Annotated in this window: 51 protein-coding genes (2 of these 51 running past the window's edge); 28 read left to right on the forward strand and 23 right to left on the reverse strand. The window is 61.5% G+C overall.

Annotated features, from left to right (window positions below):
• A protein-coding gene (locus HMPREF2967_RS01030; RefSeq protein ID WP_070684579.1) for a hypothetical protein crosses the window boundary here: on the reverse strand, nt 1-316 show its start. 863 nt of this gene lie to the left of the window's left edge; only the first 316 of its 1179 coding nucleotides appear in the window; its start codon is at nt 314-316; its stop codon lies off the left edge, out of view.
• 234 nt (nt 317-550) lie between these two features.
• On the opposite strand from HMPREF2967_RS01030, the gene HMPREF2967_RS01035 reads away from it, so the two are divergent.
• The 3 genes from HMPREF2967_RS01035 (at nt 551) to leuS (ending at nt 8432) form a co-directional block, all read left to right on the forward strand.
• Nucleotides 551-1093, forward strand: a complete 543-nt coding sequence (locus tag HMPREF2967_RS01035; RefSeq protein WP_070684651.1) for an excisionase family DNA-binding protein — start codon at nt 551-553, stop codon at nt 1091-1093.
• Between the two features lie 693 nt (nt 1094-1786).
• The gene (locus HMPREF2967_RS01040) at nt 1787-5500 is read left to right on the forward strand and encodes a type I restriction endonuclease subunit R (RefSeq protein ID WP_070684580.1); all 3714 of its coding nucleotides are present in this window, start codon (nt 1787-1789) and stop codon (nt 5498-5500) included.
• An 82-nt stretch (nt 5501-5582) separates the two neighbouring features.
• Nucleotides 5583-8432, forward strand: coding sequence for a leucine--tRNA ligase (gene leuS, locus HMPREF2967_RS01045; protein ID WP_070684582.1), 2850 nt, complete (start codon nt 5583-5585; stop codon nt 8430-8432).
• Between the two features lie 414 nt (nt 8433-8846).
• Here leuS and HMPREF2967_RS01050 read toward each other — a convergent pair whose 3' ends face one another.
• The 3 genes from HMPREF2967_RS01050 to paaZ form a co-directional block, all read right to left on the reverse strand.
• Nucleotides 8847-10130: a hypothetical protein gene (locus tag HMPREF2967_RS01050; RefSeq protein ID WP_070510085.1), complete on the reverse strand. Its 1284-nt coding sequence runs from the start codon at nt 10128-10130 to the stop codon at nt 8847-8849.
• Between the two features lie 27 nt (nt 10131-10157).
• Nucleotides 10158-11882, reverse strand: coding sequence for an FAD-binding dehydrogenase (locus HMPREF2967_RS01055; protein ID WP_070684584.1), 1725 nt, complete (start codon nt 11880-11882; stop codon nt 10158-10160).
• A gap of 76 nt (nt 11883-11958) precedes the next feature.
• The gene (gene paaZ / locus HMPREF2967_RS01060; protein ID WP_070684586.1) at nt 11959-14019 is read right to left on the reverse strand and encodes a phenylacetic acid degradation bifunctional protein PaaZ; all 2061 of its coding nucleotides are present in this window, start codon (nt 14017-14019) and stop codon (nt 11959-11961) included.
• Nucleotides 14020-14121: 102 nt separating this feature from the next.
• On the opposite strand from paaZ, the gene HMPREF2967_RS01065 reads away from it, so the two are divergent.
• From HMPREF2967_RS01065 to HMPREF2967_RS01095, 7 genes are all read left to right on the forward strand, one after another.
• Complete coding sequence (locus tag HMPREF2967_RS01065) at nt 14122-14532, forward strand: PaaI family thioesterase (protein ID WP_070684589.1); 411 nt, start codon at nt 14122-14124, stop codon at nt 14530-14532.
• Nucleotides 14533-14808: 276 nt separating this feature from the next.
• Entirely contained in the window at nt 14809-14904 is a 96-nt protein-coding gene (gene kdpF / locus HMPREF2967_RS01070; protein WP_039672809.1) for a K(+)-transporting ATPase subunit F, read from the forward strand.
• Nucleotides 14904-16616 (forward strand): potassium-transporting ATPase subunit KdpA, encoded by a 1713-nt coding sequence (kdpA, locus tag HMPREF2967_RS01075; RefSeq protein WP_369816010.1) that lies wholly within the window; start codon nt 14904-14906, stop codon nt 16614-16616. The genes kdpF and kdpA overlap by 1 nt, the downstream gene beginning before the upstream one ends.
• A complete protein-coding gene (kdpB, locus tag HMPREF2967_RS01080; RefSeq protein ID WP_070510099.1) occupies nt 16613-18682 on the forward strand; it encodes a potassium-transporting ATPase subunit KdpB in 2070 nt (689 codons plus the stop codon). Before kdpA ends, kdpB begins: the two co-directional genes overlap by 4 nt.
• A gap of 29 nt (nt 18683-18711) precedes the next feature.
• Nucleotides 18712-19263 carry a potassium-transporting ATPase subunit C gene (locus HMPREF2967_RS01085; protein ID WP_070561857.1) on the forward strand — a complete coding sequence of 184 codons (552 nt, stop codon included), beginning with the start codon at nt 18712-18714 and terminating at the stop codon, nt 19261-19263.
• 23 nt (nt 19264-19286) lie between these two features.
• A complete protein-coding gene (locus HMPREF2967_RS01090) occupies nt 19287-21884 on the forward strand; it encodes an ATP-binding protein (protein ID WP_070684593.1) in 2598 nt (865 codons plus the stop codon).
• Nucleotides 21881-22618: a response regulator gene (locus tag HMPREF2967_RS01095; RefSeq protein ID WP_070561854.1), complete on the forward strand. Its 738-nt coding sequence runs from the start codon at nt 21881-21883 to the stop codon at nt 22616-22618. The genes HMPREF2967_RS01090 and HMPREF2967_RS01095 overlap by 4 nt, the downstream gene beginning before the upstream one ends.
• On the opposite strand, the gene HMPREF2967_RS01100 is transcribed toward HMPREF2967_RS01095, so the two are convergent.
• The 10 genes from HMPREF2967_RS01100 to HMPREF2967_RS01145 all read right to left on the reverse strand — a co-directional run bounded on the left by HMPREF2967_RS01100 (nt 22606) and on the right by HMPREF2967_RS01145 (nt 30790).
• Nucleotides 22606-23457, reverse strand: coding sequence for a 3-hydroxyacyl-CoA dehydrogenase family protein (locus HMPREF2967_RS01100; protein ID WP_070561852.1), 852 nt, complete (start codon nt 23455-23457; stop codon nt 22606-22608). The two genes, HMPREF2967_RS01095 and HMPREF2967_RS01100, sit on opposite strands and share 13 nt — an antisense overlap.
• A 28-nt stretch (nt 23458-23485) precedes the next feature.
• Nucleotides 23486-24253 carry an enoyl-CoA hydratase/isomerase family protein gene (locus tag HMPREF2967_RS01105; RefSeq protein WP_070684595.1) on the reverse strand — a complete coding sequence of 256 codons (768 nt, stop codon included), beginning with the start codon at nt 24251-24253 and terminating at the stop codon, nt 23486-23488.
• Nucleotides 24254-25450, reverse strand: a complete 1197-nt coding sequence (locus tag HMPREF2967_RS01110) for a thiolase family protein (RefSeq protein ID WP_070684597.1) — start codon at nt 25448-25450, stop codon at nt 24254-24256.
• Nucleotides 25451-25510: 60 nt separating this feature from the next.
• Nucleotides 25511-26287, reverse strand: a complete 777-nt coding sequence (locus tag HMPREF2967_RS01115; RefSeq protein ID WP_070684599.1) for an enoyl-CoA hydratase/isomerase family protein — start codon at nt 26285-26287, stop codon at nt 25511-25513.
• An 11-nt stretch (nt 26288-26298) separates the two neighbouring features.
• Complete coding sequence (gene paaE / locus HMPREF2967_RS01120) at nt 26299-27459, reverse strand: 1,2-phenylacetyl-CoA epoxidase subunit PaaE (protein ID WP_070684601.1); 1161 nt, start codon at nt 27457-27459, stop codon at nt 26299-26301.
• Nucleotides 27459-27998 (reverse strand): 1,2-phenylacetyl-CoA epoxidase subunit PaaD, encoded by a 540-nt coding sequence (paaD, locus tag HMPREF2967_RS01125; protein WP_070684603.1) that lies wholly within the window; start codon nt 27996-27998, stop codon nt 27459-27461. Before paaD ends, paaE begins: the two co-directional genes overlap by 1 nt.
• Before the next feature lie 27 nt (nt 27999-28025).
• Nucleotides 28026-28862: a 1,2-phenylacetyl-CoA epoxidase subunit PaaC gene (paaC, locus tag HMPREF2967_RS01130; RefSeq protein WP_070561840.1), complete on the reverse strand. Its 837-nt coding sequence runs from the start codon at nt 28860-28862 to the stop codon at nt 28026-28028.
• Entirely contained in the window at nt 28859-29146 is a 288-nt protein-coding gene (gene paaB, locus HMPREF2967_RS01135) for a 1,2-phenylacetyl-CoA epoxidase subunit PaaB (RefSeq protein ID WP_039672784.1), read from the reverse strand. Before paaB ends, paaC begins: the two co-directional genes overlap by 4 nt.
• A gap of 47 nt (nt 29147-29193) precedes the next feature.
• Nucleotides 29194-30180, reverse strand: coding sequence for a 1,2-phenylacetyl-CoA epoxidase subunit PaaA (gene paaA, locus HMPREF2967_RS01140; RefSeq protein WP_070561838.1), 987 nt, complete (start codon nt 30178-30180; stop codon nt 29194-29196).
• 151 nt (nt 30181-30331) lie between these two features.
• The gene (locus HMPREF2967_RS01145; RefSeq protein ID WP_070684605.1) at nt 30332-30790 is read right to left on the reverse strand and encodes a hotdog fold thioesterase; all 459 of its coding nucleotides are present in this window, start codon (nt 30788-30790) and stop codon (nt 30332-30334) included.
• A gap of 112 nt (nt 30791-30902) precedes the next feature.
• Between HMPREF2967_RS01145 and HMPREF2967_RS01150 the strand changes: the two genes are divergently transcribed.
• The 5 genes from HMPREF2967_RS01150 (at nt 30903) to metS (ending at nt 36641) form a co-directional block, all read left to right on the forward strand.
• Complete coding sequence (locus HMPREF2967_RS01150) at nt 30903-31523, forward strand: TetR/AcrR family transcriptional regulator (protein WP_232770558.1); 621 nt, start codon at nt 30903-30905, stop codon at nt 31521-31523.
• Nucleotides 31524-31859: 336 nt separating this feature from the next.
• Nucleotides 31860-33125 (forward strand): AMP-binding protein, encoded by a 1266-nt coding sequence (locus HMPREF2967_RS01155; protein ID WP_154736235.1) that lies wholly within the window; start codon nt 31860-31862, stop codon nt 33123-33125.
• A 106-nt stretch (nt 33126-33231) separates the two neighbouring features.
• On the forward strand, nt 33232-34557 hold the full coding sequence (locus HMPREF2967_RS01160; RefSeq protein ID WP_070684609.1) for an MFS transporter: 1326 nt from the start codon (nt 33232-33234) through the stop codon (nt 34555-34557).
• A gap of 274 nt (nt 34558-34831) precedes the next feature.
• Nucleotides 34832-36451 (forward strand): sodium-dependent transporter, encoded by a 1620-nt coding sequence (locus HMPREF2967_RS01165; protein WP_070684611.1) that lies wholly within the window; start codon nt 34832-34834, stop codon nt 36449-36451.
• Nucleotides 36452-36476: 25 nt separating this feature from the next.
• Nucleotides 36477-36641 (forward strand): methionine/alanine import NSS transporter subunit MetS, encoded by a 165-nt coding sequence (gene metS / locus HMPREF2967_RS01170; protein ID WP_070684612.1) that lies wholly within the window; start codon nt 36477-36479, stop codon nt 36639-36641.
• 30 nt (nt 36642-36671) lie between these two features.
• Here the strand turns inward: metS and HMPREF2967_RS01175 are convergent, their stop codons facing one another.
• Nucleotides 36672-37637 (reverse strand): MDR family oxidoreductase, encoded by a 966-nt coding sequence (locus HMPREF2967_RS01175; protein ID WP_070684615.1) that lies wholly within the window; start codon nt 37635-37637, stop codon nt 36672-36674.
• Nucleotides 37638-37723: 86 nt separating this feature from the next.
• On the opposite strand from HMPREF2967_RS01175, the gene HMPREF2967_RS01180 reads away from it, so the two are divergent.
• Nucleotides 37724-38296 carry a VanZ family protein gene (locus tag HMPREF2967_RS01180; protein ID WP_198531002.1) on the forward strand — a complete coding sequence of 191 codons (573 nt, stop codon included), beginning with the start codon at nt 37724-37726 and terminating at the stop codon, nt 38294-38296.
• Nucleotides 38297-38299: 3 nt separating this feature from the next.
• Here the strand turns inward: HMPREF2967_RS01180 and HMPREF2967_RS01185 are convergent, their stop codons facing one another.
• From HMPREF2967_RS01185 to HMPREF2967_RS01195, 3 genes are read right to left on the reverse strand one after another with little or no spacing between them, the layout of a single operon-like run.
• Complete coding sequence (locus tag HMPREF2967_RS01185; RefSeq protein WP_070684617.1) at nt 38300-39310, reverse strand: NAD(P)-binding domain-containing protein; 1011 nt, start codon at nt 39308-39310, stop codon at nt 38300-38302.
• Nucleotides 39311-39931: a response regulator gene (locus HMPREF2967_RS01190; protein WP_070684619.1), complete on the reverse strand. Its 621-nt coding sequence runs from the start codon at nt 39929-39931 to the stop codon at nt 39311-39313. It abuts the gene before it with no gap.
• Nucleotides 39906-41072, reverse strand: coding sequence for a histidine kinase (locus HMPREF2967_RS01195; RefSeq protein WP_070684623.1), 1167 nt, complete (start codon nt 41070-41072; stop codon nt 39906-39908). The genes HMPREF2967_RS01190 and HMPREF2967_RS01195 overlap by 26 nt, the downstream gene beginning before the upstream one ends.
• A 115-nt stretch (nt 41073-41187) precedes the next feature.
• Here HMPREF2967_RS01195 and HMPREF2967_RS01200 point away from each other — a divergent pair, with 115 nt between their 5' ends.
• Genes HMPREF2967_RS01200 through HMPREF2967_RS01210 form a run of 3 tightly spaced genes read left to right on the forward strand, consistent with a single transcriptional unit; the run spans nt 41188 to nt 43708 of the window.
• Nucleotides 41188-42183 (forward strand): ABC transporter permease, encoded by a 996-nt coding sequence (locus HMPREF2967_RS01200; RefSeq protein ID WP_070524189.1) that lies wholly within the window; start codon nt 41188-41190, stop codon nt 42181-42183.
• Nucleotides 42183-42830 carry an ABC transporter ATP-binding protein gene (locus HMPREF2967_RS01205; protein WP_070684625.1) on the forward strand — a complete coding sequence of 216 codons (648 nt, stop codon included), beginning with the start codon at nt 42183-42185 and terminating at the stop codon, nt 42828-42830. The genes HMPREF2967_RS01200 and HMPREF2967_RS01205 overlap by 1 nt, the downstream gene beginning before the upstream one ends.
• Nucleotides 42831-42883: 53 nt before the next feature.
• Nucleotides 42884-43708 (forward strand): YwaF family protein, encoded by an 825-nt coding sequence (locus HMPREF2967_RS01210; protein WP_070684627.1) that lies wholly within the window; start codon nt 42884-42886, stop codon nt 43706-43708.
• Between the two features lie 161 nt (nt 43709-43869).
• Here HMPREF2967_RS01210 and HMPREF2967_RS01215 read toward each other — a convergent pair whose 3' ends face one another.
• Nucleotides 43870-45483: an NAD(P)H-hydrate epimerase gene (locus HMPREF2967_RS01215; protein ID WP_070684629.1), complete on the reverse strand. Its 1614-nt coding sequence runs from the start codon at nt 45481-45483 to the stop codon at nt 43870-43872.
• Between the two features lie 10 nt (nt 45484-45493).
• Entirely contained in the window at nt 45494-46309 is an 816-nt protein-coding gene (locus HMPREF2967_RS01220) for an Fpg/Nei family DNA glycosylase (protein ID WP_070561809.1), read from the reverse strand.
• Nucleotides 46310-46386: 77 nt separating this feature from the next.
• Here HMPREF2967_RS01220 and HMPREF2967_RS01225 point away from each other — a divergent pair, with 77 nt between their 5' ends.
• Together HMPREF2967_RS01225 and HMPREF2967_RS01230 are read left to right on the forward strand one after the other, a co-directional pair.
• Nucleotides 46387-47883: a DUF1846 domain-containing protein gene (locus HMPREF2967_RS01225; protein WP_070524200.1), complete on the forward strand. Its 1497-nt coding sequence runs from the start codon at nt 46387-46389 to the stop codon at nt 47881-47883.
• A 53-nt stretch (nt 47884-47936) separates the two neighbouring features.
• Complete coding sequence (locus HMPREF2967_RS01230; protein WP_070533722.1) at nt 47937-48866, forward strand: oxygen-dependent tRNA uridine(34) hydroxylase TrhO; 930 nt, start codon at nt 47937-47939, stop codon at nt 48864-48866.
• Here the strand turns inward: HMPREF2967_RS01230 and HMPREF2967_RS01235 are convergent.
• From HMPREF2967_RS01235 to HMPREF2967_RS01245, 3 genes are all read right to left on the reverse strand, one after another.
• Entirely contained in the window at nt 48863-49345 is a 483-nt protein-coding gene (locus tag HMPREF2967_RS01235; RefSeq protein WP_070684631.1) for a hypothetical protein, read from the reverse strand. The two genes, HMPREF2967_RS01230 and HMPREF2967_RS01235, sit on opposite strands and share 4 nt — an antisense overlap.
• A gap of 11 nt (nt 49346-49356) precedes the next feature.
• Nucleotides 49357-50340 (reverse strand): universal stress protein, encoded by a 984-nt coding sequence (locus HMPREF2967_RS01240; RefSeq protein WP_070684633.1) that lies wholly within the window; start codon nt 50338-50340, stop codon nt 49357-49359.
• An 84-nt stretch (nt 50341-50424) separates the two neighbouring features.
• A complete protein-coding gene (locus HMPREF2967_RS01245) occupies nt 50425-50904 on the reverse strand; it encodes a MarR family winged helix-turn-helix transcriptional regulator (RefSeq protein ID WP_070524207.1) in 480 nt (159 codons plus the stop codon).
• Between the two features lie 170 nt (nt 50905-51074).
• Here HMPREF2967_RS01245 and HMPREF2967_RS12660 point away from each other — a divergent pair, with 170 nt between their 5' ends.
• From HMPREF2967_RS12660 to dnaB, 7 genes are all read left to right on the forward strand, one after another.
• The gene (locus HMPREF2967_RS12660; RefSeq protein WP_083312559.1) at nt 51075-51434 is read left to right on the forward strand and encodes a DUF5318 family protein; all 360 of its coding nucleotides are present in this window, start codon (nt 51075-51077) and stop codon (nt 51432-51434) included.
• Between the two features lie 76 nt (nt 51435-51510).
• Entirely contained in the window at nt 51511-53736 is a 2226-nt protein-coding gene (locus HMPREF2967_RS01250) for a transglycosylase domain-containing protein (protein ID WP_070684635.1), read from the forward strand.
• A gap of 62 nt (nt 53737-53798) precedes the next feature.
• Nucleotides 53799-55154 carry a glycosyltransferase family 87 protein gene (locus HMPREF2967_RS01255; RefSeq protein ID WP_070684655.1) on the forward strand — a complete coding sequence of 452 codons (1356 nt, stop codon included), beginning with the start codon at nt 53799-53801 and terminating at the stop codon, nt 55152-55154.
• Between the two features lie 327 nt (nt 55155-55481).
• Nucleotides 55482-55772 (forward strand): 30S ribosomal protein S6, encoded by a 291-nt coding sequence (gene rpsF / locus HMPREF2967_RS01265; protein ID WP_180952128.1) that lies wholly within the window; start codon nt 55482-55484, stop codon nt 55770-55772.
• A gap of 51 nt (nt 55773-55823) precedes the next feature.
• A complete protein-coding gene (locus HMPREF2967_RS01270) occupies nt 55824-56414 on the forward strand; it encodes a single-stranded DNA-binding protein (RefSeq protein WP_070684637.1) in 591 nt (196 codons plus the stop codon).
• Nucleotides 56415-56460: 46 nt separating this feature from the next.
• Entirely contained in the window at nt 56461-56913 is a 453-nt protein-coding gene (gene rplI / locus HMPREF2967_RS01275) for a 50S ribosomal protein L9 (RefSeq protein WP_010187895.1), read from the forward strand.
• Between the two features lie 638 nt (nt 56914-57551).
• A protein-coding gene (dnaB, locus tag HMPREF2967_RS01280) for a replicative DNA helicase (RefSeq protein ID WP_010187892.1) crosses the window boundary here: on the forward strand, nt 57552-57671 show its 5' portion. It continues 1305 nt past the right edge of the window; only the first 120 of its 1425 coding nucleotides appear in the window; the start codon lies at nt 57552-57554; its stop codon lies off the right edge, out of view.

Raw genomic sequence — 57671 nt, forward strand, 5'->3', positions numbered from 1 at the left:
GGAGCGCAAAGAAGCTGATGTCAGACCAGAAAGTGAGCATTTTGTGGGTCTGAGGGGCGGAGTCTAGGCGGGCAAAGCTGTCCGCATACTGCGGGAAGTCCTGGCGCATGCGGTTCTGCAGTTTGGTTTGTTCCTCGAGTTTCGCAGCGAAGTACTTCTTAGAGATTTCCTTTTCCGCGGAGTCGAGGGAGACCACACAAATCTCTTTGCCATTGCGAGTGTCCAGCTGAGCATCGAGAGCAGTAGCGGAAGGGACAGAAACCAAGGAGAGCGAAACGGCGATGGAGACTCCAAGACCGAGCCGAGAGTATGTCATGAGAGAGTTCAACTTTCAGAGAAGAGAAATAGTGACCTTGTAGTTATAGCTCAAGATTGTGTCTGAAGTCTTGGTTATTAGTAATCAAAATTATTTTTATGGATCTGCTTGTTTGTTGGCCTGCTGCCTTGAAGAAACGATGCATGCCGCAGCATGAAATTGAGTAGGCATTCATCGGGCACGAGGAGCTGCGTTCGCCCTTTCGAATTTTTCGAATTGCCCTATGATGGCCTTATGGATGAGGCACGGAATCACCGCCCCCACACGACGCTTCCGCCGCAGGACCTGAAAGCCATGCTTGACGTGAGCAGGTTCTTAGAGCAGCAGTCGGGACCTACTGCGCTAGTGGGGCCCGACGGGCAGGCGGTAGATCTGCCCGAGGAGGCATTGAGCGTGTTGTTAGACGCAGTTCACGCGATGCAGCAAGGAAAGGCCGCGACTGTTGCGCCCGTAGACCAGTTGCTCACAACGCAGCAAGCGGCAGATTTCCTGGGCATTAGTAGGCCGACTCTGGTGAAGAAGCTTGAGGATGGATCGATTGCGTTTGAGCGCACTACCGGTGGAAGGCATAGGAGAGTTCGGCTCGTTGACCTATTGCGGTACCGAGATGGGCTGCGGAGTGAACGCCGCAAAGCACTGCGAGAGCTGGCGTCTGAGGCCCAGCGTGCTGGTGCCTATGACGTAGATACTCTAGATAAAACTGACGGCGCTGTGGACATTACGCAGATCTTTAAAAACGTCCGCAAGGAAGCGGCGCAGAAGGCTCGGCGTGGATAGTCTGTCGGCGCATCTGGATGGGGTCATGCAACGAGCCATCCACATAAGCCATCACAAGCGGTCGTCACGGTCCAGTAGCGAAATAATGTCGGTTCCAGGACGCAGATTGTCTGTGTGCCTTGGCTGCGGGGCTGTGGCGGCTGGCTGTGAATAAGGCTCTGGAGCGTGGCTCAAAATTCCGGCAGCCACTAATTGCTTCACGGGGCTATCTGGGGATGAGATGGGGACAATTCGAACGATGGCTTGATCGCGGTCAGTGATGACCACGTTGTGACCCGTAGCGGCCACTGCACGCACTACGTGGTCAGAACGCTGGGTGAGTTCGCGCAAAGAATTACTGGTCATCGTTTTAGCTGCCTTGTCTGAACATCCGGTGGACGGGTGTTTTGTCCTTCTTTATTGGTTTATTGGTGTCCTTGTTTTGATTGGTGGACCTTGGAACAGTCAACTGTAGAACTGCAGGACAACGGTGATTTTAGTGGCGTATTTAGGCAAGGACAAGGGGCGAATGCAGTGATTAACCAGGGAGGACGGCGATAGGTCAGGGAAGAGAGAGGCTGAAGAGATTGACCCGGGAACGGAGTAATTCTGGTAGCTAGGTATCGGGTGGTGACTTAGTATTACTGGAATCAAGCTGTATTCGATATGACACCACGTCCCTGGTGATGTGAAAACTTGTCCCTGGAGAACTCTATGGTGACCACTACTCCCCCGACTGCCGGACGCAACGGTGTGCCAGGTGGGCCTGCACGCAGCAACTTCGGCTTTGTACGTTACGTCTGGCCCACGGCGTATGAGGAGTGCCTGAAGGTAGAGCGGTTCGTCGATGCGGACCCGGTGATTTCCTGCTTCTATGCGCGCAAGGTGCTGGAGCGAGTGGTCAGCCACATCTGGGTGCTCCGAAATTTGGGTGACACTCAGAACCGTAGCTTGGCGGAGATGACCCGAGACCGCGCCTTCACTAAGTGTGTGGACAATAAGACCATGCTGCGCAAGATGACTCTCGTGCGCAAGAGCGGCAACGACGCCGCGCACGCAGACGACATGGAAGGCAAGCAAGCGCCGACCTCCCCGCAGAGGGCGCGGAAGACGGCGGCGCACCTCTATGACCTCATGGCCTGGGCGGTGCGGTACCACTCGGCCAACCCTCAGGCCGCACCGGGTCCGCAGGCGGCTTTTGATACTAACCTGCTGGGCCAGGCCACAGCTGACTCTTCAGGCATTCACGTTGCTGGGCGCTCCCAAGCGCAGACCGCCGCGTACCTCAAGAAGCTAGCGCAGCAGGATGAGGAGCTAAAGAAGAACCGGCTGCTGCTCGATGAGGCCAAGGAAGCCGCGCGCGAAGCGGAGGAGAAGCGCCTTCGTGAGGCAGCCCAGTTTGAGCTTAAGCGGCGGAGCGCGGAGCTCCGGGCGAAGGCGGATCTGGCTGATGCGCAGGAAGAAGCCGAAGCAGAGCGCGAAGCTGCACGGCAGGTGAAAGACGAACTTGCTGCCAAGATTGAGGCCCTCCAGGAGCAGTTGGCTGAGCAACAAGCAGCCGCGGCAGAGCGCGCCGGGGTGGCAGCACCGTCGGCTGCGCCTTTGGCAATCAGCGAGGCCGAGACCCGCCGACAGCTCATTGATCCGATGCTCGAAGCAGCAGGGTTTAGTGATGATTCAATCACTCGAGAGCTCGAGTTACACGGTATGCCCAATCCCTCCGGCGTTGGCTACGCAGATTATGTCTTGTGGGATGATGACCGCACACCGTTGGCCGTCCTCGAAGCGAAGAAGTCCATGGAGTCCATGAGCGTAGGCTCCGTACAGGTAAAGCGGTACGCGGACTGCATCGAGCGCGAATACGGCACACGGCCTGTCATGCTGTGTAGCAACGGCTATCACATTGACCTGATCGATGATGCCGCGAACCTTCCCGGTTCCGGTGTGGGTTACCCAGCGCGTGAGGTCGAAGGTTTCCCCACCGCGCAGCAATTGCGACGCATGATCGGGCGGCGCACCATGCGTGCCCTGTTGAGTGAGACGCCGGTTGATACGGAGATTGCTGGCGGCGGCGCCCGCACGTATCAGCTCGAGGCCATCCGCGCGGTGACGGAGACGTTGGAGAGGCGGAGGCGTCGCCAAGCATTGCTGGTCATGGCGACGGGAACTGGTAAGACGCGTGTGGCCGTGGCCACCGCCAAGCTGTTGCGCCAGGCCGGCTGGGTGGGCAAGGTGCTGTTCCTAGCTGACCGCACTGCCTTGGTCAACCAAGCGCACAAGGCTTTTGTGAGCATGTACGCGGAGTCCACGCCCGTGAACCTCATCAAGAATCCTGAGCAGGTGGGTGACGTGTACGTCACTACCTACAACACCATGATGAACCTGATTGGGGATGACGGAGACAAGCCGGCCAAGTTTGGGCCGTTCGACTTTGACCTCATCATCGTGGATGAGGCCCATCGCTCCGTGTACAACCGCTTCAAGCGCATCTTGGAGTACTTCGATGCCTACGTGGTGGGGCTGACGGCGACGCCGAAGAGCGAAATCGACCATGACACATATGCGCTCTTTGAGATGGAGGATAAAACCCCGTCCTTCGAGTACAGCCTCGATGAAGCCGTGGCAGATGGAAACCTCGTTCCCTTCAAGACGGCTCGGCAGGACTCGCTCTTCCTGCGCCGTGGCATGTCCTATGACGAGCTTTCCCCCGAGGAGCAGCTGGCGTGGGACACGTCCGATTGGGGTACCGACGAGGACGGCGGGCGCCTAGATCCGCCCGGGCAGATTTCCTCGGCGGAGATCAACCGCTACCTGTTCAACAAGGACACCATACGCAAGGTGTTGAAAACCGTGGTGGAGAACGGGATTCGCGTGGGCGGCGACCAATTGGGAAAGACCATCATCTTCGCCCGGACCCAACGCCACGCGGAGCTGATTAAGGAAGTCTTTGACGCGACGTTCCCGGAGTATTCGCGCACTGGTGCCTCCGTGATCACCACGCACACAAAGTATGCGCAGTCGGCCTTAGACGAGTTTGCAAATCCGGACGGGGACGTCAACATCGCGATTTCCGTGGACATGCTGGACACTGGCGTCGACGTACCCGAGGTGGTTAACCTCGTCTTCTTCAAACCCATCTACTCCCCCACCAAATTCTGGCAGATGGTGGGCCGAGGGACGCGATTGCGCCCGGACCTCTTCGGGCCGGGGATGGACAAGACGCACTTCCTTATCTTTGACTTCTGCGGCAACGTGGATGAGTTCTACAAGGGTGAAGCCCGTGATTCGGCCACGGGACGCCCGCGATCGCTGTCGGAAAAGCTTTTTGATGCCCGCGTGGGACTGCTCGCGCAGCTGGACAAGCACTCCGATGCCCCAGACCTGCGCGCCGAGCTTGCCGACTCCCTCCACGCCTCAACGGCGTCTGTACCGCTAGGCCACATCATGGTCCGGCCCGGCGACAAAGAAACCCTGATGCGCTACCGCGAGCGCTCCGCCTGGGACGACGTGAATGAGGAAAAGGCTGAGCAGCTGCGCCGCCATCTCGCACACCTGCCGCTGAACACAATGAAAGAACCAGAGACAGCTAAGCGCTTTGATCTGGTGATTCTGAAGCTCCAAGTGGGGTTGCTCGACCACAGCCCCGAGTTTGCGGCACTGCGCCAACGCGTGGAGGGTATGGCGAATGATCTCATGGCCGTGAGTTCCACAATCCCCATGGTGGCCGAGCGGCGGTCCTTCCTCGAGCGCGCGCTGGATCCAGAGTGGTGGAAGAACGTTACGGTCGAGGACCTCGAGACCATCCGCATCGGCATGCGTTCGCTCATCCAGTTCGTGCCCAAGGGAAAGCGCAACGCCGTGACCCTCGACATCCAGGATGAGATGGGTGAACTCACGATCGATGATGAGATGCCTGTGCGGCTGCCCGGAACAGGCTCTTACCCCTCTCAGGCCGAACAACAGCTGCGTGAAGTGCTGCAGGAACACGACAACGATCTCGCGATGATCAAGTTGCGCAGTGCACGCGCGCTTAACGCAGAGGATGTTGCCGCGTTGGAAGCCATGGTGGCTCAGGCTGGCGGGGGAAGCGTGGGCTTCGAGGAAAGCATTGACAAGCTGCGGGAACGCATGGGTGGAGACAGTATTCCTGCCTTCATTCGCCGCTTGGTGGGCCTTGATGAAGCTGCAGTCCAGGAGCAATTTGCAGACCTTCTCAGCAACACTTCGTTCAGCGCCGCCCAAATCCGCTTCATCAAGATACTGGTGGACGTGCTGGTTCACAACGGTGGCGTGGCCTACGAGGAAATTTTCCAGCCGCCCTTTGATGAAGAGGGCTCTGTTGTCGATATCTTCCACAACAAGACCGACGTCATTGTGGATTTGCGCAAACGGCTTGAACGGATTGAAGCAACGGCACAGGCCAACTAAGTGCCGCCGTGCTGCGGAAAAGGACGCGGTCTAGCTGGGTCTAACTGGGGTGATTTCCGTGCGGTGACTACACTGTCAAAGCATGACTAACCCGAGCGATAACACCACCCACCGCTACACGCCGGAGCTCGCCGCGCAGATTGAAAAGGCCTGGCAGCAGTACTGGAAGGACAACGGCACGTTTAACGCGCCGAACCCAGTCGGTCCGCTCGCGGAGGAGGGTAAGGAGCTTCCCGCGGAGAAGCTGAACATCCAGGACATGTTCCCCTACCCTTCGGGCGCAGGCCTTCATGTGGGCCACCCGCTGGGCTATATCGCTACGGATACCTATGCGCGTTATCAACGCATGCTGGGCAAGAACGTCCTGCACACGTTGGGCTATGACGCCTTCGGCCTGCCGGCGGAGCAGTACGCCATCCAGACAGGTACGCACCCGCGCACCACGACGGAGGCGAATATCAAGAACATGCGCCGCCAGCTGGGCATTCTGGGCTTGGGCCACGATCCACGCCGTTCCGTGGAGTCCACCGACCCCTCCTTCTTCAAGTGGACGCAGTGGATCTTCCTGCAGATTTATAACTCCTGGTTTGATGAGGAGCAGCAGAAGGCGCGCCCGATCTCTGAGCTCATCAAGGAGCTTGAGGTGGGCAAGCGCACCACCAAGGACGGCCGCTATTACGCGGATCTCAGCAAGGAAGAGCAGCGCCACGCGCTCGACGAATTCCGTCTTGTTTACCTGTCCAACTCCACCGTGAACTGGTGTCCGGGCCTGGGCACGGTGCTGGCCAACGAGGAGGTCACCGCGGAGGGCAAGTCCGAGCGCGGAAACTTCCCGGTCTTCCGCAAAAACCTGCGCCAGTGGATGATGCGCATTACCGCCTACTCCGACCGCCTGCTCGATGACCTGGAGCTTCTGGATTGGCCGGAGAAGGTCAAGTCCATGCAGCGCAACTGGATTGGCCGCTCCCGCGGCGCGGAGGTCACCTTCCACGCTGAGGGCTACAACATCGACGTCTTCACCACCCGCCCGGATACCCTCTTCGGCGCGGAGTACGTGGTGCTGGCCCCGGAGCACGAGCTTGTCGACGCCCTCCTCTCCCCCATCCCCTACGAGGATGACGTCGATGAGCGCTGGACCTTTGGCCACGATGATCCGAAGGAGGCCGTGGAGGCCTACCGTGCTTCCATCGCCGCGAAGTCCGACCTGGAGCGCCAGGAGAACAAGGAAAAGACCGGCGTCTTCCTGGGCACTTATGCCACTAACCCGGTCAACGGCAAGAAGGTCCCGATCTTCATCGCGGACTACGTCCTGACCGGCTACGGCACCGGCGCCATCATGGCGGTCCCGGCGCACGATACCCGTGACTACGAGTTCGCCACCGTCTTTGGCCTGCCCATTACGGAGGTCGTCGCTGGCGGCGACATCACCAAGGAGGCGTATACCGAGTCCGGCAAGGCCGTAAACTCCGCTAACGATTCCCTGGACATCAACGGCATGTCCAAGGATGAGGCCATCGCCGCCATCATCCCGTGGTTGGAGGAGCAGGGCGTGGGTCGCGAGAAGATCCAGTACAAGCTGCGTGACTGGCTGTTTGCCCGCCAGCGCTACTGGGGCGAGCCCTTCCCCATCGTCTACGATGAGGCTGGCCAGGCCTACCCGCTGCCGGAGTCGATGCTGCCCATCGAGCTGCCTGAGGTGGAAGACTACAAGCCGGTGTCCTTCGACCCGGATGATGCCGAGTCCTCCCCGCAGCCGCCGCTGGCCAAGGCCCGCGAATGGGTTGAGGTGGAGCTGGACCTGGGTCTTGGGGATGGCCCCAAGACGTACTACCGCGATACCAACGTCATGCCGCAGTGGGCAGGCTCGTCCTGGTACCAGCTGCGCTACATCGATCCGACGAACGATGAAGTCTTCTGCGATCTGGAGAATGAGCGCTACTGGACGGGCCCGCGCCCAGAAGAGCACGGCGCCAACGATCCGGGCGGCGTAGACCTCTACGTCGGTGGCGTTGAGCACGCTGTGCTGCACCTGCTCTACTCGCGCTTCTGGCACAAGGTCCTCTTCGACCTGGGCTACGTGAGCTCCAAGGAGCCCTACCGCCGCCTGTACAACCAGGGCTACATCCAGGCCTACGCCTACACCGATTCCCGCGGCGTCTACGTCCCGGCCGCCGAGGTAGTAGAACGCGATGGCGCGTTCTACTACGGGGATGAAGAGGTCAATCAGGAGTACGGCAAGATGGGCAAGTCCCTGAAGAACGCCGTGGCTCCGGATGATATCTGCAACGAGTACGGTGCCGATACCCTGCGCGTGTACGAGATGTCCATGGGCCCGCTGGACACTTCCCGCCCGTGGGCGACGAAGGACGTCGTCGGCGCGCAGCGCTTCCTGCAGCGCCTGTGGCGTTTGGCTATCGACGAGAACTCTGGCGAGCTGTCGACGACGGACGCCGAGCTTTCCGAGGATGACCTGAAGCAGCTCAACCGCACCATCGCCGGCGTGCGCGATGACTACGAGAACCTGCGCCTGAACACCGTGGTGGCCAAGCTCATCGAGTACGTGAACTACCTGACCAAGGCCTACCCGAAGGGCGCTCCGCGCGCCGCGGTGGAGCCCTTGGCCCAGCTGGTCTCCCCTGTTGCCCCGCACATTGCGGAGGAGCTGTGGAAGCGCTTCGGTCACGAGGAGACGATTACTTACGAGTCCTTCCCGGAGTTCGATGAGAAGTACCTCGTCGACGATGAGATTGAGGTTCCGGTGCAGATCAACGGCAAGGTCAAGGCCCGCGTCATGGTGCCCGCCGATGCCGACCAAGCCACCGTCGTGGGCGTGGCAAAGAGCGATGAGCGCATCGCCGAGCTGACCGCTGGCAAGAACGTGGTCAAGGAGATCTACGTCCCGGGCCGCATGGTCAACCTGGTGGTCAAATAAAACCAACGCGGCCCCGTTAGATGGCGGCCGCAACTGCCCTAGTTGACGAAACCAGCGCCCTTCCAGCGAAGGATCGTGGGGAAAATTGTCAGTTAGGGCAGTTTTGCGCCGAGGCGTGTACCTTCGTCACTCCCCTCGCAGCGCGCAACGTCTGCGTGCCTCCACTGATATGCAGGAGGCAACTGACAAAAGGCGTCTTACAAAAGGCATCAGTCAAATGGCGTTTTCGCGACCAAAAACGCCATTTACTCAGTGCAGATGGCGTTTTTAGACCCAAAGATGCCTTTTACCAGATGCCTTTTGCAGGACGCCTTCCTGACCTAGGCGGATTTAGTGCGCAACAATCCCACCTCACCGCCGAACAACACCAGGGAGCAGTGTTATGAGTGTCGTCTACATGGTCGCGGCTTGGAGCTAATCCAGCTCTTGGTTCAGCTCCTCGCGCACCTTGGTGATGATCGCGCCGAGGAAGCCCTCGCAGCCATCGGTAATCATGGGAAACGTGGAGTCATCCTCAAGGACGCCCAGCGTGAATAACAAATCGCGGGTGATGGCGTGCGTGTAATCGTATTCCGGGTTGAACTCCCACTCGCCGCGGAATAAATGGACTAGTTCGAAGGACAGTTGAGGAATGCCCTCCGGTTCGGCGTAGGCATAGGGGATGTTGTTCAGGACGACCTGCGTTGCCCAGAGCGGATCGCTCATGGCCTTGCGGCCATACTTGGTGAGCTTGATATCCGTCGTCGTGGTCTTGATCCAATCCAAGTCCGTCAAGAAACCCCGCAAGTTCAGCAACGGCTGGTGGTAGTCTTCGCGCTTGACCTCATCAAAATCATTGGGGCTATTCAGTCCCTCCTTGAGGCGCGCGACGGCCGCCTGCTTGAGGTAGCCGGCCCCGGTCAGGCGTGGGAATTCCTCGATGACCTCGAGGTATTCGCGTATACGCTGGCCTACGTGGGCGGCGGTGGCGTCGTCAAGCGCCGGCAGCTCATAGTCGGGGCGCAGCTCCGGGTAAGCCTCGTGGATGTCCGCGCGCCATTGTTTCAGCAGCTCCGGGGAGGGCACGGGGATGTCTTCGAAGGGTGTGGAGCGGAAGGGATCGAGCGGGAGATCCCCAGGCAGCGCGGGCTTGGTGCCGCCCTCGAGGTTGGCGGCCTCCGTGCCCATGGTGGCCAGGCGCTGCGCCACTGCTGGCGGGAAGAACGTGGTGAGGCGTTGGTGGATTTGGTCCAGCGTGTAATTGGGGAAGAGCGCGAAGATGCGCTCCATACTATCCGTGGGTACGGCCATGTAGGCCATGGTGGCCTGGACATCGAGGACCACCTTGAACATCGCCTCGGCGCTGCCCAGCTCACTCATCAGATCGGGGCCCTCACCAGCGATAAGCGCGGGAAGGCCCATGACGACGCGCGAGCTATCGGCCACGCTGATGCTGATATTCCAGGCGCCGTCCGAGGGGTGGTAGTGCGCTACCTCCCGGAAAGTCTCGAAAAAGTCTTGGTCAATGATGCTGAGGACGTCGATTGGCGTGCCTTCCTCACCCACGAGGATTCCCGGATGCGAGGGCTCGAGGCCCAGTGCGGCGTGGACGATGATCATCATCTCGCCCACGGTGAGTTCCGCGGGGGCGGCGACGAAGCGGGACGTGGTGAAGAAGGGATTCTCCACGTCGATGCGGACGTTCCTAGCGAGGTTCATAGTGACCGACAGTATTAGAAAACCGTGCTAGCCGCGCGCCAACGCTTCGCCCACACGCTTGCCAGAGTGGATGCATCCGCCGAGGAAGGTGCCCTCCAGCGCATTCTTGCCGTGCATGCCGCCACCGCCGAAACCGGAGGCCTCACCGCAGGCGTAAAGGCCGGGGAGTACCGTGCCATCGGGATTGAGGCACTGGCCATCGAGGTTGGTCTCCAGGCCACCGAGCGTCTTGCGGGTCAGGAACTTCAGGCGCACTGCGATGAGTGGGCCCTTGGATTCATCGAGGATGCGGTGCGGGGGAGCCACGCGGATGAGTTTGTCGCCTAAGAAGCCGCGGGCGACGCGCAGGTAGTTGACTTGGGCATCCTTGCTGAAAGGGTTGTTCAGCTGAGAATCGCGGTCTTCCAGGACTTTTCGAAGTTGGGCCACATCAATGGTGGGGGAGCCCTCCGGAGAGATTTCGTTCATTCCGGCGACGAGATCCTCCAGGTTGTCTTCCACGACCCAGTCGATACCGTTGTCCATGAAGGCCTTGACGGCCACGTGCGTGCCGGGGCCCAGCTTGCCGGCGAGCTTCTTGAACTCTTTGTCCGTCAGGTCTGGGTTCTGCTCCGAGCCGGAGAAGATGAACTCCTTGTCCACGATGGCCTTGTTGAGCACGAACCAGGAATAGCCGTGGCCGGTCTGGCCAATGTGGGCGAGCGCGGCCAGGTTGTCGGTGCCGGGGAAGAGGTTGGTGGGCAGGCGGTTGCCTTCGGCGTCGAGCCACAGCGCCGAGGGCCCAGGGATGATGCGGATGCCGTGGCCGGGCCAGATGGAATTCCAGTTGGTCATGCCCTCGGTGTAGGCCCACATGCGGTCGGTGTTGACCACGGAGGCGCCGGCCTGCTGGGCGATGTCGATGCCGCGGCCGTCGACATGCGCGGGAACACCCGTGACCAGCTCCTTCGGGCATTCGCCCCAACGCTCAGTGGGCCATATCTTGCGTACCTTCTCCAGATTGCCGCCGATGCCGCCGGTGGCGATGACCACGGCGGAGCCGCGCAGCTCGAAGTGCTTGACGACGTCCCTCGGGCTCGCCTCACCACGCGCCTGGCTGGTGGGGGAGAGGACGCTGCCGCGCACGCCGACGACGCGGGGGCTACCAGTGTCGTCGTTGTCGACGACGAGCTCGTCCACGCGGTGGCGGAAGTGGAATTCTACCTGGCCTTGTTCTTCTGCTTTAAGGAGTGGTTCGCGGAAAACGCGCACGACCTCTGGGCCCGTGCCCCAGGTGAGGTGGAAGCGCGGCACGGAGTTGCCGTGACCGGAGGCATCCCCGGAGCCGCGCTCGGCCCAGCCGATGGTGGGCAGGACGTTGAGGCCCAAGGACTTGAGGTAGCCGCGCTTTTCATTGGCGGCGAAGCGCACGTATTCGCGGCCCCATTTCTCGCCCCAGTAGTCGTGCCGGTCATCCTCGGTCACCGGGTCATAATCTGCGGAGTTGGCCCAGTCCCGCCAGGCCAACTCTTCGGAGTCCTTGACCCGCATCATGGATTGTTCGGGGGAGTTGACATAGAACAGCCCGCCGAGTGACCAGAAGGCCTGGCCGCCGAGGTTGTTGCGGTTTTCCTGCTCCAGGAAGATGACGTGCTTGCCGCCCTTGAGGGCCTCGTAGCCGGCGACCATGCCGGCGAGGCCGCTGCCGACGATGATGACGGAGCCAGATGCTGCGCTGGTCAGCGAGTTGTTAGCGGGGTTAGTTTCTTTCATGACAGTAATGATAAAAGAAACTCGCCCCGATTGTGTGACTTGGCTCGCAGCTTCGGTTTTAAGCCGAGAGCGTGCCCTAGGCGTAGGTCGTGTTGACCTTCTCCACGAGGGTGAGGACATCGTAGGTCGCCACAATCTCATCCTCCTGGTTGTAGAGCACGGCGTCCCAGCACACCTCGCCGTAGTCATCGGTCACGCGCGGGGTGATGCGCTTGGCGGTCAGCTCCACGCGGATGGAATCGTCATAGGTCACCGGCGTGATGAAACGCAGGTTTTCCAGGCCGTAGTTGGCCAGGACCGGGCCCGGTGCCGGTTCCACGAAGAGCCCTGCGGCCCAGGAGACCAGCAGGTAGCCGTGTGCCACGCGGCGCGGGAAGAAGGGGTTGGCCGTTGCGGCCTCTTCGTCAGTGTGGGCATAGAAGGTATCGCCGGTCTTCTCCGCGAACTCGAGTATCTCTTCGAGGGAGACGTGGCGCAGATCAGAGGCGAACTGGTCACCGATCTGCAGTGTTGCCAGGTCCTTGCGGAAGGGGTGGGTGCCCTGGCCACTGTCGACGTCCGCGCGGGTGACGCGCTGCACGGCGGCGCCGCGGTGCCACTGGCCGGTGATGGCGGTGAGGTGATCCGGGGTTCCCTGAACTGCGGTGCGCTGCATGTAATGCAGGATGCCGCGCACACCACCCAGCTCCTCACCGCCACCGGCGCGGCCCGGCCCGCCGTGCACGAGGTGCGGAAGGGGAGAGCCGTGGCCGGTGGAGGTCTTTGCATCATCGCGGTCGAGGAAGTGCAGGCGGCCGTGGTGGGCGGCGATGCCGAGGGCAAATTCGCGGGCGAGCTGGGGATCGTGCGTAATAACGGAGGCGACCAATGAGCCGGAGCCCAGGGCGGCGAGCTCGACAGCCTCGGCGGGGGAGTCGTAGCCCAGGAAGGAGACGACGGGGCCGAAGGCCTCGGTGTCGTGGACGGCCTGGGCACGGTTATCGGCAAAGCGCAGGATAGTGGGGTTAAAGAAGGCGCCCTCGGCCTCCTCTCCGCCGTAGGCAACCTCACCGCCGCCTGCCTTGAGCTTCTCGACGGCCTCCGCGACGTCCGCCTTCTGATCCGCGGAGACCAGCGGGCCCATGGTGGCGGAGGCATCACGCGGATCACCCACGACGACCTTGTCGCGCAGACGTGCGCTGAGGGCTTCGATGGTGGCGTCGACAAGCGCATGCGGGACGATGGCGCGGCGGATGGCGGTACACTTCTGGCCTGCCTTCGAGGTCATCTCGCCGAAGACCGCCTTGACGAAGGCATCGAATTCCGGGGAATCCGCGGTAACATCTGCGCCGAGGATGGCGGCGTTGAGGGAGTCCGCCTCCGCGCTGAACTGGATGCCACCCTCGATGACGTTGCGGTGTGCGCGCAGCGTATTCGCTGTATCGGCAGAGCCGGTAAAGGCTACGTGATCGCGGTAATCCAGGTGATCCAGCAGGTCACGAGCGGAGCCGGAGATGAGCTGCAGGCTGCCCTCCGGCAGGATTCCGGAATCGATCATGAGGTGCACGCAGGCCGCGGTGATATAGCCGGTGGGCGTAGCGGGCTTAACAATGGAAGGCACGCCCGCGATGAAAGCCGGGGCGAATTTCTCCAGCATGCCCCAGACGGGGAAGTTGAAGGCGTTGATCTGCACAGCGACGCCGGGGATGGAGGTGTAGATGTGGCGGCCAATGAAGGAACCGTCCTTGGAAAAGACCTCTGCCTCGCCATCCGGCATGACGGTGGAATTGGGCATCTCGCGGCGGCCCTTCGAGGAGAAGGTGAACATGGTGGAAATGCCGCCGTCGATATCGACGAAGTTATCGCGCTTATTAGCGCCAGCCTTGTTGGCCAGTTCGTAGAGCTCTTCGCGGTGATCTTGGAGATAGATCGCCAGCTCCTTGAGCTTGAGGGCGCGCTCGTGGAAGGTGAGCTTCTGCAGCCCTTCGCGCCCGGTATTGCGGGCGTAATCGATGGCGCCGGCGATGTCGAGGCCTTCGGCGCTAACTAGGGCGACGACATCCCCGGTGGAGGCGTCGTGCACGTCCGCAACGCGCGAAGGGTTGTCCGGGGTGAGCCACTGGCCGGAGAGATAGCTGGGGACGAGGGCTTCAGTCATAGCGAAAAGTTTGGCCTTTCCATTAGTTTCCGAACGGTTGGTCAGTAAATACAGGCTAGTATAGTCTGCGTCACATTTCTAGGATTAAGTAAGGAGCACGGCATGGCCGCAGAGGTATGGAAGATTCAGTTGGGTGAGCTGGACAAGAAGATGGGCGTAGAAATCCTGGAAGAGTCAGCCGAGCGGGTGGTGGCCACCATGCCGGTTGAGGGCAACACCCAATCCTTCGGGCTGCTTCACGGCGGCGCGATGGCCTGTCTCGCTGAGGCCGTCGGCAGCTGGGCGGCGGTGATTCACGCCTCGACGCTGGGCAAGGTCGCTGTCGGCGTGGACATCAACGCGACGCACCACGCCTCCGGGCGCTCGGGTCAGGTCACGGCGACGGCCACCGCTATCAAGCTGGGTATGACGCTGTGCTCCCACGAGATCGTCATTACAGATGACGAGGGGAGGAGACTGTGCACGGCGCGTATCACGAATGCGTTGATTTCCCCTAAAGCGGAAGGGAAGTAAGGGAGTCCGTAAATAAAGCGTAAAAATCGGGGTCAAGGGGTGTAAAGATGCCGCAAATAACCCGTAGGTCTAGGGGGGAGCGGGCCTAACGTCAATGCTCGGCAGGTGCTCACCAGCACCGGCGCTCGATGCTCTGGGGCACCGGGCACACCTTGTATTGCTTTCACCCAAGGGGGTCTCTCCCACATGTTGGACATTCTGGTCATCGTGATCGTGGTCCTTACATTTAGCGCTCCCTCCGCCATCAACGAGTTTATGGACGGAGACGCGTAAATCATGAACACCATCACAGCGGTTATCGGGCTCATTATTGTTGTCGCGCTCGTGGCCTATCTCATCATTTCTCTTATTGACCCGGAGCGTTTCGCATGATCGCCAGCATTGTGGCGGTAGCACCGCAGTACCTCGCCCTCTTTGCCCTTCTAGCGGCGGCTTATGTGCCGCTTGGTAACTGGATGGCTCGTACCTATACCTCTGAAAAAGACTGGGCTGTCGAGCGCCTCATATACAGAATTTTGCGGGTTGACCCCAACCGGGGCCATAACGCCAAGAACTACACTCGTGCGCTGCTGGGCTTCAGCCTGGCCTCCGTCTTGGTTCTTTACGCAGTGCAGCGGCTCCAAGCAGTGCTGCCAAGCTTTGGCAACGCCCGCGAAGACGCAGTGGAGCCGTGGATGGCCTTCAACACTGCGGCCTCCTTTACTTCCAACACCAACTGGCAGTCCTATTCCGGCGAAGACACCCTGACCAATGCTTCGCAGATGCTGGGCCTGACCGTACAAAACTTTGTCTCGGCTGCTGTGGGCATGTGCGTGGCTGTTGCGTTGATCCGTGGCATCGGCCACCTGGGTTACCAGCGCGACGTGGCGGCAACGCAGGATGGTCAGAAGCTCATAGGTAACTTCTGGGTGGACCTCACCCGTGGTCTGGTTCGCATCCTGCTTCCCCTGTCACTCATTATCTCCACCGTGCTCATCCTTGGCGGAACCATGCAAACCTTTGGATCCAACCTGGTCACTGACTCTGGCGTGGATATCTCCCGTGCTCCTGTGGCCAGCCAAGAAGCTATTAAGCTGCTGGGCACCAACGGTGGTGGCATCTTCGGAGCTAACTCGGCGCACCCGTTTGAGAATCCAACGGGCTTTACCAACCTGGTGGAGATCTTCTCCCTGCTCGTCATCTCTTTCTGCATGATTCGCACGTACGGCGTGATGCTTAAATCGCAGAAGCACGCGTGGACGCTGCTCGGCGTTGCCGGTGGTCTGTGGACCGTGATGGTTGTCTTAGTGACCTGGGCACAGCACACCCTCGTCGGCGGTGCTTCCCAGTTGGCAGGCGCCAACATGGAAGGTATCGAACAGCGCCTTGGCATTGACGCTTCGGCATTGTTCGCCGTGTCCACCACGGGTACCTCGACGGGTGCGGTGGACTCCATGCACGATAGCTATTCCCCGCTGGGCGGCGGCTTGCTCATCCTCAACATGCTGCTGGGTGAGATCGCTCCAGGCGGTGTGGGCACTGGCCTCTATGGCCTCTTGATTGTGGCCATCCTAGCAGTGTTCATCGGTGGTCTCCTGGTAGGCCGCACACCGGAGTTTATGGGCAACAAGATTGGACGCAAGGAAATTTCGGCAGTCAGCCTCTACATCCTCACCATGCCGGTTCTAGTCCTCGTGGGCGTCGGAGCCTCCGTGGCGCAGCGCAAGCTTGTCGAGCTATCTGCAACCAACTTCGGCGCGCCGGGCACAGCGGACAATGCGCACGGCCTCTCTGAAGTGCTTTACGCGTTTACCTCCGCGGCCAACAACAATGGCTCGGCTTTTGCAGGTCTCACGGTGACTGAGCCCTGGTGGCAGATCACGTTGGGCTTGGCCATGCTGTTGGGCCGCTTCTTGCCCATCGTCTTCGCCCTATACCTAGCCGGAAGCCTGGCAGGGCAGAAGCGCCAGGCCACCACTGCCGGCAGCTTGCCCACGTCCGGCATCACCTTCTCCCTGTTGACCATCGGCGTCATCCTGCTAGTCGCAGCACTCACCTTCTTCCCCGTCCTCACCCTGGGTCCCATTTCGGAGGCACTATCATGACAACCCCTACCATGACCGCTGAGCAGGTCAAGGCTCCTCGCACAAAGACTGCGGACAAAAACAGCGGTCTTGCCGCTGCGGCGCTGAAGGCGCTGCCGAGCAAAATGTCCCCGCTTGCCCAAGCACGCAACCCCGTGATGTTCGTCGTGTGGGTCGGCGCCGCACTGACTACGGTGTGGTCCATCATCAACCCCAGCTTCTATGGATGGGTCGTGACTATATGGCTGTGGTTCACTATCGCCTTCGCGGCCTTTGCGGAGGCTTATGCCGAAGGCCGCGGAAAGGCCCAGGCCGACAGCCTGCGCTCTGTGCGTGATGATGCCACTGCCAACCTAATAACGGACTCCGGCATTGAGGTGGTCCCTGCGTCTGAGCTCACGAGAGGCTCTATCGTGCGAGTGGAAGCCGGGGAGACCATCCCGGGTGACGGTGACGTCATCGAAGGTGCCGCTACCGTCGACGAGTCTGCTATCACGGGTGAATCGGCTCCCGTCGTCCGCGAGGCCGGCGGTGACCGCTGCGCCGTGACTGGCGGCACCGTGGTGCTCTCTGACTCCATCAAGGTCAAGATCACCTCTGAACCGGGTTCCACTTTTGTGGACACGATGATTGCTCTGGTGGAAGGAGCCGAGCGCCGCAAGACTCCGAATGAGATTGCGCTGAGCATCCTTCTTTCCACGCTGACTATCCTCTTCCTCATCGCCGTGACGGCTTTGGCTCCCATGGGTTTGTTCACCGGCGCTGAGTTGTCCCCGCTGTCCCTCGTCGCGCTGCTGGTATGCCTCATCCCGACGACCATCGCCGCACTGCTATCCGCCGTGGGTATCGCCGGCATGAACCGCCTCGTTCGCCACAACGTTCTGGCCACTTCCGGCCGTGCGGTGGAAGCAGCCGGTGACGTCGCCACGCTTCTTATGGATAAGACCGGCACCATCACGTACGGCAACCGCCAGGCCACGGGCCTGATCGTGGCTTCGGGTGTGAACGAACGTGAAGCTGCAGAGATTGCACGCATTTCTTCCCTGGCGGATGAAACCCCGGAGGGCCGCTCCATCGTCTCCTGGTTGACGGAGAACTACTCTCTGTCTAGCGAGGGCGACGCGGAAGCTCGGAAGGCTGAAGTCATCCCGTTCAGCGCTTCTACCAGGATGTCTGGTCTCGACCTGGCTAACAGAAAGCTGCGCAAGGGCGCGGGCGACGCCGTGCGAAAGTGGGTAACTGAGGCAGGCGGCGCGTGGCCGCAAGAGATCGAGGATTCAGTAACCCAGATTGCGCAAGACGGCGGTACCCCGCTGCCAGTTGCCGTGGAAGAATCCGATGGCAGCCGCAAGGTGATCGCGGTGGTGCAGCTGAGTGACGTCGTCAAGCCCGGCATGGCCGAGCGTTTCGCCGAGCTGCGCCAGATGGGTATCAAAACCATCATGGTCACCGGCGACAACCCGCTGACCGCCGCGGCCATTGCTAAGGAAGCCGGTGTCGATGACTACATCGCCGAGGCCACCCCGGAAGATAAGCTCGCCCGCATCCGCGAAGAGCAGGCGCAAGGCCGCATGGTGGCCATGACCGGTGACGGCACCAACGACGCCCCGGCCCTGGCGCAGGCGGATGTGGGAGTAGCCATGAACACTGGTACCTCCGCGGCGAAGGAAGCCGCCAACATGGTGGACCTGGACTCTGATCCGACGAAGCTTATCGACGTCGTTCGCATTGGTAAGCAGCTGCTGATCACCCGTGGTGCGTTGACCACCTTCTCCTTGGCCAACGACTTGGCAAAGTACTTCGCCATCCTGCCGGCGCTCTTCTCCGCGCAGTTGCCGCACTTGGAACGCCTCAACATCATGCACCTGCATTCGCCTGAGTCCGCCATCGTGTCTGCGGTGATCTTTAACGCGCTCATCATCGTCGCGCTCATCCCCTTGGCGCTCAAGGGCGTGTCGTATAAGCCAGCCTCCGCGTCCTCCCTGTTGCGCCGCAACCTCGGTATTTGGGGACTAGGCGGCGTGATTACCCCGTTCATTGGCATCTGGCTCATTGACCAGGTCGTCTCCCTCCTCCCAGGCCTCTAAAGAGAACCTGCAAAGAAAAAGGAAGAACAATGCGTGTTTATCTGCGTAACCTCATTGCCGGTTTTGTCGCCGTGCTGCTCTGCGTCGTAGCACTCGGCATGGTCTATCCGGCGGCTGTGTGGGCCATTTCCCGCATCACACCGCAGTCCGCCGACGGCAATCTCATCTACCAAGGAGAGTGCCTCGTGGGCTCTACCCAAATCCAAGACGGGGTGAGCGAGGGCCCCTACTTCTTCCCTCGCGCCGAGGGAATGAGTAACTACGGTACGAGCAGCACGGAGCTGGAGAAGAACATCCAGGAACGCCGCGCCGCTATTGCCCAGCGGGAAGGCGTAAGCGAAGACCGTGTGCCTGCCGACGCCGTCACGGGCTCCGGTTCCGGAGTGGATTCCGGTATCAGCCCCGTGTACGCCGAGCTGCAAGCTCCGCGTGTGGCTCGGGAGCAGGGCATCAGCGTGGAAGAGATGGAAAAGCTCATCGCCGAGAACACGGAGCATGCCAGCCTCGGGTTTCTAGGCGAAGACACGGTCAATGTGACAACTCTCAATATGTCGTTGCCCACGCCTACTCCCTGTTCATAAAGATCAGCTCATAAGATGAAGCAATGTTGACCGAAGCAACTGCGCCGTCCTCGCGCACCAAACGCGGCACCTTGAAGATTTTGTTGGGCGCCGCTCCCGGCGCGGGCAAAACCTGCGCCATGCTTAGTGAGGCGCACACGCTGATTAACCAAGGCCGTGACGTTGTCGTCGGCATTGTGGAAGACCACGGTCGCGCATATACGAAAGCCTTGTGCGAGGGTTTGGAGATCATTCCGCGACGCACCGTTGACGGTCTGTCCGCCGGGGAGTTGGATACCTTTGCGGTCATCACGCGTAAACCTGACATTGTCCTTGTCGATGAGTTTGCCCACTCCAATCCTCGCGACGAAGAGCACGAGAAGCGCTGGGAAGACATCGAAGAGATTCTGGATGCCGGAATCGACGTTATCTCGACTCTCAATATCCAGCATCTGGAGAGCCTCAACGATGTTGTTAAGCAGATTACTGGCATCGCACCGCAGGAAACCGTGCCGGATGAGGTAGTGCGTGCTGCGAATGAAATCGAGTTGGTCGACGTCTCCCCGCAGCTTCTGCGCACCCGGCTTAGCGACGGACACGTGTACCGCGAAGCACGCATCGAACCTGCACTCAACAACTACTTCCGCGTGGGAAACCTCACCGCGTTGCGCGAGTTGGCACTGCTCTGGCTGGCAGATCAGGTTGATGAAGCACTCATTACGTATCGCTCGGATCAAAAAATCACCGATACGTGGGAAGCACGTGAGCGGGTAGTTGTGGCCATCCAAAACGTTGCCCATGCTGAGACCCTGATCCGGCGCGGGCGGCGCATCGCGACGAAATCTTCGGCGGAACTGCATGTGGTCCACGTCGTTTTTGGTGATTCCTTCACGTCGCGTTCCTCTTCGGTGGCGGGATCGGCGCAACAACTTGCCCGGCTGCAGACCCTGGCCCACGATGTGGGTGCGCGGCTGCACCAGGTTACTGGGGACTCCGTGCCGGAAGCTCTGCTCAACTTTGCGCGAAGCGTCAACGCTACCCAGCTTGTTGTCGGGGTGTCGCCGCGGCGGCGTTTCGGCGTGCACTGGCACAGCACGGTAGCAGAGACAGTACTGCGCGAATCCGGCTCGATTGACTGCCACCTTGTCAATCTTCCCCCGGAAAAGCCGCTTCCGCTCACACGTATGCTGCATCCTTTCCGGCCCTTCCCGCAGCGTGCAATCGCGTGGCTTAGTTCAGCGTTGGCCTTCGTCGGACTCACTGCGTTGTTAGTGCAGGCTGACGGCCAGGACTTGGGAACAGGTACCTGTTCTGCGTTCTACTTTGCACTCATTCTGCTTGTCAGTTTGGTGGGTGGCCTGTGGCCGGCCGTGGTGGTGGCGGTGGCTTCCGGTTTGGCGGTCAATTGGTTTTTCACCGAGCCAATCCATACCTTCGACATCGCCGATCCCGCTAACGCTGTCATCGCCGTGGTCATGGTGGCTATCGCTCTGGCAGTTGGCATTCTTGTGCGCCGCGCCAAGATTGAGCGGGCGAATGCAGCTGTGGCTGCGCGTGATGCTGAGCTGCTTACGGTGTTTTCCCGTGCCGCGTTGAATCGCCGTGCAGATTCTTCCCCGAAAGATGCCGTGATGCGCAAGGTGGGGGAGGCATTCAATTGTCGTCGAGCGGAGCTGTTGGATGACAACGGTGACGTCCTTGCCACCTGGCGCGCAGTTAGCCCCGAGCGCACTTCGAAGCACCTTCATATTCCCGAGAAAGTGCGCCATGAACAGACAGTGGACACCGTTGTGGCGAGCGAAGATGGGACGGTTCAGCTTCGTCTTGCGGGCCCGACTCTGTCTGCCCGGGATCGTGGCCTTGTCACCGTGGTCGCGGGCTACCTCGCGGGTATTGTTCGCCGCGAAAAGCTTTCTGCTGAGGCCGCGCGCGCTGATGCGATAGCCGCTGCAGACGAGCTGCGACGAGCACTGCTGTCGAGTGTGAGCCACGATTTGCGTACTCCGTTGGCAACGGCCAAGTTGGCGGTGTCGTCATTGCGTAATGCCGACATTGAATTCACTCCCGAGGACCAAGATATGCTTTTGGCAGAAACTGCGGCGAGCATCGAGGAACTCACCGGGTTGGTCACCAATTTGTTGGATTACTCCCGGCTTACCGCTGGAGCAATCACCGCTCGCCACGACGTCGTCGAGGTGGCAGAGGTGGCTCATCGTGCCATCGCTTCCTGCGCCTTTGGGCATTCCCCGGAGCAAATTGGGCGCATCCATCTGGACCCTAGTGTGCGTGGAGTTACGTGCTGCGCGGATGCAGCCCTCATGGAGCGTGTCTTGGCCAATCTCTTTGATAACGCCCTGCGTTATGCGCCGACTGGCCAGGTGAGGATGAGTGCTCAGACTATCGCCGAACAGGTGGAACTGATTGTCGGCGATGAAGGACCGGGTATCCCGCCGGAGAAACAGAAGGAACTGTTCCAGGCGTTTCAGCGTTTGGGTGATACCAGCAACGACAACGGAGTGGGCCTTGGCCTTTCTGTTGTTCAAGGCTTTGTGGAGGCCATGGGCGGTAGCATCGAGGTAGCTGCCACCCCGGGCGCAACCTTTATTTTGCGGTTTCCCGTCGCGGGAGGAGAACAAAAATGACGACGAAGAAAACTAGCATCGCCATCGTGGACGATGACCCGCGTCTGCTCAACACACTGAGCATTAATTTCAAGGCTCGGGGCTACGAGGTTCACCCAGCACGTACAGGTGCTGAGGGACTGCAGGTGGTGTCACAGCAGCAGCCAGACGTAGTCATCTTGGACATGGGGTTACCGGATATGGACGGAACCGTCGTGTTGGAAGGAATCCGCGGATGGTCTGCAGTACCGGTGATCATCTTGACGGCACGCTCTGATCCGCTGTTCAGCGCCGCAGCTCTCGACCGCGGCGCGGACGACTACGTCACCAAGCCCTTCTCTATGGAGGAGCTTCTGGCCCGCGTGCGCGTGGCGCTAAGACATGGTAGCCCACAGAGTCCAGTGAGGCGCACTGAGACCGCTGTGGTACGCGCCGGGGACGTTCTGATCGACGTTCCGCGCCATTCCATCACTAAAGACGGTGAGCCGCTGCACCTGACCCCCACCGAGTGGGGCGTGCTCACCACGTTGCTTCGCGCCCACGGCGGCTTGGTACGCAAAGAGGATCTGCTTTCTGAAATCTGGGGTCCAGGCTTTGAGGGGCAGGGGCACTACCTGCGTATTTACACCTCCCAGTTGCGCCGCAAGCTAGAGGATGACCCAGCTAATCCCGCCTTCCTCCTCACGGAGCCCGGCTTGGGGTACCGCTTCGTGGTGCCAGAGCCGGGCGCGGGAGGGAGTGGCTACTCGGAGTAGTTGTAGAAGCCCTTGCCGGACTTGCGGCCCAGCTCGCCGCGCGCGACCATGTCGCGCATGAGCTGCGGCGGGCTAAAGCGCTCACCCAGCTGGGATTCAAGGTATTCGGCGATGCCGAGGCGCACATCCAGGCCCACGATATCGGTCAGCTCCAGCGGGCCGATGGGGAACTTGTAGCCCAGCACCATGGCGTTGTCGATATCGCGCGGTGAGGCCACGCCTTCCTCCACCATGCGGATAGCCTCAAGCGCGATGGCCACGCCGAGACGAGAGGAAGCGAAGCCAGGGGCATCCTTGACCACTACGGCGGTCTTACCCAGGCCCTCGACCCAGCCCTTGGCGGTGTCCACGAGCGCTTCCGGGGTGGACTCGGCAATAACCACTTCCACCAGCTTGGAGGCCGGGACCGGGTTGAAGAAGTGCAGGCCGATGACGTCGTTGGGGATGCTTTCCGCCAACTGGGATACCGACAGCGAGGAGGTATTGGTGGCGACGACGGCCTGCGGGGCCGCCTCAGCAATATCCCTAAAGGCGGCCACCTTGAGATCCATCGACTCCGGAACTGCTTCAATCACGAGGTCGAAGCCAGCAAAGGCGGAGGCAGTGGTGGACAAGCTGAGACGCTCATCCCAGGATTCGAAGGTTCCTTCCGCGCCGCGGTCGAGGGAGCCGCGGATGGCCTTGTGCACGCGCTCGCGGGCGGCGGCCACGGCGTCATCGTTGATATCCACCACGGTCACGGACGCGCCGGCGGCCAGGAAGGCGTGAGCGATGCCTGCGCCCATACGGCCGCCGCCGAGCACGCCGACCTTGGCAGGAACCTGCAGTACTGAGGACATGAGTTGAATCTCCTTGTGAGTGGAAGGTTTATTTCTTGCGGTCCAGGAAGGCCTGCATCCGCTCAAACTTGGCGGGGGACTCAAAGAGCACGGCCTGGGCGATGTTATCCACCGCCGGGTGCGCTGCATCTGGCATGGCGATGAGCTGCTTGGTCAAGCGCACGGCGAGCGGGTCCTGCTGGGCAATGCGCCCGGCTAGTTCCAGGGCGCCGTCGACAAGCGCATCCGGCTCATGCAGCTCGCTGACCAGGTGGTTGGCTAGTGCCTCCTCGCCGTTGAGGATGCGCCCGGCCAGCAGGATTTCTTTCGCCAGGGGCGTGCCGACGCACTCCTTGAGGCGCCAAGTAGCACCCGCAGCGGCGGCAATACCCAGGCCGGCTTCGGGCTGTCCAAACTTGGCAAAGGGGGTGGACACGCGGAAGTCAGCGGCCAGCGCTAGCTCCAGACCGCCGCCGAGGGCGTAGCCATCCACCGCCGCGATGACGGGGGCCGGCAGTGAGGCGATGCGGTGGAAGATGCCGGAGTTGATGCCACGGAGGGCATCCTCGCGGCGGCGCTCACGAAGCTGCGCGATGTCTGCCCCGGAAGCGAAGATCCCGCGTGGGCCCTTCGGGGTGTCCACCGTGCAGCCGGTTATGATGAGGATGCGGGGATCGGACTCGAGCTGCGCGCAGAGTTCGTGGAACTCCGTCACCATCTGCTCATCGATGGCGTTGCGCACCTCGGGGCGGTTGAGCTTGGCGACGACGATGCCATCCTTCTCGCCGCACGTTGAAATCTCAATGGCAGTAGTCATCTACACCCTCTCAATCGCAATCGCGGTGCCCTGGCCCACGCCCACGCACATCGTGGCGATGCCGCGGCTCAACCCGTCCGTCTCTAGGCGGTTGAGTAGGGTCAACGTGATGCGGGAACCGGAGGAACCCAGCGGGTGGCCCAGCGCGATGGCGCCTCCCCACGCGTTGACCTTGTCCTCATCTAAGCCCAGCTCACGGATGCAGGCCAGTGACTGAGTGGCAAAAGCTTCGTTGAGCTCGACGGCGTCCACGCTGTCGAGCTCCCAGCCGGCGCGCTCCAGCACGTCGCGGGTCGCCGGGATGGGGCCGGTGCCCATGATCTCCGGGCGCACACCGCGCGCGGAGTTGGCCACCACGCGGGCGCGGGCGGTCAGGTTGTGCTTCTTGAGGGCTTGCTCGGAGGCGACAATGACGCAGGAGGCGCCGTCGTTGAGCGAGGAGGCGTTGCCCGCCGTGGTGACATCTCCCAGGGAGGTCACCGGGCGCAGCTTTGCCAGAACCTCCATCGTGGTTCCTGGACGGGGGCCTTCATCGGTATCGACCACGGTGACGTTGCCCTTGCGGTCAGTGACCTCGACGGGCACGATCTCCCGGGCGAATTTGCCGGCTTCGATAGCGGCGAGCGCGCGCTCCTGGGAACGCACAGCGAAGGCATCGGCCTCCTCGCGGCTAATGCCGAAGACGTTGGCTACTTCCTCGGCGGTCTCCGGCATGGAGTAGGTCATTTTCTCCTGCTCCGCGAACTTCGGGTTGGCAAAGCGCCAGCCAATGGAGGTATCAAAAACCTGGCCTGGCTTGGCAAAAGGCTTGCTTGGCTTCTCCATGACCCAGGGAGCGCGGGACATGGATTCGACGCCACCGGCGATGACGATATCTGCTTGGCCGGATTCCACGAGGGCAGTGGCCAGGGCAATCGAGGACATACCTGACGCGCACAGGCGGTTGACCGTAATGCCCGGAACGGTGTCCGGGAACCCAGCGAGCAGCCAGGACATGCGGGCAACGTTGCGGTTCTCCTCACCGGCGCCGTTGGCGTTGCCGATGATGACTTCATCCACCGCGGAGGGATCAAGGCCAGCCTCCTCCACCGTTTTCTTGATGGCGGTGGCCATGAGGTCATCTGGGCGAACCGAGGACAGTGCGCCGCCGTAGCGGCCCACGGGGGTGCGGAATCCGGAAACGAGGTAAGCGGTCATGTTTTTCCTTAACTAATTCGTGTGTACTGCGCTTTATGAACTGCGTGCTGCGCTGGTGGTCTAACGTCCGTGGAAGACCGGCGGGCGCTTCTCGTTGAAAGCAGCGAAGCCTTCGTAGTAGTCCTCGGTATCGCAGAGTTTGCCTTGAGCGATGTTCTCGGCATCGACGCTGGCCCACAGCCCAGTGCCGTTATCGCGGATGTCCTGGACCAGGGTGCGGCTGGTGAGGAAAGCCTGGGTGGCGCCGTGGGCTGCGCGCTTGGCGACGTCCCGAGTGAACCCCAGCAGCTCCTCTGCCGGGACTGCGCGGGAGAAGAGGCCCGCGCGTACTGCCTCCGCACCGGAGATGAGATCGCCGGTGATGATGAGGTCCATCGCGCGGTGCGTTCCTAGACGTTCGACGAAGAGGGAGTGCCCGCCCGAATCCAGGGTGGCGCCCAGGTTGGCAAACGGGGAGCCGAACTTGGCGTCTTCGGCGACGTACACGACGTCACAGGCCAAGACGAGGCCGAGGCCTACGCCCAGGCAGGGCCCGTGCACGGCGGCGAAGGTGGGGGCGGGGAAGTTATCGATCTTTGTGAGCACCGGGGTAACCACGCCCGCGAGGTAGGCGGTGGCGTCGTCTTCGCGCGGGTTGAGCCCCTTGATGTTGCGGCCGGCGCAAAAGCCCTTGCCTTCGCCGCGCAGTATGAGCGCGCGGGGGCTAAGCTGCGCGGCCTCATCGAGTACGCGGGAGAGCTCGGCGAGGTCTTCTTCCGCGAGGGAATTGAGGGCCTTGGGGTTGTTGAGTACGAGCTCGACGACTCCGGCTTCGGCGTCGTGATGCAGGTCGATCATGTGTGTTACTCCTAGGCGTCAAAGTCGAGGACGATGTTCGGCGTGGTGGGGCGCGACTGGCAGGTCAGGATGTAGCCGGCCTTGACCTCATCGGCCTCCAGCGCGTAGTTCTCCGCCATGTCGACCTCGCCCTCGACCAGCTTGGCGCGGCAGGTGCCGCACACGCCGCCGGCGCAGGCGAAGGGGACGTCGGAACGCACACGCAAGGCGGCGTTGAGCAGAGACTCATTGGCAGAGACCGGGGATTCAACGGAGCCGGAGAGACCATCGAGCTGGAAGTTGATGGTGACGTTATCGCCTTCCGGATCGACCTCCACGTGGCGGCCAGCCTGGTTCTGGTCTCCGGAGGGCTTGCCGGTGGTAAACAGCTCGTAGCGCACGTCCTTCTCACCCACATTGCGGCCGGCCAGCTCATCGCGGACCAACTGCACCAGCTCGAAGGGGCCGCAGAGGAACCACTCGTCGACAGTGTCCGTGCGCACGACGTTATCCAGTAGAGTCTGGAGTTTTTCAGCATCGATGCGCCCAGAAAACAGCGGATTGACGCGCTGCTCGCGGGAGAGGACGTGGTGGACGGCAAAGCGCGTAGGGAACTTATCCTTGAGGTCACCGATCTCCTCGGCGAACATGACGTCGCCGCCGCCCTTGTTGGCAAAAATGAGCTCGAATGTGGTGTCGGGGGAGGTGTGGAGCACGGTCTGGGCGATGGCCATGATCGGCGTGATGCCGGAGCCCGCTGCAATGGCCACGAGGTGTGGGTTCTCCAACTTCTCCAGCTCTTCGCGCACGGCCTCGGGGTTGTTGAGACCGGTCAGGTGGGTCTTCGAGGTGAACGCGCCCTGCGGGTTCATCACGTCCATGGTGTCGCCGGGCTTCAGAGTGTCGTTGGCCCACGTGGAGAAGACGCCACCGCGGTCACGCTTGATGGCGACGCGCAGGATACCGTCGCGCGGCACATCGCAGATGGAATAGGAGCGGCGGACTTCGTGGCCGTCGATAGTCGCCCGCAGGGCAACGTACTGGCCGGGGATGTAGTCATAGTCGTCTTGCAGCTCCGGAGGGATGGCGAAGGAAACCTCCACGGAGTCCTTAGTCAATGCACGCACGTCGGACACGGTCAGGGTGTTGAACGTGGCCTTCTTCTTTGCGGGGGCAGACGGGGTCGTGGTCATTAGTGCACCTTGAAGTAGTCGAAGGGTTCCAAGCAGTCCTGGCAGTTGTAGAGGGCCTTGCAGGACGTGGAACCGAATTGGGCAAGCTTACGAGTGCGGCGGGAGCCACAGTGGGGGCATTCGATGGCCGGCGGCGGTCCAAGCGTTAGCGGGATGGGACCTTCTGGCGTGGCCCGGGTTTTCCCGGAGGGAGGGGCAATGCCATAGTCCTTGAGGTTTTGCCGGCCGGTCTCCGTCATCCAGTCGGTAGACCACGCGGGCTGGAGCACGAGGTCAACGCGTACCTTGGCGTAGCCGGCATCCGCCAATGCTTTGGTGATGTCCGCCGTGATGTGCTCCATGGCGGGGCATCCGGAATAGGTCGGGGTAATCGTGGCCACCGCGGTGTCGCCTTCGAGACGAGCATCTCGGAGGATCCCAAGGTCAGCGATGGAAATGACAGGGATTTCCGGATCGGGCACCTCGGCGGCGACGTCCCACACGTGGGCGTCGTCAGGCTGCGTGGGGCGCAGCGGGTGGGATTTGTCTGTGATGGACACGATGAAACCTTGGTCCTTTCCTTTTCTTTACCACGTCGCGCCGGGGTGCTGGCGCGCCAAGGATTGCATCTCTGCGAGGATGTAGCCGCGGTGCTCGGAGAAGCGTCCAGTGCGTTGCCCGGAGCGCGCCTGCTTGACGTCCGGGATGGCTAGGCCAGCCTTGTCCAGGACATAGGCGATGCGCTCATCAAACTGTGCGCGCAGGCTGGAAGGAAGAACGGCGATGCCTTCTGCCGCGAGCTTCTCGTGGAGCGGGAGGTCCTCGAAAAGCTCGTCGAGGTAGGGCCACATGTACATCAGGCCCTCCGTGATCCGGCGGTGGGATTCCTCGGTACCGAGACCAAGACGCAGAATCCACTGGTTGGCGTGGTCGATGTGGTACTCAACTTCCTTGATGGCCTTGGCCGCGATAGCTGCCAGCGTCTCATCCTTCGACTCCAGCAGGGCGGTGTAGAGCCCGTATTGGTAATAGGAAAAGAGCAGCTGGCGGGCGATGGTGTAACCGAAGTCCCCGTTCTCCTGTTCGACGAGGCGCGCGGAGCGGAACTCCTCCTCGTTACGGAAGTAGGCCAAATCATCCTCGGTCTTGCCCCATGCGGTACCGGCGTAGGTCAGTAGGAAGCGGGCGTGCCCGATGAGATCGAGGGCGATGTTGCCCAGTGCGATGTCCTCTTCCATCTCTGGTGCCCGCGAAATCCACCAACCCAATCGCTGGGCCAAGATGAGGGCGTCATCGCCCAACATGAGGGCATAACGCGCGGTGTCCTCGGGGGCGACTGCGCCGGAAGCGGCGATGTCTTCTGCGGTGATGCCGTTGCCCTGCGATTGCTTGGTCGCAGAATCGGCGGCTGCAAATCCGGTCACAGGTGCGGCACTCCTTCCGACTTGTCGTAGTAGGTGGCGTGGCGGTAGCTCTTGCCCTGCGGGGATTCGAAGAATCCGCCCTTGGAATCGGGGTCGGAGGAGGCGATGGCCTCGCTGGGCACGACCCAGACGGAGGTACCTTCGTTGCGTCGGGTGTAGAGATCGCGGGCATTACGCAGGGCCATCGTGGCATCCGGTGCATGCAGCGAGCCGGCGTGGACGTGGGAGAGGCCGCGGGAGGAACGTACGAAGACCTCCCACATGGGCCAGTTAGAGCTAGACATGGAATTTTCCTTAAAGTGTCGAGGCTGGTTGGGCGGTGTGCTTGGGCTTAGGCGATAAGCGAGGTATCAGCCGAGTGGTGCTTCTCCGCGTAGGCCGCGGCGGCTTCGCGGACCCAGGCGCCGTCGGCATGTGCTTGGCGACGCCGCTGCATCCTCTGCACATTGCAGGGACCCTCGCCCTTGATGACGGCCTTGAATTCGGACCAGTCGAGCTCGCCGAAGTCATAGTGGCCGCGCTCCTCGTTCCACTTCAGGTCCGGGTCCTCGAAGTGCAGGCCAAGGGCCTCGGCCTGCGGGACAATCATGTCCACGAAGCGCTGGCGCAGCTCGTCATTGGAGAAGCGCTTGATGTTCCACGCCATGGACTGCTTGGAGTTGGGGGAGTCATCGTCGGGCGGGCCGAACATCTGCAGTGCTGGGCCGTAGAAGCGGTTGATGGCTTCCTGCGCCATCTGCTTCTGCTCTGGCGTTCCGTGGGAAAGCTCGTAGAGGATCTCCCAGCCCTGGCGCTGGTGGAAGGACTCTTCCTTACAGATGCGAACCATAGCGCGGCCATAGGGTGCGTAGGAAGCACGGCAGAGCGGAACCTGGTTGCAGATAGCGGCGCCATCCACCAGCCAGCCGATGGCTCCGATGTCGGCCCACGTGCGCGCCGGGTAGTTGAAGATGGAGGAGTACTTGGCGGTGCCGTCGAGCAGTTGCTGCACCAGCTCGTCGCGCGGCGTGCCCAAGGTCTCCGCGGCGGAGTAGAGGTAGAGGCCGTGGCCGGCCTCATCCTGCACCTTCGCCATGAGGATGGCCTTGCGCTTAAGCGACGGTGCGCGGGTAATCCAGTTGGCCTCCGGCTGCATGCCGATGATTTCGGAGTGTGCGTGCTGGGAAATCTGGCGCGTCAAGGTCTTACGGTAGGCAGCCGGCATCCAGTCGGTGGGCTCGATGCGGGAGTCTTCGGCGATGAGCTCGTCGAAGTGCTGCTGTGCTTGTGCGTCATCCGCAGCCGGGACGGCGGCGAGTGTCTTTTCTGATGGGGTCATGGGAGGAATCGTTCCCTCTCTGCTCAGTGTCGGCTCGGTGATACTTACTGACTGGTTGGTCAGTATATGGGTCAGGTGTGAGCTATGTCAACCATGTTTGTGAGCTGTGCCCTATTTTCGAGTGAATCGCTGATAGGTCTATAGCTGTGCTTTAGGAGTTTCGGTTCTGCGGCTTAGCGGGAAGAACGCGAAATGTGCCGCGGAATTCGGCGATGGGCTTTCCCTTGATGCTGAGGGTGACATCGACGACGCCATTGCGCCCCCAGGCTTGGCGGGTTATCCCGACGCCATCAACGACGTCTCCTTCGAAGGCGGGGGCGATGTAGTGGATTGAGTTGTGCGCGGCGACGGCCAACTCGCCACCGGAGTTGCAGGCGCCGGCGAAGATGGAATCGGCGAACATGTACAGATAGCCACCCTGTGCTGTGCCATGCCCATTGCACATCTCTGGGCGGATGGTGAAGTGCCCTTCGCATTTGCCGAGGTCCAACGTGGTAATTCTCGCGCCAATTTCCGCGGTGGCTCGGTCGTCATCGAACATGGCGCGCACGTGGGCAAATTCGGGGCCTTCCGCGACGCCGGGGGCGAGGATGGGGTGTTCGGTGCTCATGGGAATTTCTCCTTGGGAAGGGTCTTCCGCAGTGCTACCGAGGGAGCAGGTAAAGGGGTGTGGTGGCTCACTAGTCTAACGGCGCCCGGGGCTCTCTGCTTGAATGGAATGCGTGAATAAAGAGAAGTCCATCGCTCAGGGCGCGGTCCGTGGCCGCCCCGGCTACTCCCGTGAAGATGTCATTCGTGCAGCTGTCCGCGCTTTTACTGCCCGCGGTTACGACGCCACGTCGATGGATAACGTGGCGAGTGAATTGGGGATCTCCAAGTCTGCGCTGTATCACCACATTTCTTCGAAGGAAGAGATCTTGGAGCTCACGGTGGTCCAGGCGCTGAAACGCTTGGAGACGGTTGCGGAAGATATGGCGGCGGCCGATCTCTCGGCGGGGGAGAAGGTACGTGGGCTGCTGCGTGGCTCGATTGAGGTGCTGTGCTCCGATCCGAAGTCCGTTGCGCTCTTGCTCCGATTGCGGGGCAACTCCGAGGTAGAGCGTTCCGCGCTTGAGCGCCGTCGGGTGTTGACGCGTTCTGTGATTCCGCTGGTGGAGGAAGCCCAGGAAGAGGGTGCTATCCGCTCCGACATTGAAGCCCCGCTGTTGACGCGCATGATTTTTGGAATGATCAACTCGACGTCCGACTGGTACGAGCCGGAGGGGCGAATTGATGCCGAGGAGCTGGCCAACACGTTTGAAAGTGTTGTTTTCAGCGGCCTAGCGCCGCACGCAATGAAGTAGCTCCGAACCTGCGTTTCGCCCCAGCGTTGTCGCTCAATTCGGGGGTGGGGGCTTCTTTTGCGTGTGAAACCGCCGTGGCCTGCATAGATGTGCCGTGGTTCAAAAACTTGGTGCAAATGTGTTGTCTATCACCGCTGCGGTCTGTAGTGTACGTCACAAGACTTACCTAACCGAACGGTAAGTAAGTATCGCACATGTTGTGCGTTGTCCCAGCTAACCAACTTCTTGCAGCACTTTCGAGGGAGCTTAAAGGGTGTGGTTCCCCTCTCCTCGAAATGAAAGGCAAATGACGTGACCGCAACGTTTGACATTTTCTCCGACCACCACGGCCCCCAGATGGGCATTGAGTACGCTTCCCGCGATGAAATCATCGCGCTGCAGACCGCACGCGCGAAGAATGAGCTGCGCCACGCGTACTACAACGTCCCGCACTACCGCCGTGCGTTCGATGAGAAGGGTGTTCACCCGGATGACTTCAAGGAGCTGTCGGACTTTGCGCAGTTCCCGTTCACGGATAAAGAAACTCTCCGTGCGGAATACCCCTTCGGAATGTTTGCCGTAGGCCAGAACCAGATTTCGCGCATTCACGCCTCTTCCGGTACCACCGGACGCCCGACCGTCGTGGGCTATACCGAAAACGACGTGCGCATTTGGGCGGAGCTCGTAGCTCGTTCGCTGCGGGCAGGTGGCCTGCGAAAGAGCGATAAGGTGCAGATTACGTTCGGCTATGGTCTTTTCACTGGCGGCCTGGGTGCCCACTACGGCGTGGAAGCCTTGGGCGCTACGGCAATTCCTACCTCCGGTGGCCAGACGGAGCGTCAGATCCAGATCATGCAAGACTTCCAGCCGGACGCGATTCTGGGCACCCCGTCCTACGTGCTCAACCTCCTTGACCGCATGCGTAAGGAAGGCCTGGACCCGCGCGAATCCTCCCTGCGCGCCGGCGTCTTTGGCGCTGAGCCCTGGAGCGAGGGAATGCGCCGCGAGCTCGAGGAAGGCTTCGGCATCACGGCCACCGATATCTACGGCCTCTCCGAGGTGATGGGCCCTGGTGTGGCTCAGGAGTGTGTTGAGACCAAGGACGGACTGACCGTCTGGGAAGACCACTTCTACCCGGAGATCATCGATCCCGATACCCTCCAGCCGGTGCCGGATGGCGAGTACGGCGAGTTGGTCATCTCTTCCCTGACGAAGGAGGCCTTCCCGATCATCCGCTACCGTACCCATGACATCACCCGCTTGCTCCCGGGCACTGCGCGTTCGATGCGTCGCATCGACCGCATTTCCGCTCGTAACGATGACATGATCATCCTGCGCGGCGTGAACTGCTTCCCGTCGCAGTTCGAAGAGATCATCACCGAGGACCGCGTGCTGCGCCCGCGCTACCAGTGCGTGCTGAGCAAGCGTGGCCGCATGGACCACCTCACCCTAGTGGTTGAGCACTCCTCGGAGGCAACCCCTGATCAGGTCGACGCTTCTGCCCAGTGGCTGAAGAAACAGATCAAGGAGCGCATCGGCATCACCGTAGGTGTGGAAATCACTGACCATGTCGATTGCGGTGAGGGCAAGGCAAAGAGGATCGTCGACAACCGCGATAAGTAGTCCGTTCTCGGCCCTTCCGGCGCGTCTTAGCTCAGCATTTGTCCCTTTTTCACTGGCTTAACTGTATCCACCGTGCTTCTGCACCCATAGAGAAAAGAATCCCGCTATGTCTGCACCAGTCACCCAACAGCCTGCCCAAGGGCCGGGAATCACCACAGAGCACAAGCGTGTGCTCGCTGGTTCGATGGTCGGTACCACTATTGAGTGGTTCGACTTCTTCATTTATGCCCAGGCCGCCGGCCTGATCTTTGCTACCCAGTATTTCGATCCGGTCTCCAATGAAAGCGCCTCGCTCGCGCAGATCATCTCCTGGGCTTCGCTGGGCATCTCCTTCCTCTTCCGCCCACTCGGTGCAATTCTGGCCGGTCACTTGGGTGACCGGCTTGGCCGCAAGCCAGTCCTCGTGGTCACGTTGGTTGGCATGGGTCTGGCCACGATGTTGATGGGTGTGCTGCCGACCTATGCATCCATCGGCATGGCGGCGCCCATTTTGCTGGTGGCTCTGCGCATCCTTCAGGGCCTTTCGGCTGGTGGCGAATGGGGTGGTGCAGCGATGCTGTCGGTGGAACACGCACCGCAAGGAAAGCGAGGACTGTTCGGCGCTTTCCCGCAGGTGGGCGTGCCTCTTGGTATGTTCCTTGCCACCATTTTCATGCTGGTCCTCTCCACTGTCCTGACCCCAGAGCAGTTCGTTGCATGGGGTTGGCGCATTCCATTTCTGTCTTCTGTGGTGCTCATTGTCCTCGGCTACCTCATTCGCCGAGCAGTAGAAGAGTCCCCGGCTTTCGCGGAAATGGAAGAGCTGAAGGAAAAGTCCTCCGCACCGCTGGCAGTCCTGTTCAAGGGGCACTTGGGAACCGTGATCAAGTGCGCGCTCATCTTTGCCGCTAACAACGCTATCGGCTACTTCGTCATCGCCTACTTCACTGCTTATGGCACGAAGGTCGTGGGCTATACGCGCCCGCAAGCCCTAGCCGTTGCCCTCATCGCGTCTGTCGGTTGGTTCTTCGGAACGCTGTACTTTGGCCACCTGTCTGACAAGATTGGGCGCCGTACGACATTCATTGGTGGTTACATCGTCTTGGCGCTCTACATCACCCCGGTATTCCTTGCGGTCGATTCCGGCAATGTCATGCTTTTCGGCGCGGCCGTGTTCCTCCTTGGCGTCATCTTGGGCGCGAGCTATGGCCCGCAATCGGCGATGTACGCGGAGATGTTCCCGGTGAAGGTGCGCCTGTCAGGCGTGTCCATCGGCTATGCCTTCGGCTCCATTATCGGTGGTGCTTTCGCCCCGATGATCGCGGAGATGCTTTACACGAAGTTTGAGACCTCCATGGCCATCGCTGCTTATGGCGTCGCGATTTCGATTGTCTCCCTCATCGGTGTGCTCGCCGTTCCCAAGGGGATTCAAGACCGCGATCTGCACGTATAGTCGCGCGGCTTCTTCCCCCGTTACCCTTCATCGCTTAGCTTCCTTCCGGGACCCCATCGTTTCGGGCAGGGGCTAGGCGTTGAAGGGTTCTTAGTTTTCGGCTCCTGACCATGGGTTGAGTCCGGCTAGATGCTAAAAAATAAAAACTCAAAACGGTACCTATAGGTTGGCAGGTAGGCTAAGATTCTCGCTAATACTCGTCGTACGCGGCCCGTATAAACAATTCCTGCGGTCTTTTGTGTGCGCGATATTTGCTCAAGAAGAAAGTTCTCTCATGACCACATCAACCCCGTACAAGACTCGCTCAACGCGCGATACCTTCAATACGCGCTTTGTCTTCCTCATGGCTGCTATCGGCTCCGCCGTCGGCCTGGGTAACATCTGGCGATTCCCGTATGTTGCCTATGACAACGGCGGCGGCGCCTTCCTTATCCCGTACATGGTTGCCCTGCTCACCGCCGGTATTCCCATCCTGTGGTTCGACCTGGCTATTGGTCACCGCTTCCGCGGTTCCGCGCCGCTGGCCTTCCGCCGCATCAGCAGCCGCTGGGAGGGAATCGGCTGGTTCAAGGTCGGGGTGAACTTCTTCATCGCCATCTACTACGCCGCCATCATTGCCTGGGCGGCGCTCTACACCGTTAAGTCCGTGACCCAGGCATGGGGCGATGATCCCGCGGAGTACTTCATGGGTGACTTCCTCCAAGCAGAGCCGGAGGCAACCTACTCAGGGCACATCGTCTCGTCCATCCTTGGCGTCATGATCCTCGTGTGGATCGTCTGCATCGCCACGCTGGCCACGAGCATCAACGAGGGCATCGGCAAGCTGACCTCCATCTTCCTGCCTGTCCTGGCCGTCATGTTCATCATCCTGGTCATCCGTGCTTTCTTCCTCGACGGCGCCGCCGAGGGCCTCAACGCCTTCTTCACCCCGGACTGGTCCGTGCTGAGCAACCCGTCGGTGTGGATCGCCGCCTACGGGCAGATCTTCTTCTCCCTGTCCATTGGCTTCGGCATCATGATTACCTACGCCTCCTACCTCAAGCCGCGTACCAACCTCACCAACACCGGTCTGGTTACGGCCTTTGCTAACTCTTCCTTCGAGGTGCTGGCCGGCATCGGCGTCTTCGCCACCCTGGGCTACATGGCCGCCCAGCAGGGCGTGGCGGTGGATGAGGTGGCATCCTCCGGCATCGGCCTGGCCTTCATCGCTTTCCCGACGATCATCAACCTCATGCCGCTCGGCGGGCTGTTCGGCGTCCTCTTCTTCGGCTCCCTCTTCCTGGCCGGCGTGACCTCCCTGATTTCCATCATGGAGGTCGTTGTCTCCGCCGTGGCAGATAAGTTCAACATTTCCCGCCGCGTTTCCGCCATCACCGTTGGCGGCGCCATGGCGGTGCTGTCTTGCTTCCTGTTCTCCACGTCTTCGGGCCTGGTCACGCTGGACATCATGGATAAGTTCACCAATAACCTGGGCATCGTCTTCGGCTCCATCTGCGCCCTGGTGGTCGTCGGCTGGGTCACCGGCCGCCGCCGTGAGATCCAGCAGCACCTCAATGCTGTGTCACAGTTCAAGGTCGGTGGCTTCTGGCAGTTCCTGACCTTCATCGCCACCCCGCTGCTGCTGGTCTACTTCCTGGTCAACGAAATTCTCACCATCGCCCGCGAGGGCTATGAGGGCTACTCCTCCACCCAGATTGGCCTCTTTGGCTGGGCGGTGCTGGGAATCATCCTGCTCGCCAGCTTCCTCATGCCGCTGGTGGCCTTCCGCGGGAACAAGTACCTGGATGGCATGGAGACCTCGGACTACGGCGTCCCCGTAGGTGGGCGCCCAGCCGGCACCCCAAACCCGCTTGCCACGGCTAACACCGCTACAAAAACCGCGGATGACAAGTAACGAGTATTAGGAAAGGTCAACGACAATGACTACAAGCGCAATCCTGCTCTTCATCCTCTTCGTCGTCGTCATCTGGGGCGGACTGGTAATCTCCTCCATCTGGCTGGCCCGCAGCGACGATGACACCACGGGCGAGCTGGGCAACGCACCCGGCACTGACGACGAATCCCTGTCCCACCGCGTGCACTAAACAGCGGGACGCGGTGCGCTCTGCGCCGGCCTAAATCTCAACCACCGTGCGCCCGTGGCGGGAGCCGGCGCGTAGCTCGGTGGCTGCGGTGGCGACGTCGGAAAGCGGCACCGTTTCCGTGATCGAGTTCAGCATGTTGAGGTCGAGGTGTTCGTCGAGAAGCTGCCAAGCAGCCTCGCGCACCGCGCGGGGCGCGTCGACCGAATTGCCGCCGGCCAGGACGATGCCGCGCAAGATGAACGGCAGCACCGAAGCGGGAAGATCCGGGCCGGCCGCCATACCGGTGGCCGCAACCACACCACCCCAGCGCACCTGTGCCAGCACGTTGGCCAGGACGGTGGAGCCGGCGGTGTCAATGGCGCCGTCGTACAGCGCCTTCTGCAGCGGGCGGCCGGTCTCCGACAACGCCGCGCGATCCAGAACGTGATCCGCGCCGAGTGCGGTGAGATATTCAGACTGGGAATCCACGCGGCCGGTCACGGCGGTGACCTCGTAGCCAGCGGACTTGAGCAGCTGGACCGCGACTGAGCCCACGCCGCCAGTGGCGCCGGTGACCAAGATATGGCCCTGCGTGGTGCCGTGCGCGCGCAGCTGGTTCACGCAGATAGCGGCGGTGTAGCCGGCCGTGCCGATTGCGGCGGCATCGTGTGCGCTGAAGCGCTGAGGCACGGGGATGGTGGCCTCTGCATTGACGCGCTGGCGGGTGGTGTAGCCGCCGTGGCGGAATTCGCCCAAGCCATCGCCGCAGGCGACTACAAGTTGGCCGGGGTTCAAGCGGGAATCAGAGGTCTCCGCCACGGTGCCCACCACATCGATGCCGGGAACGAGGGGATCGATGCGCATGACGCCTTTGTCACCCTCCAAGGCCATGGCGTCCTTGTAATTGAGGGAAGAAAACTGCACATCTACAACCGTGTCACCTTCCCCGAGCAGGGGCTGCTCCTGGAAAGAATGAGTTACTCCGGACTCCGTGCGAGTGACAATAAGCGTGCTCATGGGCACTATCGTACAGAGGATGTGAAGCAGCGTTTTCCGGCTAATGCTTCAGCCAGCGTCCAGAGAACATCGTTAGGGTGAAGCGCATGACTGGGATTAAAGCTCAACACCCGCGCAATAGGCTGCGGCCCGCGCCGGATCCGTATCGGCACCAGCTTCGTGATTCCTTCCTAGTCGCGGCCCTGTCCTTGGTGGTCGTGATGCTGGCGACGGTGGGCAAGCCATTCATGGACATCCCAGGCGTGGTTGACGGCTCCGCGCATGCCGTGCGCCAGGTGAACACCCAGCTCTTAGGCGGTTTTGAGAACTCTTCCGTGTGGTACGGCGGGTGGACCGACCTCGTGGGAAATATCGCTCTCTTCATGCCGCTGGGCGCGGCGATCTACGTGGCCGGGCGCGACCGTGCCAGGATTCGCTGGGGCCTGGGCGGGGCGATGCTCATCGGCCTGATGGTCAGCCTGTGCATAGAAAGCGCCCAATATATATTTGCCCTGGGCTTTAGCGATGTCGATGACCTTCTATACAACACCGTGGGCTCTGTCCTCGGCGCCGTACTCATGGCGCGCTTGGGGCGCGAAGGGCAGACGAAGATCCTGCGCCGCCTGGGATTCCTCCTTGCGCTGGCAGCGGTGGTGCTCCTCGCCTTGGTGGTGCTGTAGTACCTAGCTGGGCGTACGCACGAGCTTGGCGACGTCCCCCGCCACCCGCCGCGCATAGGGTGAGACACCAGTAATCGTGGCCGAGCCCGGGCCCGTCCACGAGCCATAGCCCACGGGGAAGAAACCTTCCACCGTGGGCTTTCCTTCTGCCAGCAGCCCGGGGAAGGGGCGCAAGGCCGGCCGGAAGCCGGTGGCCCAGATGAGATCGCTAAATCCTGCGCGGTCTAGCTCATCGAGCGAGGAGAACATCCCGGTGGCGCTCAGAATCCCACTATCACGGGCCTTGAGCACTGGCGGGACCATGACGATATCCCCCAGTTCTGTTTCGGGGCCCGGGTCCGGCTCGCCCCGCAGCTTGGCCAGCATTCGCTGACGGTTGCGGCTAAAGAGCACGCGCCCGTCCACATCATCCGGCATCCAGCGCGGCGGGTGCGCGGTGAACCACGTGGTGTCCACACCAGCGAGGGCGAGCTCGGCGGCGATCTGCGCGCCGGAATTACCAGCACCGACAACGGCTACAGGATTGTTGTGGCCGCGCTCTAAGAAAGGACCGCACCCCGGGTAGCTCGCCGTGTGCCATTGGCGCCCCTGGAATTCACCGGGGTAGAAGGGGATAAACGGCGCGGACCAGGTGCCCGTCGCGGCCACGACGGTGCGGGCACGGAACTCACCGTGGGTGGTGAGGAGGCGGAAGCGGGAGGCGTCGTCAAGCACGCGCTCCACCGCCACCCCGTGCCGGACCGGCAGGTCATAGCGCTGCTCATAGCGGGTGAGGTAGTCCACCACGTGGGAAGCCGGCGGGAAACCGGGATGGGCGGGCATGGGCCAGCCGGGCAGGGTGGAGGACTGGGCATCGCTAAAAAGAGTGAGTGAATCCCACACGTGCTGCCAGGCCCCGCCGGGGGAAGAGTTGGCGTCGAGGATGAGGAAATCGAGCTTCTGGCGGCGCAGGTAGTAGCCGGTGGCCAGGCCGGATTGGCCGCCACCTACCACGATGCAATCGTAGGTATGCATCTATTGGATGAGCTTTCGTTCGCGGGCGGCGGAGACGGCTGCGGTGCGGGTTTCCACGCCGAGCTTCTGATAGACGTGGATGAGGTGGGTCTTGACCGTGGCCTCGGAGATGAAGAGCCGCTGGGCAATCTGCTTGTTGGAGGCCCCCGTGGACAGCGCTTGCAGGATCTCCAGCTCGCGGGGAGACAGCGCGGTTTCCGGCTGCGCCAAGCGCTCCGCCAGGAGGTTCGTGACTTCAGGCGCCAAGGTGCGCTTGCCCGCGGCGGTGTCGAGCACCGCGGCGTGCAGGGTGTCCTCGGGGGCGTCCTTGAGCAGGTAGCCCAGCGCGCCCGCCTCCACGGCGGCCAGGATATCCGCCTGCGTGTCATAGGTGGTCAGGATGAGCACCGGGGGCCCATCGAGCTCGCGCACGCGCCGGGTGGCGGCGATGCCGTCGACATCCGGCATTTGGATATCGCAGACGACGACATCGATATGGGGGCAATCAGCATCCGCCAGCTTTTCGACGGCCGAGCCATCGGAGCCTTCCAACACCACCTCGATATCGGGGAAGGCGTTAAGAATCGCGCGCAGCCCGGCGCGGACCACGGGGTGATCATCGATGAGCATCACGTTGACCATTGCTGCTGCCTCCTGTTGGGATTCGCACCGCGAGCGCGGTGCCGGCGGGTGAAGATTCTACCTGGACGGTCCCGCCGACGCTGCGAACACGCTGCTCCAGGCCGGTCAGCCCGAAGCCGCGCGGGCCCTCGATGCCGCGACCGTCATCGGCGACATCCAAGGTGATCTCATCCTTGAAAGAACCGAGGGTGACCACGGCGCGGTCGGCGTCGGCGTGTTTCATGACATTGGTGAGACCTTCGCGCGCGGCGCGCAGGATGACGTGGGAAAACTCGGTGGGGACGTCGGCGCTGCCGGTGAGCTTGAGTCCAAAATAGGTACGCAGCCCGAGGCCCTTGGCCTGGGCTTGGAGCTCATCCACGAGTGTGCGCAGTTCCTTATCGATGGAGGAGGCAGGGGCCGCGAGCTCCTTGACGAAGCGCCGGGCCTCGGCCAGGTTGTCCTGGGCCACCTTCTCAATGAGCGCGAGCTGCTCGGTGACGTCCTGTTGCGTCGACGTGTTCTTGGCGGCGCGGCTGAGCAGGACGATGGAGGACAGCCCCTGCGCCACGGTGTCGTGGATTTCGCGGGAGAGCCGCTCCCGCTCCTCGAGGCGCCCGGCTTGGTGCTCGCTGGCGGCCAGTTCTTCCTGGGTCTCACGCAGCTGCTTGGCGACGGCCTCGTGGTGTGCCGCTTCCGCCTGAACCCGGCGGGCGGCGTGGTAGACGGCCACGGCGAAACACGTGCCGATGAATGGCCCGATGGCCGCGGCCGCGGTCCAGAATTGCGGGTGGATCCACGCGGGGACGAAGGCGGCCACGGCCCACAGGATCACGCTGGCGACGATTCCTGGCCAGAAAGGAAGCGCATGGATGAAGACGAAGACCAGCGGGAACTCGAGCCACATGAAGTCTTGGGCGTGCACCATAAGCCCGATCCACAACAGGCACAGGGCGGCGAGCCAGAGCGTGGTGGGGATGGGGCGGGCGATGGTGCGGGAACCGAAGATGGCAAATCCCGTGTAGACCACTGCGAGTGCGATGGAGAGGCCGAGGGCGCGGGCGTCGAGGCGCTCATCGGCCCATGCGCGGAGCACTCCGAAGACGAGGAGAAAACCGAACATGGTGTGCAGTCCCACGGTCCACAGTTTGTTGCTCATCATCACGACGCACCAGCCTATCGCCTAGGTGGGGGAGCGCGAATCAACCAACTGGTTGAGTGGAGGTTCAACTGGCTACCCGATTACTTTCGGCGCCCGCACACGCAGGATAAATAGTATGTTCCTGGCATTGAGAGAGATAGTCACAGCCCGCGGTCGGTTCTTCCTGATCGGCGGCGTCGTGGCTCTGATTACGTTGTTGCTCGTTATGTTGTCCGGCCTGACCCAAGGCCTGTCCAAGCAAAACACCTCCGCGCTTGAGGCACTCGGGGAGCAGAATCCTTATGTGACCTTCTCGACGGAAGATCCCTCCTTCACCGAGTCGGAGATCTTCGCCGAGGACGTTCCCGCTTCTGGTATTCCGCTGGGCACCTCCCAAACCAAGCTGGAGGGCCACGGCGGCGTGGCGGTTATCGGTTTGCCCGCCGGCACCCAGATTCCTGGCTCCAGCACCGTGATTCCGGAGGAAGGCATGGTCTTGAGCCAATCCATCGACGAGGCCCTGAACGCGCCCTCCCGGGGCACCCTCGGCGGAGTGGACCTGGACGTGAACGCAGTGGTCGAGGATGAGTATTACTCCCACTCCCCGGTGGTGTGGGTCGCTACCGAAACCTGGCAGAAGGTCTCCCATTCCCCCGAGGACATGGTGGGCGTGGCCGTGCTTTCCCAGGAGCCGACCGACACCTCCGTGTCCATGGGCAAGGCCCTGTCCGGCCTGCCGGCCTATAGCTCGGAGCGCGGTTCCCTGCTGACCATGCAGGCCTTCCTCTACGGCATCTCCGCGCTGGTCACCATCGCCTTCCTGAGCATCTGGACCATCCAGCGCACCCGTGACCTGTCCATCCTGCGCGCCCTTGGTGCCAGCGTGAAGTACCTGCTCAAGGACGCTATCGCTCAGGCAGCCATCATCTTGGCGATTGGCGTTGGGGTGGGCGCGCTCGTCGGCTGGCTGCTGGGCCTTGCCGCCCAAGGTGCCGTGCCCTTCGAGGTCTCCGCCATGACCGTCATCGTCCCCGCACTCGGCATCTGGCTGCTCGGCATCGCCGGTGCCTTCCTGGCCACCCGCCGCGTTTCCAAGATCAACCCGCTCGACGCCCTAGGAGGCAACGCCTAATGACTACCACCGTTACTCCCGCCCTGTCCCTCCGCGACATCGTGGTGACCTACCCCGACGGCCAGTCCCGCACAACTGCACTCGACGGCGTAAGCCTGGACGTCAAGCCCGGCGAGCTCACCGCCGTGATCGGCGAATCCGGTTCCGGTAAATCCACCCTGCTCTCCGTGGCCGCTGGACTTATCGAGCCGGACTCCGGATCCGTTGAGATGCACGGCACCCGCGGGCTCATCTTCCAGCAAGCCAACCTGTTGGCAGCCCTGACTGCGCGCGAGCAGTTGCTCATTATTGACCACATGGAAGGCCGCAAGCCCCGCGGTGACCGCGCTGACGAGCTGCTCAGCTTCGTGGGCTTGGAAGGCTTTGGCAACCGCCGCATGAACCAGCTCTCCGGTGGCCAGCGTCAGCGCGTCAACATTGCCCGCGCGCTCATGGGCCAGCCTTCCGTGCTGCTTGCCGACGAACCCACTTCCGCCCTCGACTCCAAGCTCTCCCGCGAGATTGCCAAGCTCCTGCGCGGTGTCACCGATGACTTCGACACCGCCACGCTGTTCATCACACACGACCGCAGCCTGCTGGACTATGCCGATACCGTGGTCGAGGTCAAGGATGGAAAGCTCTCCGAATATTCCGAGCTAGCCGCGTAAGAACCCGCTCATCTCTCACATGTTCATACAAAGGGGTAAATTAATACCCCGTTATGATTCGACCCCGCAAACCCCGAGTAAGCCCGACTGACTACCCGCGCATGCAGCAGTGGACCGCATTGCATGCGCTTATGTTGAGCATCACCGTGGTGGCCTGCGGGGTCTTTATCGTCGCCGCCCGCAGAATCAAGGGAACCTCCCGCGAGACCTTCATCCGCCGGATGGTGGGCTGGGCCTTGCTGGTGGCGGGTACTGCGTGGACGGTCATCTCCCTGGACCCGAAGCAATTCGATATCCGCGAGTCTTTGCCTTTGCACCTGTGCGATGTGCTGCGCCCCATCTTGGCTCTGGGGCTCATTACCGGCAACGAGCACGCCCTGACCTTGACCTACTTCTGGGGCATCATCCTCAACCCGCAGGCCATTATCACCCCGGACGTCATCTACTACTTCTTACCGCGCTGGCTGCGGTTCGGTACATATTGGTTCTTCCACATCGTGGCCCTCGCTGTGCCGCTAGCGCTGACCTTTGGCTTGGGCTACCGGCCGACGTGGAAGGGCTACCGCTTCGCCGTGAAGGTCACCCCTGTATGGATGGCCACCGCCATGGCGATCAATGCGAAGACCGACGGCAACTATGGCTTCCTTAACCACGCGCCGGGCAGCCCCTCCATCATCAACCTGCTGGGACCCTGGCCCGGCTACATTGCGGCAGAGACCCTCGCCGTCGCAGCAGCATGGGCGGGGATGACGTGGCCGTGGGAGAACACCTCGCTGCGCCGCGGCACGGTGGTGGTGGGGCCACGCGGGCTCATGCGCAAGTCCGTCGGTACCGCGTCCGGGATCCTGCGCCGCGCCACGGTACGTTTTCGTAAATAGTGGCCCGCGAACCGCGGAATTTTAGGGCTTGGTTGCGAAAACGTACCCACACGGTGGTGGCTAGGTACGGATCGATTAAATAAGGCCCCAGATCTTCGAATTTCTGGGGTGCTATTTGATCGAAACGTACTTAGCGGCGGAGCTAATGCCGGGCCACGGAGCTAGCGCTCGGCATTGAGGAGCCGGGCAATGGCCCGCGGGATGGCTGCCGCGATCTGGGAGGCCGAACAGGGCGCGAAGCCCTCGGGGGTCTCGGCCGCGATGGCCGCCGCATGCGCGTGGATGGCGCCGGCGTGGAGGACCTCGGTGATGGTTTGGGCGGCGGTAGCGGCCGCGGTTTCGGTGGAGGTTTCGGCGAAGTGCTGGGCCATCACCGCGCCGAGGATGCCGGAAAGCACGTCCCCGGAGCCCGGGGTCGCGGCAAAAGAGTGACCGGCGTTGAAGGAATAGATCGGCTGGCCCGGAGCGGTAACGCGGGTCAAGCGGCCTTTGAGCAGGATGATGCTGTCCAGCTCCTCGGCTAGCTCGTGGAGGGCAGCGCCCCACCCAGCAGACGCATCGGGAGCAGAGCCGAAGGTGGCCTCATAGAGGCGGATGAACTCGCCTTCATGCGGGGTGAGGATGCTCATCGGGTGCTCGGTAACTTTCTGGCGCAGGGAGGTGTTGCGCGCCAAAAGTGTCAGGGCGTCGGCATCGAGAATGGTGGGCAGGCCCTGCGCTAGCACCTTTCGCAGTTCGGTGGCCGCCGCTGCATCGGTACCGCGGCCGGGGCCCACGACCCAGGCCTGGGCCTGACCGGCGGAGGACGCATCGGGATGGCAGACCAGCTCCGGAAGCAGGGAGGTAATCGAGTTATCGCCGATGAAGCGCACCATCGAGGGCGTGGCGCGCACCGCCGCGGTGGCGCAGAGGATTCCCGCGCCCGGGTACGTGTTGCTGCCGGCGGCCAGGGCAACGACGCCGCCGGAGTACTTATCGGAGCGCGCGCTCGGTGTGGGATCAACGATGGGGCCAGTGCAGCCAACTGGCCAGGGGCGGGAAGCGCGCCCGCCCGGCAGATCGAGTTCGCCCGATTGCCACGCAAAGGGCGTCGGCACGGAGGGCTCGTGGGCGATGAATGCCGCTGGTTCATCGAGTTCGGCGAGGGTCTCAGCGAAAGAAGGTGCGCCGGGCAAGAAGAGATCGGAGACCACAACCTGCCCGCATTCGGCGGCCAGCGCGTGGCCGAGGCGTGGCGAGCCAAAGGTGACGGTGACGTCGGCGTGGACGGCATCCGCGGCGCACACTCCCGTGTCGGGATCGACGCCGGTAGGAATATCGACGGCTAAGACAGCAGCCCCGGCAGCGGTGGCTTCGCGGTAGAGCGAAAGCGCGGTGCCGGTTAAACCCCGTGCGGATCCGAGGCCGGCGATTGCGTCGATAAGCAGCGCGCTTCCTAAGGGCGCGCTGCCGTTAGGCAGCGCGTCGGAAGGAAGGACCGTGCCACCGGCGGCACGGAACGCGGCGAGGGCCTCCTCGTGGCAGCGGTCCGGCACCAGAGCGTGGACCGTAACCCCGCGTGAGGCCAGCTCCGCCCCGGCAAAAAGCCCGTCCCCGCCGTTGCCGCCGGAACCAGCGAGTATGAGCACCGCGCCGGGGCGAGCCTCCAGCATCACTGAAGCAGCGTCTGCCACCGCCGCGGCGGCCAGCTTCATGAGCTGATCCTCATGAGATTGCTGTTCCAGCAGGTGCTTTTCAGCGGCACGGACAGTGGCAACGGTATAAGCGGGGCGCATAACCCACACCCTAGCGCGCGGGTTGGCAGGTAGGGCACCAAAAGAGGTTGCGGCCCTGCATGACCTGCTCCCGGATCTCGGTGCCGCACACATGGCACGGCAGCCCGGCGCGGCGGTAGACGTAGACCTCGCCGCCGTGGTCATCCTTGCGCGGCTCGCGGCCCATGGCCTCCGGTGTGTGCGCGGGACGGACCGTGTCGATGCGGCCGTGCTCGACGCCATAGTCCATGAGCTCCACCAGGTCCGACCAGATGGCATCGAACTCCGCGTGGTCGAGCTGCGTGCCCGGGATGAAGGGGGAGAGCCCTTGGCGGAACAGCACCTCCGCGCGGTAGATATTGCCCACACCAGCAAAGAGGCCTTGGTCCATGAGCATCGCGCCGATGCTGCGCCGCGAGGCATGCACGCGGGCCCACAGCGCATCAGAGTCGGCATCTGTGCGGAGCGGATCCTGGCCCACCTTCGCCACCTTGGCCTGGTATTCCTCCTCCGTAATGAGCGTGCAGAACTGCGGGCCGCGCAGGTTCGCGGCCATCGTTCCGTTATCGATGCGCAGCCGGATTTGCCCCCACACATCAGCGGAAGGCTCAAAGCGCAGGGACCCAATGAGCCCCAAATGGATGTAAATCACGTGGCGCGGGTTATCCGCATCGAAGTGGAGGAAGAGGTGCTTGCCAAAGGCTTCGGCGAGGGAGAGGGGTGAGGCGTCGACAAGCGCGGCCTCCGCAGCAAACCTGCCCTGGGGGCTGCTCACAGCCAGCGGCGCGCCGCGAAAGTCCGCATTGAGTGTCCGAGCAAGGCGGTGAATAACGTGTCCCTCAGGCATGTCAGGAAGTCTACGCGGGGGCAGTGCTGCTGTAGACTTTCCGGGTACTACCCGTTGAACGGAAGGGCCTAAATACTATGGGGCGCGCAATCGGTTTTGACCGTGAAAAATACATTGAGCTGCAGTCGGAGCACATCAACGCTCGACGCAAAGAAATCGGTGGGAAGCTTTACCTGGAAATGGGTGGCAAGCTTTTCGATGACATGCATGCCTCCCGCGTGCTGCCCGGTTTCACCCCGGATAACAAGATTGCGATGCTCGAGCGCATCAAAGATGACGTAGAAATCCTCGTCTGCATCAACGCCAAGGACATCGAGCGCCAAAAGATGCGCGGTGACCTGGGGATCCTCTACGAAGACGATGTGCTGCGGCTTGTCGACGTCTTCCGGGGCCGCGGCTTCCTTGTCAATAACATCGTCATGACGCAGCTCGAGGACGGCAACAGCCAGGCGGAGGCCTTCATCGAGCGCCTCGAGCGCCTGGGGCTGACGGTGGCGCGCCACCGCGTCATCCCGGGCTACCCCGCCAACATCGACCTCATCGTCTCCGAGGAGGGGTTGGGCAAGAACGACTACGTGGAGACCACCCGTGACCTCGTGGTGGTCACCGCGCCGGGGCCGGGCTCCGGTAAGTTGGCTACCGCACTATCGCAGGTCTACCACGAGAACGTGCGCGGCGTGCAGGCGGGCTACGCCAAGTTTGAGACCTTCCCCATCTGGAACCTGCCGCTCGACCACCCGGTGAACCTGGCATACGAGGCAGCCACGGTGGACCTTAACGACGCCAACGTCATCGACCACTTCCACCTCTCCGCGCACGGCGAGTCCACGGTGAACTACAACCGCGACGTCGAGGCCTTCCCGCTGCTGAAGTCCCTGCTTGAGCGCCTGACCGGCACCGTTCCCTACCAGTCCCCGACGGACATGGGCGTGAACATGGTGGGCTTCTGCATCACCGACGACGAGGTCTGCCGCGAGGCCTCCCGGCAGGAAATCATCCGCCGCTATTTCAAGACTTTGGTGGAGGAGGCCCGCAACGGCCTCGACTCCACGCAGTCCGAGCGTGCCGCCGTGGTCATGGCGAAGGCCGGCATCAAGTCCACCGACCGCCCGGTGGTGCTCCCGGCGCGTCAGAAGGCGGAGGAGACCGACGGCCCGGCGTCCGCGCTGCAGCTTCACGACGGCACCATCATCACCGGCCGCACCTCCCCACTTCTGGGCTGCTCGGCGGCCACCTTGCTCAATGCGCTCAAGCACCTGGCGGGCATCGACGATGACCTGCACCTGCTCTCGCCGGAATCCATCGAGCCGATCCAGACGCTGAAGACCAAGCATCTGGGTTCGCAGAACCCGCGCCTGCACACCGACGAGGTGCTCATCGCACTCTCTGTCTCCGCGGCCAAGGACGAGAACGCCCGCCGCGCGCTCGACGCACTGAAGGAACTCGAGGGCTGCGATGTCCACACCACCACCATCTTGGGTTCCGTGGATGAGGGCATCTTCCGCAACCTAGGTGTCCTGGTGACCTCCGATCCGGTCTTTGCCCGCAAGAGCGCGCTGTACCAGAAGCGCTAAGACTCCACCGAAAAATTGGGGATCTTGCCATTAGCAGGCCTAGACTTGCGGGCGTGACTATTGGCAAGATTCTCCTCTACTACTGCTTTACTCCCATTGAGGACCCCACCGCGATCATGCTGTGGCAGCGTAACCTCTGCGAGAAGCTCGGGCTGAAGGGCCGCATCCTCATTTCGGAGCACGGCATCAACGGCACCGTGGGCGGGGACATGGAGGCCTGCAAGCGCTACGTGCGCGAAACCCGCGAGTACCCGGGCTTCAAGAAGATGGAGTTCAAGTGGTCCGAAGGCGGTGCGGAGGATTTCCCGCGCCTCTCGGTTAAGGTGCGCGATGAGATCGTGGCCTTCGGCGCGCCGGGTGAGCTCAAGGTGGATGAGAATGGCGTCATCGGCGGCGGCGTTCACCTCAAACCCGAAGAGGTCAACAAGCTAGTAGAAGAGCGCGGCGAGGAGGTCGTCTTCTTCGACGGACGCAATGCCATGGAGGCGGAAATCGGCAAGTTTAAGAATGCCGTGGTGCCGGACGTGCGCACGACGCATGACTTCATCGCCGAAATCGAGTCCGGAAAATATGACTGGATGAAGGACAAGCCCGTGGTCTCCTACTGCACGGGCGGCATCCGTTGCGAAATCCTCTCAGCGCTGATGAAGAACAGAGGCTTCAACGAGGTCTATCAAATCGACGGCGGCATTGTGCGCTACGGCGAAAAGTACGGCAACGATGGCCTGTGGGAAGGCTCGATGTACGTCTTTGACAAGCGCATGCACCACGAGTTTGGCCAGGGCCTAGAGGATCCGGGCTTCATTCAGCTCGGCCACTGTGTGCATTGCGGGGCGGGAACCAACACGTTCCATAACTGCATCAACGAGGACACGTGCCGTAAGCAGGTGCTCATCTGCGATGACTGCATTCAGCATGTGGAAACACAGCACTGTGGGCGGCCGGATTGCGCCGAGGTGGCAGCTGCCCAGGCGCAGGGCTAGTTTTCGATAACCGGGGCGAGCAGGATCTGGATATCGTTGATGCACCAGATCATGAAGTTGCCGGCCATGACCCAGAAGATGGCCATCCAACCGCGCCAGCGCACATAGGCCTTGAGCTTGCGCACCATGATGACGGCGCAGCCGATCATGCCGATGAAGGGGATGATTAGCGTCGTCGTGGCGAACACGGTGCGCTGGGTCCTCGTGCAGAGCCAGGCGGCATACTCGGCGCGGAGGCAGTCGGTCGTGGTTCCGGCGACCTTAAAGATCCCCGCGAGGAGGAGCGCATACAGCGCTGAACCGGCGAGGATGAAAATCATAAACCACAGCGCTTGGCGCGAGGAGCGGCGGTTGGCTTCGGCGACGGCGAGGGGATCGGGTTCGTCGGCAAGCTCGTCAAATGTGCGGGGCTCGGGGCGAGGCAGGTTCGTATAGTCCGCGTCGGACGTGAGATCGTTTTCGGGGTGCTCAGCTGCCATGGTCTGCCAGTCTAACGCGCTTCGGCGGTGTAGGTGCTGGGGCAGACCAGCACGGGCACGCCCAAGTGCGGGAGCAGCTCGGTGGCGGTGCTGCCGATGAAGACGCGCTCGATGGGGCCCATGGGGTCGGAGCCTAAGCAGAGGAGGTCGCCCTTCTTCCACTTCAGCGAGTCCACCGCGCCGGACCAGCCATGGCCGCTGCCGATGGCCGTCGTGACCGAAAGCTCGGGGTAGGCATCCGCGATGAAATCGTGGGCCCGGTCCAACAACGAAAGCGAATGCTCGCGCCAATTGGGGGCATCGGAAGGAAAGGTGGGGGAGTATTCGAGGGGGACGTCGACAAGCCCCTTGGCTGAAAACGCCAGGATGCGCAGGGGGATACCGCCGCGCTGCGCAATGCAGGCCGCGTGCATGAGAGCGGGATCATCGGCGCTGCCAAGATCGGTGAAAGCAAAGTTAATGCGGGTGATGCCGTGCTTAGACAGCTTGATGCCGCGCGGAGTCAAGCCCACCGGAAGCGGCGCATAATGCAAAAGCGCATCGGCGGTAGAGCCCGAGAAGAAACGGCCCTTGGGTGCGGATTGGTTTGCGCCGAGGAGGATGACGCTTGCGTTGAATTCCTTGGCCGCCTCCTCCAAGAGCTGCGGGCGCGAGGGCCCTGCGATGAGAACAGAGACATTCTTATCGAGCTGGGACTTGTCTACCCCTGCCGCGTTCAACGCCTGTTTGACGGCCCGCTCGCAGGCGGCGCGCTCCTTCTTGAACCACTTTCTATAGGAACCGGTGAGCTTGCTGAGCGACGTCACGGTGAGTGGTTGCGAAATAGTAGATACCACGCGGATCTGAACGGGCGTGGAACGCGCGATCCACGCGGCAAACTCGATAGCTTCCGTGCCGGTGGAGCTGGGGCTCCACGAAACAAGGACACGGAGCGGAGGGACCGTGGCGTCTGGGGAGCACTGTCCTTCCGCGGGGTGTGAAGAATTCTTAGCCATTCATCAAAAGGTTCGGGGTCGTTTTATTCATTATCGGCCCTTCACGCCTTAAAATAAAAATCCGCTCTACCGGCGCTTTTTGGTCTATTTTCCTTCCATGATTGGCCGGTAGACATCGGCCAGTTTGGAGATCAGGTTAACCAGGGAGTTGGCATCCTTGATGTCGTCCGGATCGAGCCAACGCAGGATCTCCGCCAAAGCCGCCGCACGCTGGCGAGAGACGATGGTCAGCTCGGATTCGCCGAGCTGGGTAAGGGCGACGAGGACACCGCGGCGGTCCTTTTCGTCGCGGTGCCGTTCCACGAAACCTTGGCGTTCCAATTGGTACAGCGCATTGGAGGCGGTAGGCATCCGGATGAGCTCTGCCTGGGCGATGGTGCTCACGCGCGAAGGGCCGCGCATGCGCAGCTGGTTCATGATGGAGACCTGCGACGTGGTGAGGGATGTGCCCTCTGTCGTGCGCTGGAAAATGAGCATGAGTTTGTTGAGCGCGGGCTGGATCTGGCGGGCGACTTCCAGGGCATCCTCGTAAGGGATGGGGGATTCGATAGTTTCTTCACTCATGGAAAATAAGTGTAGCTAGTAATTTCGTGGAGCGGTAGTTAGCCGATTAAAAAATTTGGTTTCCCACCGCGAAGCACTATGAAAGGGCCTAGATTGTTGACGCCGCCGGCACTACACTGTCCGGCGTGAATTCTCCGTCAAAGGCAGAGTCTGCAAAGACAAGGTCCGCAGTGGCCTATCGCAACGAAGTCTCTTATGAATGGGAGCGTGCACAGCATCTGCGCGAGCTTCGCGCGGGAAAGGTGACGCGGGAAGAGCTATGTGATGCCGACTTTCTCCTTCGCGCGGCGGCGGAACACCATGGCGTCGACATGCGCAAGCCGTGCCCGGTGTGCGGTTCAGACATGCGGCTGACCCGTTGGGTTTATGGAGATGCTTTAAAACGCCGGGCGGGAAGTGCGCGGAGCGCTGCGGAAATTGCGGACATGGCCGCAGAAGGGCTGGAATTTACCGTGCATTTTGTGGAAGTGTGTCCGGCGTGCCGCTGGAATCATCTGCTTCGAGCTGCCACGGTCTATGCTCTAGGGTAGTTTTGGCTTCCCAGTTCACGCCGGTAAGCTGCATGTATTTACAGTTTGTGTACAGGATTGATGAGGACACGGATCAGTGACCGAAAAGGAAACCTCCGGGCGAAAGTCAGGTAATCGCAGGAAGAGCACCTCGCGGAGCGCTCAGCGTTCGTCCGGCCGCAAGCGCCGCTGGCCGTGGATCGTGCTGGCTGTTTTGTTTGTACTAGTGGGCATTCCTGCCCTGCTCTTCGGCTACGCGTATACGCAATACGACGTCCCCGGGCCCAAGGAGCTGCAGCCGAGCCAGATCTCCACCATCGTCGCCGGCGATGGTGAAACTCAGCTGGCCAAGCTCGTTCCGCCGGAAGGCAACCGCCGTCAGGTGACGTTGGAAGAGATCCCGGATTATGTGGAGGACTCGGTCCTCGCTGCCGAGGACCGTGAGTTCTGGACCAACTCGGGCTTCTCCTTCACTGGTCTGGGCCGCGCCGTCTTGGGCAAGCTCACGGGTGATAGCACCGCCGGTGGTGGTTCCACCATCACCCAGCAATACGTGAAGAACACTCTGGTGGGTGACGAATACTCCTACGTCCGCAAGATCCGTGAGCTCATCTACTCGGTGAAGATGACCAATGAGTGGGCCAAAGAGGACATCCTGAACGCCTACCTCAACACCGTCTACTTCGGCCGCAATGCCTACGGCATCGAGGCTGCCTCCAATGCCTACTTCAATAAGGACGCCAAGGACCTCACCGTGGAGGAAGGTGCCATGCTCGCCGGCCTCATCCAGTCCCCATCGGTCTTGGATCCGTGGGTGGATGAGGAACGCTCGCAGAACCGCTGGAACTACGTCATGGACGGACTCGTTGAGATGGGCGATCTGGATGCGGCTGAGCGGTCCCAGATGGCTTTCCCGGAGACCCGTGATCCAAGCGAATACTCCGCCTACACCGAGGCACCCGGTGCTTATGGGCACATCAAGAACCAAGTCACCGGCGAGTTGGCACGCGTGGGAATTACCGAGGACCAGCTGGCCACCGGTGGCCTCAAGGTGACCACCACCATTGACATGACCGTGCAAAACGCGTCGACAGACGCTGCCCACGAGCAGCTTGCGGTGCTGCAGGAGGATGCCCGTGCTGCAGCCGTGACCATCGACCCAGCAACGGGTGCTGTGCGCGGTTACTTTGGCGGCGATGACTCTAATGGCTGGGATTACGCTAACTCTCCGTTGCAGACCGGTTCGGTCTTTAAGATTATGGCGCTGGCAGCGGCCCTCCAGCAGGGCATCGATCTCAATACCTATTACTCCTCGGCGCCCTACCAGCTGCCAGGATCACAGATCGTGACCAACGTGGGCGGCGGTCGCGGCAGCTGCAGCATCGCTGAAGCGCTGAAGAATTCCTATAACACCTCCTTCTTGCGCCTCCAGGATGACCTGGAAAACAAGATGCAGGACACCGCGGACATGGCACACGCATTGGGCGTTGCGCGCAGCCTGCCGGGGATTGAAAAGACCCTGACGGAGAACGGCGGTACGCCGTACGAAGGCATCGTGCTGGGCCAGTACCAGTCCCGCCCCCTCGATATGGCGACCGCTATGGCTACCTTGACCAACCAGGGTGTGTGGCACCAGCCGCACTTCGTGCAGAAGGTTGAAAACGCCAACGGCGAAATTCTGTATGAGAACCCGACCGACGGCGGTGAGCGCCGTGTCTCCGCCAACGTGGCTAATAACGTTATTTCTGCGATGCAGCCAATTGCCGCATGGTCGAATGGCGCGCTAGCTGGCGGACGCCCGTCTGCGTCCAAGACTGGTACCACGCAGCTGGGTGACACCGGTCAGAACAAAGATGCGTGGATGGTCGGTTCCACGCCGCAGCTCGCTACAGCAGTGTGGGTAGGCACGGCCGACAACACCTCCGCGATTTTCAATCAGTGGGGCGGCATCATGTACGGCTCGGACGCACCGACGAAGATCTGGAAGTCCATCTTGGATACCTCTCTGGCTAATGCTGAGCAGCAGACCTTCCCGCAGGCCTATCCGATCAACTATGGCGTCGGCAGCTGGGGTTCGGGCTATGTCTATGACCCGAGCCAGACCACGACGTGGGACCAGACCCCGGCAAGCCCGGAGGGCGAAGCCGCTGAGGGCGAGGGCGAGGCAAAACCAGAGGAAGGCCAACACCATGACGAGGGGCATGGTGATGCCCCGGCGCAGCCGGCCCAGCCTGAGCAACCGGCTCAGCCCGCCGATCCTGAGGTTCCCTCGCTGGATGAGATTCTCAATGGAGATGGCCTCGACCAACTACTTGGCCAATAGGAGACTGATCCCTGGTGAGCCAACACACGACTTCTCAGCTAGTCCCCCTCTCCTCTGAGACGATGGCCCGCGGAGCCGTCGACGCCCTGGGCGGGCCGACGGGGCGTTTCGCTCGCTCAGCCCACTCTGGGTGGTGGACTCCACTGCGAGTGATCATCACGCTGGCGTGGACATTCCTGGCATTTGGGTTCTTGAGTAAGGCCAACTGCGCGGCTAGCACCCGGGGCGAGGATGGCCTCATCAGCCTGAACTGGGCTGGCAACCGCCAGTACGCGTCTTTCTGCTACAACGACATCATCCCGCTCTACGGGGGCCGTGGACTAGACCAGCCGGGCTTCCCCTACGCCTATTCCTGGGTTGAAGGGGATATCACGCGCTACATGGAGTACCCCGTGTTGGCTGGCATGTTCCAGGGCGCCGTCGCTTGGCTGGCGCGCACCACCTACCCGGCCGTCGAGTGGATTGGGATTGCCGATGTCAGTTGGTACTTCGGGCTGACCGCGCTCATCATGTCCCTCGTGTGGGTAGGCACCGTGGTTATGGTTTTCCAGCTCACGGGTAACCGGGCGTGGGACACCGTCCTCATGGCAGCTAGCCCCCTCGTGGTCATGCATGCCTTTACCAATTGGGACATCCCGTCGGTGGCGTTCATGGTCGGCGCTCTGCTTGCAGTGACCAAGGGCAAGAACTGGCTCGCCGGCATTCTCATTGGGCTTGGCACGGCCTTTAAGCTGTGGCCCCTGTTTATTCTGGGTGCCTTTCTGGTGCTGGCCATCCGCAACAAGCGCTGGGCACCTTTCATCAAGATGTTCGTGGCAACTGTTGTGACGTGGCTCGTGGTGAACCTTCCCGTGGCGGTGGCCTACCCCGAAGCCTGGCGCGAATTCTTCCGGCTCAACCAAGAGCGTGGGTTGGATTGGACCACGATCTATGCGCTCCTGAGCCGAATTGGGGGAGTCGACCTTGAAAACGAATTCGTTAATACCTTCTCCCTCGTGGCCTTCCTGGCGTGCTGCGCGGTAATCGCCATCATGGGGCTCAAAACCCCGCGTGCGCCGCGGGTGGCTGAGATGATTTACCTCATCATCATGGCCTTCCTAATCTTCAACAAGGTGTGGTCGCCGCAGTACTCGCTGTGGCTCATTGTCCCGGCGCTCTTGGCGCTGCCACGGTGGCGCCTCATCTTTAGCTGGGCGCTTGCCGACGCCCTCCTCTGGCCCATCCTTGCCTGGCACATGCTCGGCTCGGAGAACAAGGGCCTGCCGCACGAGATGCTGGACATCGCGGTGATCACCCGGGATGGTTTCATCATCGCCATCGGCGTGCTCATCATCCGTCAGATGTGGGGCAAGTCGGAAGACAAGGTCCGTGCCGCGCACGGTGGCAGGGATCCGCTGGCGGGGGATTTTGCGCGATGACCATAACAATCGTGGGCATCATCTCCATCACGATAGGTTTCTTGTGCGTATTGGGCGCCTATTACCTGTTTCAGCGTTCTGAAGACCGAACCTGGCCCATCATGCTGGGGTTGCTGGCTCTGCTTTTCCTTACGGTGATACCTGCGAGTTCGGCAATCTTTGTCGCGGCGACTCACTAGGGGGCGGCCGAGGAGACAAGGGATTTCCTTTTCCGCCGGTCAGTGCGGTACTGTGTGAGGGTTGCTTGACGCAACAGACCCTCCTGCCATATCCGCAAAGGTGATATGGCCGATACCAATTACTAGACCATAGGAGGTGATGAGGTCCGTGCGTCACTACGAAGTCATGATCATTCTGGATCCCAATCAGGATGAGCGCACCGTAACCCCGTCCCTAGACAAGTTCCTCGAAGCAATCCGCAAGGATGGCGGCAAAGTCGAAAAGGTTGACGTGTGGGGCAAGCGCCGTCTTGCATACCCGATCAACAAGAAGGAAGAGGGCATCTACGCAGTCGTGGATCTGGAGTGCGAATCCCACTCCGTTCTCGAGCTCGATCGCCGTCTGAACCTGAACGACTCCATTCTGCGTACCAAGGTTCTGCGCACCGACAGCAAATAGCGGATACTGGGTTTCGAGCAATCCACGTAACCGATATTAAGGAGTAAAGACATGGCTCAGGGAGATACCAATATCACGGTCGTTGGCAACATTGTCGCCGACCCGGAACTGCGCTTCACCCCGGCGGGTGCCGCAGTGGCAAATTTCCGTGTTGCCTCCACCCCGCGTCGCTATAATCAGCAGACTTCCCAGTGGGAGGATGGCGAGGCCATGTTCCTCACCTGCAACGTGTGGCGCCAAGCCGCAGAAAACGTTGCGGAGACCCTGACCAAGGGCATGCGCGTTATTGTTACTGGCCGTTTGCGTCAGCGCTCTTACCAGACTCGTGAGGGCGAGAACCGTACTGTCTTTGAGATCGAGGTCGATGAGGTCGGCCCGTCCCTGCGTTATGCAACCGCTCAGGTAAACCGCAAGTCCGGCAACGGTGGCGGAAACTATGGCGGCGGCCAGCAGCAGGGTGGTGCTAACTACGGCGGCGGCAACCAAGGCGGTTTCTCCGGAAACCAGGGTGGTTTCTCTGGAAGCCAGTCCCAGTCTTCTGCCCCGCAGCAGTCCCAGCAGTCGGCTCCGAGCAACGATCCGTGGAATTCGGCACCCCAAGCGGGAAGCTTTGGTGGTGCGGATGCAGAACCCCCGTTCTAAGACTGTCACGCAAGTATTCATTTAACTCAATTGAAAGGCAGGGATCATGAAGCTGATCCTCACCGCTGCCGTTGAGAACCTCGGCGCCCCCGGCGAAATTGTAGAGGTTAAGGACGGCTACGGACGTAACTACCTGCTTCCGCGCGGCCTGGCAATCGTTGCCACCCGCGGTGCTGAGAAGCAGATCGAGGGCATCAAGCGTGCCCAGGAAGCTCGCGCAATCCGCGACCTGGACCATGCACGCGAGATCCGTACCCAGCTGGAGGAGCTCAAGGACGTCAACGTCCCCGTGAAGACCTCCGAGTCCGGCAAGCTCTTCGGCTCCGTGTCCGCAGAGGACATCGTGAACGCCGTTGCCGCCGCTGGCGGCCCGAAGCTGGACAAGCGCATCGTTGTGCTTCCCAAGGGCCTGGTCAAGAAGACCGGCAACTACCAAGTCGAGCTGAAGCTGCACGCTGACGTTATCGGCAAGGTGAACTTCTCGGTCGTCGCTGCCTAAGAATTAAGGCGCACGACGGTCACCCTCCGTCCAGCCGCGTGTGAGGCGCGGCGATGTACGCAGGTACGTGACCCACAGACAACAGCAAGGTTTAAGGCCGTGCTCCTCCCACTATGTGAGGTGGTGGAAGGTGTACGGCCTTGAGCCGTTTTAGGCATGCGGGGTGGGGAACCGTCGCCAAGCACGGCATGTGGATAACTCGCGGAACCTGTGGATAAACCTGTGTGCAGTTTACAGTGAGTTTACTCACGCCGCCTTTTGTTAACCCGCAGGTAGCGCCGATTTCGGGTTGAAGGCCCTACTTTTCACGGGTTTTGTGCGTATATTCACACCTTGAAAAACATGCTCTGACCTGCGGTAATTATCTTCGCTGGTCACGGGCTTGCAGAGTTATCCACAGGCTTGACCTCGCGCTTTGCGGAGCCTTCGTCCGCTGAGCTGGTAATTCCACAGGCACCTGTGGATAACTGTGGGAGTTATACCCAAGGGGCAGTGTCCAACGCCTCGGCTACACTGTTGTGTACTACGCGTGGTTGCCGCTTGGCACTGCCTTAAAGCCTGGCCGTCCGGCGCGGATAGAAGCTGAGAATTTCTGGGGCGGTCAGGGTGGGATCGATGAACGGTGGGATTGATGGACAATGACTAATGCCAGTTTTGATGACGATCAGGTTCCACCGCCGCCCGAACCGGTAGAGGAGGAACCCCGCCGCTCCTACCGTCAGGAGGAGCCGAAGCGTTACGGCGAATTCCGCCAGCCA

Source organism: Corynebacterium sp. HMSC059E07 (assembly GCF_001814395.1).
GTDB classification, from domain to species: domain Bacteria; phylum Actinomycetota; class Actinomycetes; order Mycobacteriales; family Mycobacteriaceae; genus Corynebacterium; species Corynebacterium hesseae.

Coding starts and splice junctions, on each gene's coding strand:
- HMPREF2967_RS01035 (WP_070684651.1), top strand. CDS start 551: ATGGATGAGGCACGGAATCACCGCCCCCACACGACGCTTCCGCCGCAG.
- HMPREF2967_RS01040 (WP_070684580.1), top strand. CDS start 1,787: ATGGTGACCACTACTCCCCCGACTGCCGGACGCAACGGTGTGCCAGGT.
- leuS (WP_070684582.1), top strand. CDS start 5,583: ATGACTAACCCGAGCGATAACACCACCCACCGCTACACGCCGGAGCTC.
- HMPREF2967_RS01050 (WP_070510085.1), bottom strand. CDS start 10,130: ATGAACCTCGCTAGGAACGTCCGCATCGACGTGGAGAATCCCTTCTTC.
- HMPREF2967_RS01055 (WP_070684584.1), bottom strand. CDS start 11,882: ATGAAAGAAACTAACCCCGCTAACAACTCGCTGACCAGCGCAGCATCT.
- paaZ (WP_070684586.1), bottom strand. CDS start 14,019: ATGACTGAAGCCCTCGTCCCCAGCTATCTCTCCGGCCAGTGGCTCACC.
- HMPREF2967_RS01065 (WP_070684589.1), top strand. CDS start 14,122: ATGGCCGCAGAGGTATGGAAGATTCAGTTGGGTGAGCTGGACAAGAAG.
- kdpF (WP_039672809.1), top strand. CDS start 14,809: ATGAACACCATCACAGCGGTTATCGGGCTCATTATTGTTGTCGCGCTC.
- kdpB (WP_070510099.1), top strand. CDS start 16,613: ATGACAACCCCTACCATGACCGCTGAGCAGGTCAAGGCTCCTCGCACA.
- HMPREF2967_RS01085 (WP_070561857.1), top strand. CDS start 18,712: ATGCGTGTTTATCTGCGTAACCTCATTGCCGGTTTTGTCGCCGTGCTG.
- HMPREF2967_RS01090 (WP_070684593.1), top strand. CDS start 19,287: ATGTTGACCGAAGCAACTGCGCCGTCCTCGCGCACCAAACGCGGCACC.
- HMPREF2967_RS01095 (WP_070561854.1), top strand. CDS start 21,881: ATGACGACGAAGAAAACTAGCATCGCCATCGTGGACGATGACCCGCGT.
- HMPREF2967_RS01100 (WP_070561852.1), bottom strand. CDS start 23,457: ATGTCCTCAGTACTGCAGGTTCCTGCCAAGGTCGGCGTGCTCGGCGGC.
- HMPREF2967_RS01105 (WP_070684595.1), bottom strand. CDS start 24,253: ATGACTACTGCCATTGAGATTTCAACGTGCGGCGAGAAGGATGGCATC.
- HMPREF2967_RS01110 (WP_070684597.1), bottom strand. CDS start 25,450: ATGACCGCTTACCTCGTTTCCGGATTCCGCACCCCCGTGGGCCGCTAC.
- HMPREF2967_RS01115 (WP_070684599.1), bottom strand. CDS start 26,287: ATGATCGACCTGCATCACGACGCCGAAGCCGGAGTCGTCGAGCTCGTA.
- paaE (WP_070684601.1), bottom strand. CDS start 27,459: ATGACCACGACCCCGTCTGCCCCCGCAAAGAAGAAGGCCACGTTCAAC.
- paaB (WP_039672784.1), bottom strand. CDS start 29,146: ATGTCTAGCTCTAACTGGCCCATGTGGGAGGTCTTCGTACGTTCCTCC.
- paaA (WP_070561838.1), bottom strand. CDS start 30,180: ATGACCCCATCAGAAAAGACACTCGCCGCCGTCCCGGCTGCGGATGAC.
- HMPREF2967_RS01145 (WP_070684605.1), bottom strand. CDS start 30,790: ATGAGCACCGAACACCCCATCCTCGCCCCCGGCGTCGCGGAAGGCCCC.
- HMPREF2967_RS01155 (WP_154736235.1), top strand. CDS start 31,860: ATGGGCATTGAGTACGCTTCCCGCGATGAAATCATCGCGCTGCAGACC.
- HMPREF2967_RS01160 (WP_070684609.1), top strand. CDS start 33,232: ATGTCTGCACCAGTCACCCAACAGCCTGCCCAAGGGCCGGGAATCACC.
- HMPREF2967_RS01165 (WP_070684611.1), top strand. CDS start 34,832: ATGACCACATCAACCCCGTACAAGACTCGCTCAACGCGCGATACCTTC.
- metS (WP_070684612.1), top strand. CDS start 36,477: ATGACTACAAGCGCAATCCTGCTCTTCATCCTCTTCGTCGTCGTCATC.
- HMPREF2967_RS01175 (WP_070684615.1), bottom strand. CDS start 37,637: ATGAGCACGCTTATTGTCACTCGCACGGAGTCCGGAGTAACTCATTCT.
- HMPREF2967_RS01180 (WP_198531002.1), top strand. CDS start 37,724: ATGACTGGGATTAAAGCTCAACACCCGCGCAATAGGCTGCGGCCCGCG.
- HMPREF2967_RS01185 (WP_070684617.1), bottom strand. CDS start 39,310: ATGCATACCTACGATTGCATCGTGGTAGGTGGCGGCCAATCCGGCCTG.
- HMPREF2967_RS01190 (WP_070684619.1), bottom strand. CDS start 39,931: ATGGTCAACGTGATGCTCATCGATGATCACCCCGTGGTCCGCGCCGGG.
- HMPREF2967_RS01195 (WP_070684623.1), bottom strand. CDS start 41,072: ATGATGAGCAACAAACTGTGGACCGTGGGACTGCACACCATGTTCGGT.
- HMPREF2967_RS01200 (WP_070524189.1), top strand. CDS start 41,188: ATGTTCCTGGCATTGAGAGAGATAGTCACAGCCCGCGGTCGGTTCTTC.
- HMPREF2967_RS01205 (WP_070684625.1), top strand. CDS start 42,183: ATGACTACCACCGTTACTCCCGCCCTGTCCCTCCGCGACATCGTGGTG.
- HMPREF2967_RS01210 (WP_070684627.1), top strand. CDS start 42,884: ATGATTCGACCCCGCAAACCCCGAGTAAGCCCGACTGACTACCCGCGC.
- HMPREF2967_RS01215 (WP_070684629.1), bottom strand. CDS start 45,483: ATGCGCCCCGCTTATACCGTTGCCACTGTCCGTGCCGCTGAAAAGCAC.
- HMPREF2967_RS01220 (WP_070561809.1), bottom strand. CDS start 46,309: ATGCCTGAGGGACACGTTATTCACCGCCTTGCTCGGACACTCAATGCG.
- HMPREF2967_RS01225 (WP_070524200.1), top strand. CDS start 46,387: ATGGGGCGCGCAATCGGTTTTGACCGTGAAAAATACATTGAGCTGCAG.
- HMPREF2967_RS01235 (WP_070684631.1), bottom strand. CDS start 49,345: ATGGCAGCTGAGCACCCCGAAAACGATCTCACGTCCGACGCGGACTAT.
- HMPREF2967_RS01240 (WP_070684633.1), bottom strand. CDS start 50,340: ATGGCTAAGAATTCTTCACACCCCGCGGAAGGACAGTGCTCCCCAGAC.
- HMPREF2967_RS01245 (WP_070524207.1), bottom strand. CDS start 50,904: ATGAGTGAAGAAACTATCGAATCCCCCATCCCTTACGAGGATGCCCTG.
- HMPREF2967_RS01255 (WP_070684655.1), top strand. CDS start 53,799: ATGGCCCGCGGAGCCGTCGACGCCCTGGGCGGGCCGACGGGGCGTTTC.
- HMPREF2967_RS01270 (WP_070684637.1), top strand. CDS start 55,824: ATGGCTCAGGGAGATACCAATATCACGGTCGTTGGCAACATTGTCGCC.
- rplI (WP_010187895.1), top strand. CDS start 56,461: ATGAAGCTGATCCTCACCGCTGCCGTTGAGAACCTCGGCGCCCCCGGC.